The sequence below is a fragment of the Streptomyces sp. NPDC005492 genome (assembly GCF_040605995.1).
GTDB lineage: Bacteria > Actinomycetota > Actinomycetes > Streptomycetales > Streptomycetaceae > Streptomyces.
The window spans coordinates 55,533-107,079 of sequence record NZ_JBEXDX010000031.1 but is presented as its reverse complement, the minus strand read 5'-3'; the positions used below and the strand labels follow the sequence as shown (position 1 = coordinate 107,079).

Annotated in this window: 45 protein-coding genes and 2 pseudogenes; 26 read left to right on the top strand and 21 right to left on the bottom strand. The window is 70.4% G+C overall.

Annotated features, from left to right (window positions below; translation table 11 throughout):
* Positions 1-55 precede the first annotated feature (55 nt).
* From ABZT04_RS32335 to ABZT04_RS32300, 8 genes are all read right to left on the bottom strand, one after another.
* Positions 56-772: an ABC transporter ATP-binding protein gene (locus ABZT04_RS32335; RefSeq protein WP_356060515.1), complete on the bottom strand. Its 717-nt coding sequence runs from the start codon at positions 770-772 to the stop codon at positions 56-58.
* Entirely contained in the window at positions 769-1,599 is an 831-nt protein-coding gene (locus tag ABZT04_RS32330; protein WP_356060514.1) for an ABC transporter ATP-binding protein, read from the bottom strand. Before ABZT04_RS32330 ends, ABZT04_RS32335 begins: the two co-directional genes overlap by 4 nt.
* Before the next feature lie 6 nt (positions 1,600-1,605).
* Positions 1,606-3,414: a branched-chain amino acid ABC transporter permease gene (locus ABZT04_RS32325; protein WP_356060513.1), complete on the bottom strand. Its 1,809-nt coding sequence runs from the start codon at positions 3,412-3,414 to the stop codon at positions 1,606-1,608.
* A gap of 4 nt (positions 3,415-3,418) precedes the next feature.
* The gene (locus ABZT04_RS32320; protein ID WP_356060512.1) at positions 3,419-4,348 is read right to left on the bottom strand and encodes a branched-chain amino acid ABC transporter permease; all 930 of its coding nucleotides are present in this window, start codon (positions 4,346-4,348) and stop codon (positions 3,419-3,421) included.
* Between the two features lie 133 nt (positions 4,349-4,481).
* Positions 4,482-5,699 (bottom strand): branched-chain amino acid ABC transporter substrate-binding protein, encoded by a 1,218-nt coding sequence (locus ABZT04_RS32315; RefSeq protein ID WP_356060520.1) that lies wholly within the window; start codon positions 5,697-5,699, stop codon positions 4,482-4,484.
* A gap of 225 nt (positions 5,700-5,924) precedes the next feature.
* On the bottom strand, positions 5,925-6,590 hold the full coding sequence (locus ABZT04_RS32310; protein WP_356060511.1) for a hypothetical protein: 666 nt from the start codon (positions 6,588-6,590) through the stop codon (positions 5,925-5,927).
* 85 nt (positions 6,591-6,675) lie between these two features.
* Positions 6,676-7,164 carry a hotdog fold thioesterase gene (locus tag ABZT04_RS32305; protein WP_356060510.1) on the bottom strand — a complete coding sequence of 163 codons (489 nt, stop codon included), beginning with the start codon at positions 7,162-7,164 and terminating at the stop codon, positions 6,676-6,678.
* Between the two features lie 58 nt (positions 7,165-7,222).
* Positions 7,223-9,517 (bottom strand): FdhF/YdeP family oxidoreductase, encoded by a 2,295-nt coding sequence (locus ABZT04_RS32300; protein WP_356060509.1) that lies wholly within the window; start codon positions 9,515-9,517, stop codon positions 7,223-7,225.
* Positions 9,518-9,904: 387 nt separating this feature from the next.
* On the opposite strand from ABZT04_RS32300, the gene polA reads away from it, so the two are divergent.
* Both polA and ABZT04_RS32290 read left to right on the top strand, forming a co-directional pair.
* A complete protein-coding gene (polA, locus tag ABZT04_RS32295) occupies positions 9,905-12,631 on the top strand; it encodes a DNA polymerase I (protein ID WP_356060508.1) in 2,727 nt (908 codons plus the stop codon).
* 194 nt (positions 12,632-12,825) lie between these two features.
* Positions 12,826-13,233, top strand: a complete 408-nt coding sequence (locus ABZT04_RS32290) for a hypothetical protein (RefSeq protein WP_356060507.1) — start codon at positions 12,826-12,828, stop codon at positions 13,231-13,233.
* Here the strand turns inward: ABZT04_RS32290 and ABZT04_RS32285 are convergent.
* On the bottom strand, positions 13,196-14,059 hold the full coding sequence (locus tag ABZT04_RS32285) for a DUF4184 family protein (RefSeq protein WP_356060506.1): 864 nt from the start codon (positions 14,057-14,059) through the stop codon (positions 13,196-13,198). The two genes, ABZT04_RS32290 and ABZT04_RS32285, sit on opposite strands and share 38 nt — an antisense overlap.
* Before the next feature lie 261 nt (positions 14,060-14,320).
* Here ABZT04_RS32285 and ABZT04_RS32280 point away from each other — a divergent pair, with 261 nt between their 5' ends.
* The 3 genes from ABZT04_RS32280 to ABZT04_RS32270 all read left to right on the top strand — a co-directional run bounded on the left by ABZT04_RS32280 (position 14,321) and on the right by ABZT04_RS32270 (position 17,380).
* A complete protein-coding gene (locus tag ABZT04_RS32280) occupies positions 14,321-16,063 on the top strand; it encodes a lytic transglycosylase domain-containing protein (RefSeq protein ID WP_356060505.1) in 1,743 nt (580 codons plus the stop codon).
* Positions 16,064-16,211: 148 nt separating this feature from the next.
* A complete protein-coding gene (locus ABZT04_RS32275) occupies positions 16,212-16,346 on the top strand; it encodes an SPW_0924 family protein (RefSeq protein WP_356060504.1) in 135 nt (44 codons plus the stop codon).
* 41 nt (positions 16,347-16,387) lie between these two features.
* Complete coding sequence (locus ABZT04_RS32270; RefSeq protein ID WP_356060503.1) at positions 16,388-17,380, top strand: DUF3068 domain-containing protein; 993 nt, start codon at positions 16,388-16,390, stop codon at positions 17,378-17,380.
* On the opposite strand, the gene hrpB is transcribed toward ABZT04_RS32270, so the two are convergent.
* Entirely contained in the window at positions 17,370-19,883 is a 2,514-nt protein-coding gene (gene hrpB, locus ABZT04_RS32265; protein WP_356060502.1) for an ATP-dependent helicase HrpB, read from the bottom strand. The two genes, ABZT04_RS32270 and hrpB, sit on opposite strands and share 11 nt — an antisense overlap.
* A gap of 58 nt (positions 19,884-19,941) precedes the next feature.
* On the bottom strand, positions 19,942-20,751 hold the full coding sequence (locus ABZT04_RS32260) for a class I SAM-dependent methyltransferase (protein WP_356060519.1): 810 nt from the start codon (positions 20,749-20,751) through the stop codon (positions 19,942-19,944).
* A gap of 393 nt (positions 20,752-21,144) precedes the next feature.
* Here ABZT04_RS32260 and rpsA point away from each other — a divergent pair, with 393 nt between their 5' ends.
* The 5 genes from rpsA to ABZT04_RS32235 all read left to right on the top strand — a co-directional run bounded on the left by rpsA (position 21,145) and on the right by ABZT04_RS32235 (position 26,613).
* Positions 21,145-22,653 carry a 30S ribosomal protein S1 gene (gene rpsA, locus ABZT04_RS32255; protein WP_356060501.1) on the top strand — a complete coding sequence of 503 codons (1,509 nt, stop codon included), beginning with the start codon at positions 21,145-21,147 and terminating at the stop codon, positions 22,651-22,653.
* A gap of 232 nt (positions 22,654-22,885) precedes the next feature.
* Complete coding sequence (locus ABZT04_RS32250) at positions 22,886-24,412, top strand: flavin monoamine oxidase family protein (RefSeq protein ID WP_356060518.1); 1,527 nt, start codon at positions 22,886-22,888, stop codon at positions 24,410-24,412.
* Between the two features lie 149 nt (positions 24,413-24,561).
* Positions 24,562-25,500 (top strand): PAC2 family protein, encoded by a 939-nt coding sequence (locus tag ABZT04_RS32245; RefSeq protein WP_356060500.1) that lies wholly within the window; start codon positions 24,562-24,564, stop codon positions 25,498-25,500.
* 45 nt (positions 25,501-25,545) lie between these two features.
* A complete protein-coding gene (gene coaE / locus ABZT04_RS32240) occupies positions 25,546-26,166 on the top strand; it encodes a dephospho-CoA kinase (protein ID WP_356060499.1) in 621 nt (206 codons plus the stop codon).
* A gap of 66 nt (positions 26,167-26,232) precedes the next feature.
* Positions 26,233-26,613, top strand: coding sequence for a tetratricopeptide repeat protein (locus tag ABZT04_RS32235; RefSeq protein ID WP_356060498.1), 381 nt, complete (start codon positions 26,233-26,235; stop codon positions 26,611-26,613).
* A gap of 7 nt (positions 26,614-26,620) precedes the next feature.
* On the opposite strand, the gene ABZT04_RS32230 is transcribed toward ABZT04_RS32235, so the two are convergent.
* Positions 26,621-26,887 (bottom strand): DUF6343 family protein, encoded by a 267-nt coding sequence (locus tag ABZT04_RS32230; protein WP_356060497.1) that lies wholly within the window; start codon positions 26,885-26,887, stop codon positions 26,621-26,623.
* Positions 26,888-26,957: 70 nt separating this feature from the next.
* Between ABZT04_RS32230 and ABZT04_RS32225 the strand changes: the two genes are divergently transcribed.
* From ABZT04_RS32225 to ABZT04_RS32215, 3 genes are all read left to right on the top strand, one after another.
* Positions 26,958-27,878, top strand: coding sequence for an acyltransferase domain-containing protein (locus tag ABZT04_RS32225; protein WP_356060496.1), 921 nt, complete (start codon positions 26,958-26,960; stop codon positions 27,876-27,878).
* A 130-nt stretch (positions 27,879-28,008) separates the two neighbouring features.
* Positions 28,009-28,701, top strand: a complete 693-nt coding sequence (locus tag ABZT04_RS32220) for a class I SAM-dependent methyltransferase (RefSeq protein ID WP_356060495.1) — start codon at positions 28,009-28,011, stop codon at positions 28,699-28,701.
* 108 nt (positions 28,702-28,809) lie between these two features.
* On the top strand, positions 28,810-29,268 hold the full coding sequence (locus tag ABZT04_RS32215) for a DoxX family protein (protein WP_356060494.1): 459 nt from the start codon (positions 28,810-28,812) through the stop codon (positions 29,266-29,268).
* A 78-nt stretch (positions 29,269-29,346) separates the two neighbouring features.
* Here ABZT04_RS32215 and ABZT04_RS32210 read toward each other — a convergent pair whose 3' ends face one another.
* Positions 29,347-29,862 (bottom strand): RNA-binding S4 domain-containing protein, encoded by a 516-nt coding sequence (locus ABZT04_RS32210; protein WP_356060493.1) that lies wholly within the window; start codon positions 29,860-29,862, stop codon positions 29,347-29,349.
* A gap of 102 nt (positions 29,863-29,964) precedes the next feature.
* Here ABZT04_RS32210 and ABZT04_RS32205 point away from each other — a divergent pair, with 102 nt between their 5' ends.
* Both ABZT04_RS32205 and pip read left to right on the top strand, forming a co-directional pair.
* The gene (locus tag ABZT04_RS32205) at positions 29,965-30,657 is read left to right on the top strand and encodes a uracil-DNA glycosylase (protein ID WP_356060492.1); all 693 of its coding nucleotides are present in this window, start codon (positions 29,965-29,967) and stop codon (positions 30,655-30,657) included.
* Between the two features lie 30 nt (positions 30,658-30,687).
* Positions 30,688-31,650, top strand: a complete 963-nt coding sequence (pip, locus tag ABZT04_RS32200; RefSeq protein WP_356060491.1) for a prolyl aminopeptidase — start codon at positions 30,688-30,690, stop codon at positions 31,648-31,650.
* 49 nt (positions 31,651-31,699) lie between these two features.
* Here the strand turns inward: pip and ABZT04_RS32195 are convergent, their stop codons facing one another.
* Positions 31,700-32,365, bottom strand: a complete 666-nt coding sequence (locus tag ABZT04_RS32195) for a GntR family transcriptional regulator (RefSeq protein ID WP_356060490.1) — start codon at positions 32,363-32,365, stop codon at positions 31,700-31,702.
* A gap of 184 nt (positions 32,366-32,549) precedes the next feature.
* Between ABZT04_RS32195 and ABZT04_RS32190 the strand changes: the two genes are divergently transcribed.
* Positions 32,550-34,022 carry an NCS1 family nucleobase:cation symporter-1 gene (locus tag ABZT04_RS32190; RefSeq protein ID WP_356060489.1) on the top strand — a complete coding sequence of 491 codons (1,473 nt, stop codon included), beginning with the start codon at positions 32,550-32,552 and terminating at the stop codon, positions 34,020-34,022.
* 5 nt (positions 34,023-34,027) lie between these two features.
* Positions 34,028-34,747, top strand: a complete 720-nt coding sequence (locus ABZT04_RS32185; protein WP_356060488.1) for an aspartate/glutamate racemase family protein — start codon at positions 34,028-34,030, stop codon at positions 34,745-34,747.
* A 106-nt stretch (positions 34,748-34,853) separates the two neighbouring features.
* Here the strand turns inward: ABZT04_RS32185 and ABZT04_RS32180 are convergent, their stop codons facing one another.
* Positions 34,854-35,330 (bottom strand): GNAT family N-acetyltransferase, encoded by a 477-nt coding sequence (locus ABZT04_RS32180; RefSeq protein WP_356060487.1) that lies wholly within the window; start codon positions 35,328-35,330, stop codon positions 34,854-34,856.
* On the bottom strand, positions 35,327-35,743 hold the full coding sequence (locus tag ABZT04_RS32175) for a RidA family protein (RefSeq protein WP_356060517.1): 417 nt from the start codon (positions 35,741-35,743) through the stop codon (positions 35,327-35,329). The genes ABZT04_RS32180 and ABZT04_RS32175 overlap by 4 nt, the downstream gene beginning before the upstream one ends.
* A gap of 564 nt (positions 35,744-36,307) precedes the next feature.
* Between ABZT04_RS32175 and ABZT04_RS32170 the strand changes: the two genes are divergently transcribed.
* The gene (locus ABZT04_RS32170; protein WP_356060486.1) at positions 36,308-37,075 is read left to right on the top strand and encodes a nucleotidyltransferase domain-containing protein; all 768 of its coding nucleotides are present in this window, start codon (positions 36,308-36,310) and stop codon (positions 37,073-37,075) included.
* A 148-nt stretch (positions 37,076-37,223) separates the two neighbouring features.
* Positions 37,224-39,086, top strand: a complete 1,863-nt coding sequence (locus ABZT04_RS32165; protein WP_356060485.1) for an FUSC family protein — start codon at positions 37,224-37,226, stop codon at positions 39,084-39,086.
* 23 nt (positions 39,087-39,109) lie between these two features.
* Here the strand turns inward: ABZT04_RS32165 and ABZT04_RS32160 are convergent, their stop codons facing one another.
* On the bottom strand, positions 39,110-40,060 hold the full coding sequence (locus ABZT04_RS32160; RefSeq protein ID WP_356060484.1) for an endonuclease/exonuclease/phosphatase family protein: 951 nt from the start codon (positions 40,058-40,060) through the stop codon (positions 39,110-39,112).
* A 127-nt stretch (positions 40,061-40,187) separates the two neighbouring features.
* Between ABZT04_RS32160 and ABZT04_RS32155 the strand changes: the two genes are divergently transcribed.
* The 4 genes from ABZT04_RS32155 (at position 40,188) to ABZT04_RS32140 (ending at position 43,841) form a co-directional block, all read left to right on the top strand.
* On the top strand, positions 40,188-41,540 hold the full coding sequence (locus tag ABZT04_RS32155; RefSeq protein WP_356060483.1) for an amidohydrolase: 1,353 nt from the start codon (positions 40,188-40,190) through the stop codon (positions 41,538-41,540).
* 22 nt (positions 41,541-41,562) lie between these two features.
* Complete coding sequence (locus tag ABZT04_RS32150; protein WP_356060482.1) at positions 41,563-42,747, top strand: cytochrome P450; 1,185 nt, start codon at positions 41,563-41,565, stop codon at positions 42,745-42,747.
* Between the two features lie 78 nt (positions 42,748-42,825).
* Positions 42,826-43,515, top strand: a complete 690-nt coding sequence (locus tag ABZT04_RS32145; protein WP_355913119.1) for a DUF899 domain-containing protein — start codon at positions 42,826-42,828, stop codon at positions 43,513-43,515.
* A gap of 143 nt (positions 43,516-43,658) precedes the next feature.
* Complete coding sequence (locus ABZT04_RS32140; RefSeq protein WP_355913116.1) at positions 43,659-43,841, top strand: hypothetical protein; 183 nt, start codon at positions 43,659-43,661, stop codon at positions 43,839-43,841.
* Positions 43,842-43,851: 10 nt separating this feature from the next.
* On the opposite strand, the gene ABZT04_RS32135 is transcribed toward ABZT04_RS32140, so the two are convergent.
* The 3 genes and pseudogenes from ABZT04_RS32135 to ABZT04_RS32125 all read right to left on the bottom strand — a co-directional run.
* Positions 43,852-45,714 carry an ABC transporter ATP-binding protein gene (locus tag ABZT04_RS32135; RefSeq protein WP_356060481.1) on the bottom strand — a complete coding sequence of 621 codons (1,863 nt, stop codon included), beginning with the start codon at positions 45,712-45,714 and terminating at the stop codon, positions 43,852-43,854.
* Positions 45,715-46,208: 494 nt separating this feature from the next.
* Positions 46,209-46,652 carry a hypothetical protein gene (locus ABZT04_RS32130; RefSeq protein WP_356060480.1) on the bottom strand — a complete coding sequence of 148 codons (444 nt, stop codon included), beginning with the start codon at positions 46,650-46,652 and terminating at the stop codon, positions 46,209-46,211.
* Between the two features lie 362 nt (positions 46,653-47,014).
* Positions 47,015-47,623, bottom strand: a pseudogene (locus ABZT04_RS32125) (ATP-binding protein); the annotation flags it as partial.
* A gap of 315 nt (positions 47,624-47,938) precedes the next feature.
* On the opposite strand from ABZT04_RS32125, the gene ABZT04_RS32120 reads away from it, so the two are divergent.
* Together ABZT04_RS32120 and ABZT04_RS32115 are read left to right on the top strand one after the other, a co-directional pair.
* Positions 47,939-48,799 carry a helix-turn-helix transcriptional regulator gene (locus tag ABZT04_RS32120; RefSeq protein ID WP_356060479.1) on the top strand — a complete coding sequence of 287 codons (861 nt, stop codon included), beginning with the start codon at positions 47,939-47,941 and terminating at the stop codon, positions 48,797-48,799.
* A complete protein-coding gene (locus tag ABZT04_RS32115) occupies positions 48,800-49,054 on the top strand; it encodes a DUF397 domain-containing protein (protein ID WP_019060458.1) in 255 nt (84 codons plus the stop codon).
* A gap of 235 nt (positions 49,055-49,289) precedes the next feature.
* Here ABZT04_RS32115 and ABZT04_RS32110 read toward each other — a convergent pair.
* Positions 49,290-50,797: pseudogene (locus ABZT04_RS32110) on the bottom strand (PLP-dependent aminotransferase family protein).
* Positions 50,798-50,843: 46 nt separating this feature from the next.
* Here ABZT04_RS32110 and ABZT04_RS32105 point away from each other — a divergent pair.
* Entirely contained in the window at positions 50,844-51,326 is a 483-nt protein-coding gene (locus ABZT04_RS32105; RefSeq protein WP_356060478.1) for a carboxymuconolactone decarboxylase family protein, read from the top strand.
* The last annotated feature ends 221 nt before the right edge of the window (positions 51,327-51,547 follow it).

Sequence of the window (51,547 nt, the reverse complement as noted above, 5' to 3'; positions counted from 1 at the left end):
GCCCCCGGATCCGGGGGCGCGGGCCTCGTCGTAGGAGAGGGACGGAGCGAAGGGCTCAGTCCTCGCCCAGGTACGCCTTGCGTACCGACTCGTCGTGCAGGAGGTCCTCGCCCGTGCCGGAGAGGACGATGTTGCCGATCTCCATGACGTGGCCCTGGTCGGCGAGGGAGAGGGCCGCCTGGGCGTTCTGTTCGACGAGGAGGATCGTCGTGCCCGATGCCTTCAGTTCGACGATCGTCGCCATGATCTTCTGCATCATGATCGGCGAGAGGCCCATGGAGGGTTCGTCGAGCATCAGCAGTTTCGGCTGGGACATCAGGGCGCGGCCCATCGCCAGCATCTGCTGCTCACCGCCCGAGAGGGTTCCCGCGGCCTGCTTCTGACGTTCGCCGAGGATCGGGAAGAGGTCGTAGGCGCGCTGGATGTCCTTCTCGATGCCTTCCTTGTCCTTGCGGAGGAAGGCGCCGAGTTGGAGGTTCTCGGCGATGGTGAGGCGGGGGAAGATGTGCCGGCCTTCGGGGGAGTGGGCCAGTCCGAGGGCGACGATCTTGTGGGCGGGGACGTTCTTCAGCGGCTTGCCGTCGAAGGTGATCTTCCCCGAGGCGGGCTGGAGGAGGCCGGAGAGCGTGCGAAGTGTCGTCGTCTTGCCGGCGCCGTTCGTGCCGATCAGAGTGACGACCTGGCCGGCTTCCACGCTGAAGGAGATGCCCTTGACGGCCTCGATCTTGCCGTAGGCGACCCTGAGGTCCTCGACCTCCAGTAGTGCGGTCACTGGGCTTCTCCCTTGGTGCTGGTCGTGCTCTCCGTGTCGGCCGGTGCTGCCGTGGAGTCGGCCTCGAACGGTTCGCCCAGGTAGGCGGCGACGACGCGCTCGTCGGCCTGGACGACCTCGGAGGTGCCCTCGACGAGTTTCTCGCCCTGGACGAGGACGGCGACGCGGTCGCAGAGGTTGAAGATGAAGCGCATGTCGTGCTCGATGACGAGGACGGCGATGCCCTTGTCGCGGATGGCGAAGACCAACTCCTCGGTCGCCCGCGTCTCTTGGGGGTTCATGCCGGCCGTCGGCTCGTCCAGGAGCAGGAGGCCGGGTTCGGAGGCCAGCGCCCGCGCGATCTCCAGCTTGCGCTGTTCGCCGTAGGGGAGGTTCCTGGCGAGGTGGTCGCGCTTGTGGGCGAGGCCGATGAACTCCAGGAGTTCCATGGCGCGTTCCTCGCTCGCCTTTTCCGCCTTCTTGAAGCCGGGGCCGCGCAGGAGGGCGGACCAGAGGCCCTCCTTGGTGCGGGTGTGACGGCCGACGAGGACGTTTTCCAGGACCGTCATGTTGGCGAACAGGCGGATGTTCTGGAAGGTGCGGGCGATGCCGGCCTTGGTCACCAGGTGGGGCTTGGGCGGGAGCACCGTGCCCTGGTAGGAGACCGTGCCCTCGGTAGGGACGTAGAGGCCGGTGAGGCAGTTGAAGAAGGTGGTCTTGCCGGCGCCGTTGGGGCCGATGAGGCCTACGATCTCGCCGGCGTTGACGGTGAAGTCGACGGAGCGGACGGCGGTGAGGCCGCCGAAGCGCATGGTGACGTCACGGGCTTCGAGTACAGGTGTCGTCATGGCTCTCTACGCCCCTGCCTTGGTGATGGCGGGTTCGGTCAGGGTCGTGGTTTCCGGTACGTCGAGTTGGCCGGTCTCGTGGAATTCGAGCTGGCGTCGGCGGTTGGGGATGATGCCTTCGGGGCGGAAGCGCATCAGGAGGATGAGCGCGATGCCGAAGGCGAGGAGCGACTTGTCCTGGAGGGCGACGAGCTTCTCCGGGAGCAGGTAGAGCAGGGCCGCGCCGAGGAAGGGTCCGGAGACGGTGCCCATGCCGCCGAGGACTACGGCGGCCAGCAGGAACGCGGAGTTGGGCGGGGCCGCTCCGGCGAACTGGTACGGGTTGGGCACGACGCTGTAGGTGACGTGCGCGCTGACCGTGCCGGCGAGGCCGGCGAGGGTGGCGCCGAGGGCGAAGGCGATGAGCTTGACGCGGAAGCCGTTGATGCCCATGGCGGTGGCGGCGGTCTCGTCCTCGCGGATGGCGATCCAGGAGCGGCCGATACGCGAGTCGGAGGCGCGGCGGTAGATCGTGATGACGAGCGCCATGATCAGGACCATGAGCAGGTAGTAGTTGGCGAACCGGCCGATGGTGAATGAGCCGATGTCGTGGCTGTCACCGAAGTTGAAGCCGAAGAACGACAGGTCGGGGATGGACGGGATGCCGTTGGGGCCGTTGGTGATGTCGGGGCCGGAGACGCCGTCCATGTTGTTGACGGCGATGCGGAAGATCTCTCCGAAGCCGAGGGTCACGATGGCGAGGTAGTCGCCGCGCAGGCGCAGGGTGGGGGCGCCGATGAGGACGCCGAAGACCAGGCTGGCGGCGGCGCCGGTGAGGGCTGCGGCCCAGAAGGGGAACTGGACGCCGGAGAACTTGGAGAACTCGGAGCCGGAGACCAGGGCCGCGGTGTAGGCGCCGACGCCGAGGAAGGCGACGTAGCCGAGGTCGAGGAGTCCGGCGAGGCCGACGACGATGTTGAGGCCGAGGGCGACGGTGCCGAAGATCAGGATGTTGACGCCGAGGTTGGCGTAGTGGTCGTTGGTCTGGGTGAAGGGGAAGGCGATCGCGGCGACGAAGCCCATGGCGAGGGCGAAGCTGCGGTTGTTGGCGGTGAGGTGGCTGAAGCGGTCGAAGAGACCGGCGGTCTGCAACGCCCAGGCGGTGAAGACGACGACGATGAGGAAGCCGACGAAGAGTTCGTCCTCGGCGTCGATGCCGTAGGCGAAGACGGTGAGGGCGAGGGCGACGACGATCGTGATGACCAGTCGCTGTATCCAGGGTGCGGTGGCCTGGGGGGCCGGGATGCGGTCGGCCTTGGCGATGTACGCCTTGAGTGCTTCCTTGGTGCTGTCGGTGGCGGCCTGCGGGAGGGCGAGAGCGCCGATGACGGGGAGCAGGGAGGCGACGGCGGCGATGTAGGTGCCGGGTTCCCAGTTGACGATGCCGCCGAGTTCGGCCGCGATCGAGATGACCGTGTACCAGGTGACGGCGAAGCCGCCGAGGGCGGTGAGGACGAGGGGTGCGTTGTTGCGGGCGGGCAGGAGCCAGCGGAGTCCTCGGACGCCGTAGGTGGAGAGGGCGAAGAGGACGGTGATGAGGCCGGCCACGAGGGTGAGGACCTGGAGGCCGCCGGGGTTGCCGTTGAGGGTGAGGTCGCCGGGGAAGTCGGAGGTCCAGGTCCAGCGCAGGAACGTGGAGGCGGTGGTGGCGATGCCGCCGACGAGGAGCAGGGCGCGGGCCGCCGCGAGGGGCAACGGGATGATGCCCCGCTGTGTCGCCGGTGCCGGTGTGGCGTCGGTGGGCGGGGTGTCCGGGGTCTTGGTCGTCTCGGTCATGTGATCACGCCCTGTCCGCGACGCGTTCGCCGAGCAGGCCCTGTGGCCTGAACAGCAGTACGAGGATGAGGAGACAGAAGGCCCAGACGTTGGCCCAGCCGGATCCGCCGAGCTGCTGCATGCCGGGGATGTGGTTGATGTAGGCGGAGGCGAGGGTTTCGGCGACGCCGAGGACGACTCCGCCGAGCATGGCGCCGTAGATGTTGCCGATGCCGCCCATGACGGCCGCGGTGAAGGCCTTGAGGCCCATCAGGAAGCCCATGCGGTAGCCGATGTTGCCGTACTTGAGGCCGTAGGAGACGGCTGCCACGGCGGCGAAGAAGCCGCCGATGGCGAACGCGATGACGATGATGCGGTTGGTGTCGATGCCCATGAGCTGGGAGGTGTCCGGGTCCTGGGCGGTGGCCTGCATGGCGCGGCCGGTGCGGCTCTTGCGGACGAACCAGGCGAGGCCGGACATGCAGACGACGGCGGCGATGACCAGGAAGATGTCGGCGTCGGTGATCGTGACCGAGCCCAGGTCGTGGGTGCCGTCGAGGCTGGGGAAGGAGCGGTCCTTGTCGGCGCCCGGGTAGAAGTTCCGGACGACTTCCTGGAGGGACAGGGAGAGGCCGATGGCGGTGATGAGGGGGGCCAGCCGTGGTGCTTGCCGCAGGGGGCGGTAGGCGAATCGTTCGGCCCCTACCGCGACGAGGACGGAGACGATTCCGCCGCCGATCAGCATGAGTGGTACGGCGACCACCATCGAGGTGCCGTCGGGCAGGATGTAGGCGTAGACCGTGAGGGCGCCGAAGGCCCCGGTCATGAAGATCTCGCCGTGCGCGAAGTTGATGAGCTGGACGATGCCGTACACCATCGTGTAGCCGATGGCGATCAGCCCGTACATCGAGCCTAGGAGCAGCCCGTTGGCCAGCTGCTGCGGCAGGGTGTTCACCGCGTGGCCTCCATTGTCGCTGGTGGTCGTGTGCACAGATCGCGTGCCTGGGGTGAGGGGGTGTGACAACGGGCCGCGCGGTCGGGATCCTCCTTCCGCGCGGCCCGTGGTGCGGTGGTGCTGGAGCTGAAGATCAGCTTCCGTTGAAGGTGCCGGTCTTCACGGCCTTCCAGGCACCGTTGGTGACCTGGTAGACGGTGAGCTGCTTGTTCGTGGTGTCGCCGTACTGGTCGAAGGCGACCTTGCCGGAGATGCCTTCGAAGTCGGACTTCTGTACGGCGTCGACGACCTTGGAGCGGAGGTCGTTGCCGGAGGGCAGCTTGTCGCTGTTGCCGTCCTTGACGGCCTTCACGGCCTTGATGATGGCGGTGGCGGCGTCGTAGGCGTAGGCACCGTAGGCGCCGTAGTCACCCTTGTAGCCCTTGGCCTTGTAGGTCGCGATGAACTGCTTGGCGGCGGGCAGGGTGTCGGCGGGGACACCGACGGAGGTGGCGAGGTCGCCTTCGGCGGCCTTGCCGGCGGTCTGGATGTAGGTGGTGGCGAACATGCCGTCACCGCCGAACAGCGGGATCTTGACGCCGGCGCCCTTGAGCTGCTTGGTGATCTTCTCCGACTCGTCGTACTGGCCGCCGTAGTAGAGCAGGTCGGCGCCGGAGTTCTTGATCTTGGTGACGAGGGAGCTGAAGTCCGTGTCGCCGGTGTTGACGTGGTCGGTGCCCGCGATGGAGCCGCCGAGCTTCTTGAAGGCGCTGTTGAAGATCCCGGCCAGGCCGGCGCCGTAGGTCTGCTTGTCGTCGACGACGAAGGCCTTCTTCTTCTTGAGGCCGTTGTACGCGTAGTCGGCGGCGAACGCACCCTGGAGGGCGTCGGTGGTGGCGGTGCGGAAGTACGTCTTGTACGGCCGCGTCTTGGTGGTCGCCCAGTTCTTGCCCTGGGTCAGGGCGGGGTTGGTGTTCGAGGGCGAGATCTCGACCATGTTGGCCGAGGCGAACACCTGCTGCATCGACTGGGCGACGCCGGAGTTCAGCGGGCCGACGGCGCCGACCACGTTGGTGTCGCCGGTGAAGGCGGTGGCGTTGGACTGGCCGGTGGCGGGCTGGGCCTTGTCGTCCAGGGCCTTGACCTTGAACTTGACGCCGGGGACCCAGTTGTTCTTGTTGGCGTCGTCGACGGCGATCTGGACGCCGTACTGGATGCCGAGACCGGTGGTGGAGTTCTCACCGGACAGCGGGGCGTCGACACCGATGGTCAGGGTGGTCGACCCGCTGTCGCTCTTGCTGCCGCTGTCCCGGGAGCCGCACGCGGTGAGGGTCAGAGCTCCGGTCGTGAGAACGGAGGTCAGTATCACCAAAGAACGCTGTCGCACAATCAGTCCTTTCCGCAGGCACAGTCGCCCCCGTTTGGAGCGGCAAGGTGCTGCGCTGGTACCCAACTCCCGATGGAGCGGTGACTGGCCGTGACTCTAAGCCCGGTCTGTGGGCATGGGCATCGTCGTGAGCTGGCTTGTGACTTTCTTGTTATGACGTGTCGGTTGGCGGGCTTCGTGGAGGGTGGGTCTCGGCCGGTTTGGCGGAATTCAGCCGGGGTCCACATTTTGAGAACCTGCACTTCCGCTTGGCCGTGGGCCTGGCCTGGCGTTTGTCGTGTCACAGGCCCTGTGGAGGAGCCGGGAAAGGTCCTTGGAGTAGGCGCTGCCGAAGATGAAACTGTGGCGTTGTATTGCGCGCGTGTTACGCAGCGTTACGTCCAGAAAGGCGAGGTCCGCATTCAGCGGCAGTCCCGAACAGTCGGAAACCGATATCTGCACGGTGACGCGGTGGGTCACGCCGGGGCGGACGGTGAAGGACGGTTCCGGTACGGCCTGGGCGTCGAGTCCGTCGAAGGCCGCGCCGGTGACGCGGATGGCGACGGAGGGTCCGCTGTCCACGGTCACCGCGAAGCGGAAGAAACCGGTCGTGGTGGGGGAGTCGGTGGTCTGGGCGAGTCCGGTGTAACGCCATGCGGTGACGTTCGCCGGCCAGGGCACGACCGGGGCCGGGGCGCCGTGCCGGTGGGCGGTCGGCAGGAGGACGGCTCCGGCGGCCACGGCGGCGGCCGTGCCCGCCGCGAGCGCGGCCCTGCGGGCGCGCGGCGACAGGGTGTGCCAACGGTCTGTCAGGCGGGGCTGGTCGCCACCGATGACTTCGTAACTCCCGTCCGCCTCGGGGGAGTCGACGGATTCGACGGGCCCGATACCGCTCATGCCGACAGCCTCATGGGAAAACGGTAGGGGAGTGGACAGGGGCGGGGAAGACGGGGGTGCGGCCCCCGCCCCGGATCGGCCGGTATCAGCTCGCGACGGCCGCGGGGATTCCGTCGCCGGGCCGCACGTCCCGCAGCAGACAGGTCAGCCGCGCGGAGCACACGCGCCGCCCGTCCTCGTCACTGATCACGATCTCGTACGTCGCCGTCGACCGGCCCCGGTGCACGGGGGTGGCCACGCCGGTCACCAGGCCGGAGCGGGCGCCGCGGTGGTGGGTGCAGTTCAGGTCGACGCCGACGGCGATCTTCGTGCTGCCGCCGTGCAGCATGGACCCCAGCGAGCCCAGGGTCTCGGCCAGTACGGCGGACGCGCCGCCGTGCAGCAGTCCGTAGGGCTGGGTGTTCCCCTCGACCGGCATGGTGCCGACGACGCGCTCGGCGGACGCCTCCACGATCTCCACGCCCATCCGGGTGCCGAGGTGCCCCGCCGAGAACAGGGCCACCAGGTCGATGCCGAGAGCCGAGTACTCGTCGATGACGTCCTGCGGGAACTTCCCTTGTTGCTGCTCGCCCATGGGGCCGGCTCCGTTCGTCGTACGCCTGACTGGGGGGACCTGACGGCTGAGCAAACGCTCAGTCGGTGGCCGATTGTTCCAGACGTACGACGACGGACTTGCTGGCCGGGGTGTTGCTGGTGTCCGCGGTGGCGTCCAGCGGGACCAGGACGTTGGTCTCGGGGTAGTAGGCGGCGGCGCAGCCCCGTGCGGTCGGATAGTGCACGACGCGGAAACCGGGCGCCCGCCGCTCCACGCCGTCCTTCCACTCGCCGACCAGGTCGACGTACGACCCGTCGGCGACGCCGAGCGTGCGGGCGTCCTCGGGGTGCACCAGCACCACCCGGCGGCCGTTCCTGATGCCCCGGTAGCGGTCGTCCAGGCCGTAGATCGTGGTGTTGTACTGGTCGTGCGAGCGCAGCGTCTGCAACAGCAGCCGCCCGTCCGGCAGTTCGGGGTACTCGATCGGCGCGGCGGTGAAGTTGGCCTTGCCGGTGGTGGTCGGGAAGCGGCGCTCGTCGCGCGGGGCGTGCGGGAGGGCGAAGCCCCCGGGGTGCGCGACACGCGCGTTGAAGTCCTCGAAGCCGGGGACCACGCGCGCGATGCGGTCGCGGATCGTCGCGTAGTCCTTCTCGAACTCCTCCCAGGGCGTGCGGGATTCCTCGCCGAGGACACGGCGGGCGAGGCGGCACACGATGGCCGGCTCGGACAGCAGATGGGTGCTCGCGGGCTCCAGGCGGCCGTGCGAGGCGTGCACCATGCCCATGGAGTCCTCGACGGTCACGAACTGCTCTGTGCTTTTCCCGTCCGGGCAGACCTGGAGATCGCGCTCCGTCCGGCCCAGGGTGGGCAGAATCAGGGCACGCGCGCCCGTGACCGTGTGCGAGCGGTTGAGCTTCGTCGACACGTGCACGGTGAGCCTGGCGCGCCGCATGGCGGCCTCGGTGACCTCGGTGTCGGGGGAGGCGGACACGAAGTTGCCGCCCATCGCGAAGAACACCTTCGCGTCGCCGTCGCGCAGTGCGCGGATCGCGGCGACCACGTCGTAGCCGTGCTCGCGCGGCGGGGCGAAGCCGAACTCCTTCTCCAGGGCGTCCAGGAAGGCGGGCGCGGGGCGCTCGAAGATGCCCATGGTGCGGTCGCCCTGCACGTTGCTGTGGCCGCGCACCGGGCACACGCCCGCGCCGGGGCGGCCGATGTTGCCGCGCAGCAGAAGGAAGTTGACGACCTCGCGGATGGTCGGGACGGCGTGCTTGTGCTGGGTGAGGCCCATCGCCCAGCAGACGATGGTGCGCTCCGAGGCGAGCACCATCGCCAGGGCTTTCTCGATCTCCGGGCGGGTCAGCCCGGTCGCCAGGAGCGTCTCGTCCCAGTCGGCGGCACGCGCGGCCTCGGCGAACTCCTCGTAGCCGTGGGTGTGTTCGTCGACGAAGGTCTGGTCGACGGCTCCCTCCGTCTCCAGGATGAGTCTGTTGAGGAGGCGGAAGAGGGCCTGGTCGCCGCCGATGCGGATCTGCAGGAACAGGTCGGTGAGGGCGGCGCCCCTGAGCATGCCCTGCGGGGTCTGCGGGTTCTTGAACTTCTCCAGGCCCGCCTCGGGCAGCGGGTTGACGCTGATGATCTTCGCGCCGTTGGCCTTGGCCTTCTCCAGGGCGGAGAGCATGCGCGGGTGGTTGGTGCCCGGGTTCTGTCCGGCGACGACGATCAGGTCGGCCTGGTAGAGGTCCTCCAGGAGGACGCTGCCCTTGCCGATGCCGATCGTCTCGTTCAGCGCCGACCCCGACGACTCGTGGCACATGTTCGAGCAGTCCGGCAGGTTGTTGGTGCCCAGCTCCCGCGCGAACAACTGGTACAGGAACGCGGCCTCGTTGCTGGTCCGGCCGGACGTGTAGAAGAGGGCCTCGTCCGGGGAGCCGAGGGCGGCGAGTTCCTCGGCGACGATGTCGAACGCCCGCTCCCAGGTGACCGGTTCGTACCGCTCGCCCCCTTCGGGGAGATACATGGGATGCGTCAGCCGCCCCTGCTGTCCCAGCCAGTACCCGCTGCGCGTCGCGAGATCGGCCACCGGATGGGCCGCGAAGAACGCCGGGGTGACCCGGCGCAGGGTGGCCTCCTCGGCGACCGCCTTCGCGCCGTTCTCACAGAACTCCGCCGCGTGCCGGTGATCCGGCTCCGGCCAGGCACAGCCCGGGCAGTCGAACCCGTCCTTCTGATTGACCCGCAGCAGCGTCAGCGCGGTGCGCTTCACACCCATCTGCTGCTGGGCGATACGCAGCGTGTGCCCGATCGCCGGCAGCCCTGCGGCAGCGTGCTTCGGCTCGGTGACCTGCGGCGAGTCCTGGACCGGATCACCCTTGGGCGGCTTCGTGGCCATCGCGGCCTCTCCTTCGCTGGCACCTGTGAGCTATGTCTACGATCCTCGCACGCGGGGGTGACAACGCGGAGATCGCTTCGGTTGGTTCGGTGGGGTGCTGCAGGGGCCGGGGAGAAGTTGTCCGGCATCGCACGCGAGGGGCGGGGCACGGTCGGGTTTTCGTTGTGGTGGGCGGGGTCGGCGATCCTGGTCTTCGCTGCGGCGGGTGGGCGGACTCGGTCGGACCGGTCTCCGTCGAGGTGGGCCGGGCCGGATCCGCCTGCGCCACGACGATCGCCCGCCTCGCCGCCCCCGACCCCGCCTCGCGTGTTCGCCGCCACAGGTTGCGCCCCCGCGACGCCGCGGCCGTGACTCCGACTGTCAGTGGGGCGTGGCAGGATCGGGGGCGTGGCAGAGACAGCATCGAAGAAGACCGACAAGACCTCCGGCGGAGACCGTCCACGGCTGATGCTGATGGACGGGCACTCGCTGGCCTACCGCGCGTTCTTCGCGCTGCCCGCGGAGAACTTCACGACCGCGACGGGCCAGCCGACGAACGCGATCTACGGCTTCGCGTCGATGCTGGCCAACACCCTGCGCGACGAGGCGCCCACGCACTTCGCGGTGGCCTTCGACGTGTCCCGCAAGACCTGGCGCTCCGAGGAGTTCACGGAGTACAAGGCGAACCGCTCCAAGACCCCGGACGAGTTCAAGGGCCAGGTCGAGCTGATCGGCGAGCTGCTCGACGCGATGCATGTGTCGCGGTTCGCGATCGACGGCTTCGAGGCCGACGACGTCATCGCCACGCTCGCCACCCAGGCCGAGGCCGAGGGATTCGACGTGCTGATCGTCACCGGCGACCGCGACTCCTTCCAGCTCGTGTCCGAGCACACCACGGTGCTCTACCCGACGAAGGGCGTCTCCGAGCTGACCCGGTTCACTCCGGAGAAGGTCGTCGAGAAGTACGGGTTGACGCCCGCCCAGTACCCCGACTTCGCGGCCCTGCGCGGCGACCCGTCCGACAACCTCCCGGGCATCCCCGGCGTCGGTGAGAAGACCGCCGCGAAGTGGATCAACCAGTTCGGTTCGTTCGCCGAGTTGGTCGAGCGCGTCGACGAGGTCAAGGGCAAGGCCGGACAGAACCTCCGCGACCACCTGGACGCGGTCAAGCTCAACCGCCGGCTGACCGAGATGGTCAAGGACGTCGAGCTGCCGAAGACCGTCGTCGACCTGGAGCGCGCTCCGTACGACCGCACGGCCGTCGCGATGGTTCTGGACACCCTGGAGATCCGCAACCCCTCGCTGCGCGAGCGACTGCTGGCCGTCGACCCCGGCACCGAAGAAGCCGACGCGACCCCGGCCGCCGCGAGCGGCGTGGCGGTCGACGGCGCGGTCCTCGGCACCGGCGAGCTGACCGGCTGGCTCGCCGACTACGGCACCGAGCCCCTCGGCGTCGCCACCGTCGACACCTGGGCGCTCGGCACCGGCTCGGTGACCGAGGTCGCGCTCGCCACCGCCGGGGGAGCGGCCGCCTGGTTCGACCCGGCCGAGCTGGACGAGAGCGACGAGAACGCGTTCGCGACCTGGCTGTCCGACGCCGACCGCCCCAAGGTGTTCCACAACGCCAAGGGCGCGATGCGGGTCTTCGCCGAGCACGGCTGGACGATCGCCGGCATCTCCATGGACACCGCGCTCGCCGCCTACCTGGTCAAGCCCGGCCGCCGCTCCTTCGACCTGGACGCGCTGTCCCTGGAGTACCTCGGCCGCGAGCTGGCCCCCGCGGCCACGGCCGACGGACAGCTCGCCTTCGGCGCGGACGACGGCGCCGAGGCGGACGCCCTGATGGTGCAGGCCCGCGCGATCCTCGACCTGGGAACGGCCTTCGGGGAGCGCCTCCAGGAGGTCGGCGCGGCGGACCTGCTCCGTGACATGGAGCTGCCCACCTCGATCCTGCTCGCCCGCCTGGAGCGGTCCGGCATCGCGGCCGACAAGGCCCACCTCGAAGCCATGGAGCAGATGTTCGCCGGCGCCGTGCAGCAGGCGGTGAAGGAGGCGCACGCGGCGGCCGGACACGAGTTCAACCTAGGCTCGCCCAAGCAGCTCCAGGAAGTCCTCTTCGGCGAACTCGGCCTGCCCAGGACCAAGAAGACGAAGACCGGCTACACGACCGACGCCGACGCCCTGGCCTGGCTCGCGAACCAGACCGACAACGAACTGCCGGTCATCATGCTCCGCCACCGCGAACAGGCGAAGCTGCGCGTCACCGTCGAGGGCCTGATCAAGACCATCGCGACGGACGGCCGTATCCACACCACGTTCAACCAGACGGTCGCGGCGACCGGCCGCCTCTCCTCCACGGACCCGAACCTGCAGAACATCCCGGTCCGCACGGACGAGGGCCGGGCAATCCGCCGGGGCTTCGTGGTGGGCGAGGGCTTCGAGTCCCTGATGACCGCGGACTACAGCCAGATCGAGCTGCGCGTGATGGCCCACCTCTCCGAGGACGAGGGCCTGTTGGAGGCCTTCACCTCGGGCGAGGACCTGCACACCACGGTCGCCTCCCAGGTGTTCTCCGTGGAGGGTCCCGCGGTGGACGCGGAGATGCGCCGCAAGATCAAGGCGATGTCGTACGGCCTCGCCTACGGTCTGTCCGCCTTCGGTCTCTCCCAGCAGTTGAACATCGACGCGGGCGAGGCACGGGTCCTGATGGACACGTACTTCGAGCGCTTCGGCGGTGTACGGGACTATCTGCGCCGCGCGGTCGACGAGGCCCGGGCGACGGGCTACACGGCGACGCTCTTCGGCCGCCGCCGCTACCTCCCCGACCTCAACAGCGACAACCGCCAACGCCGTGAGGCCGCCGAGCGGATGGCCCTCAACGCACCGATCCAGGGCACCGCGGCGGACATCGTCAAGCTGGCCATGCTCAAGGTGGACAGCGCCCTGCGCGAGGCCGGCCTCAAGTCCCGCATGCTCCTCCAGGTCCACGACGAAATCGTCCTCGAAATCGCCCCCGGCGAGCGAGCGGCCACGGAAGAACTCGTCCGCCACGAAATGGCGGGCGCGGTACACCTCCGAGCACCTCTCGACGTCTCGGTGGGCGTGGGCACGGACTGGGAATCGGCCGCGCACTAGCCTCCGGCGGTTGGGCGGGGGGGGGTATCCCGAGCGAGCTTTTCGACAGAGCTCACCTGGACCAGCCCCCGCTGCAGCCGGCCGGCACACCACCCTCGGCAACAAAAACTCCCCGCCCAACCCCCGGAGGGCCCGTCACCCGCGTGGCCCCCGCGAAGGAGCCCCTCGCCGCCGGTGACCGTAAGGATGCGGGCATGGGTATACGCATGCTCCATCGCCGGTCGGGCCGGGCGCGGACCCGGGTGCGGGCAGCCGACGCCGCTGCCGCCCAGGTCACGCCCCGTCCGCCGGTCCCGGCCTTCGCGGCCGGCGCAAGCACCGCCCGCATCCCCGCCGACCTCGCCATGGCCGTCCAGCACACGGCCGCAGGGCTACGGCGCCGCCTCACGCGCCGGGACGACACGGACGTAGACCCCCGAGAACAGGCCAGACACCCACAGGGGCCGGCCATCGCCCCCAGCGGCACCCCCGTCTGGCGCCTGTGGGCGGACCTGGGCCGCAGCTACCTGGATCTCGTCCTCACCCGGCTCCCGAGGTCACGCTCCGTGCACACCGTGACGGTGTTCATCGCGACCCCGCCGGACGGCTCGGCCCCGCGCTGACCTCGTCCGGGTCGCCGGGCACCCCGGCCGCCGCGGGACGCCATAGGCGGACGCCCACGGCGTAGAGCAGCACGCCAAGGACCAGCCCGGCGCCCGCCCCGAAGCACAGCGTCGGGATCAGGTCCCAGAGGCTTGCCGTCGAACCCCAGTAGGCCCACCAGTGGGACGCCCGCTCCGCCGCCGCCACCAGGGCGCAGCCGCCGAGGACGACCCCGGCCGCCCACCGGTCCCATACCGACAGCACCGGTACGCCCACCGGTCCGGCGGCCGGAACCCGTCGTAGCGCACGCACTACGAACACCGTGATCACCAGCGCGCCGACCGCCGAACTGCCGTACTGGAGAGCGGAGAACAGCGGCCTGCCGGCCACCGTGCGGTCGAGGATCGGAACTAGCCGTACGCCCCACCGGTCGTGGTGCGTGAACGCGTCCCACACGACATGGGTCAGCCCGCCGAGGGCCGCGGAGACGTACCACCACGCGGCCAGGGACGGGGTCGCACGCGCGCGTGGGGCGCCGCAGCGCAGCAGGGTCGCCGTGCGGGCCTGCCGGGCGCGCGGCAGCAGGGCCACCAGGGGCTCACGCAGTACCAGCCACAGGCCGGCCGTCGTCCAGGCGATGAGGACGTCGACCGTGAAGACGCCCGGGAAGGAGTGCGTGGCGTTCCCGAACTCCATCGCCCCGGGGACCGCGCTCGCCGCGTAGTAGGTCATGTCGGGGGTGAAGGAGCCCGCCACCAGCACCGCCGGTACCAGTCGGCCGCGCCCCCTTCCGTCGCCGCGCACGGCGGGCAGTACGGCGGCGGCGTGACTCAAGGTGAACGGCAACAGGGCTCCCTGTAGGAGACATCGGCATATGGCCAACCGGTGAATAACGGTCACCAACGGGTGCCCGTGCAAAGCAAGTTGTCGTAGGGTCGCCTGGGTCCCCGCGCAGGGGGGACGCGGTCGGACGGAAGTGCGGAGCAAGCGTACAGAACATCCGAAAAGCACCACGAGGGCAACCTGTGACGTGGCTCGACCGTCACAACAGGCGCAGAGGCAACAGACAGGATGGGCGCTCGGGCGTCCCTGGGAGGGGTTCACTCCATGACGGCGCATTTCGGCAGGCGGCTGCGCAAGGGTGCGGCGACGACAGCGGTGGCCGCGGCAGCGGTCGCGGCACTGTCCGCGTCCCAGGCTCCGGCGGTGACCGGCGGCGACAGAGCGACCGCCGCCGGCCAGGTGACGCCCGACGGGAGCACCGAGCACAGTGCCACCGGGGACTCGCCGTACTACACGGACCTCCCGCCGCTCAGCAGCCCCAGCCCCAGCCCGAGTTCGAGCCAGCCGCCGACCATAGGGACCCCGGTCTCGATCGGTGAGGCGGAGGCGGGCATCCCCGCGACCGTCCTCGACGCCTATAGGAAGGCCGAGGCCGAACTCGCCGGGTCGAAGCCCGGCTGCAATCTGCCCTGGCAACTCCTCGCCGCCATCGGCAAGGTCGAGTCGGGCCAGGCGCGCGGCGGCCAGGTCGACGCGAACGGCACCACGACCTCGAAGATCCTGGGCCCCACGCTCGACGGCAACGGCTTCGCGCTCATCAAGGACACCGACAACGGCCAGTACGACGGCAACAGCCAGTACGACCAGGCCGTCGGCCCCATGCAGTTCATCCCGACGACCTGGGCGTGGGCGGGCCGCGACGGCAACGGCGACGGGGTCAAGGACCCCAACAACGTCTACGACGCCGCGCTCGCCGCCGGCCACTACCTGTGCCGCAACGACTGGAACCTGTCGACCACCGCGGGCCTGCACAGCGCGATCCTCAGCTACAACAACTCGCAGGACTACCTGAACACGGTCCTGTCGTGGCTGGAGTACTACCGCAAGGGCACCCACTCGGTCCCGGACGGCACCGGCACCGTGTCCACCGGCCGCAGCGACGACAACTCCGGGGCGAGTTCCACGCCTTCGCACTCGTCGTCGACTCCGTCGACCTCGTCGCCGAGCCCCTCCACGCCGTCGACTCCGACTCCGACGCCCACGCCGACCCCGACGCCGACGCCGACCCCCACCGACACGGTGGCCAAGCTGGCGGACGCGGGCACGGCGAAGCTGACCGCGATGGCGGGCGACCAGTTCAGCAAGAAGATCAGCACCCGCGCCGTGACCTCGGCCGGCAAGGCCGTCGCCAAGGTCAACGTCCGGTTCACCATCGTCGGCACCACGGACGCCACGTTCGTCGGCGGCGAGAAGGTCGCCAAGGCTGTCACCAACAGCTCCGGCGTGGCCGTCGCCCCGGCCCTCCAGGCCGGCGAGACGACCGGTGACTTCACCGTCCGCGCCACCATCCTCGGCCGTACGATCGCCGCTCTCGACTACACGGCCAGCGTCACGCCCCGGGTGGCCGACGCTCTCGCCCGCACCAGCACCACCGTGCTGACCTGCACCGCGGGTGGCGAGTTCGCCGACCAGGTAGAGGTGAAGGCCACCTACAACGGCGCGGTCGCCGACAAGGTCGCGGCCACCGCGACCCTCATCAAGGCCGCGGGCGACGCCACCGAGAACGACAAGGGCCCCTACTTCAAGGACGCAGACGGCAAGACGGTACGCACCCTCACAGGCCTGGCCACGGACGCGAACGGCCTGTTGAAGCTGCCGAAGCTGTATGCGGACGACACCACCGGCACCTTCCTGCTCAAGATCACCACGACGGGCGGCGCGACCCTCACGGTCGAACTGACCGTGACGGCGGCGCCCGCCACCTCCTCCCCGAGCCCGAGCGCCTCGGCCGACCCGAGCGCGTCGGCATCGGCATCGGCATCGACGTCGGCATCGCCGAGCGCGTAGTCCCGCCGCGCGACTCTGTGACGAGGGCGCCCCTCCGCTTCGGCGGGCGGGCGCCCTCCTACGTGTGCAACGTGTTCTCATCTCGCCCGTGCGTTGCTACGGTGCCCGACCTGACGACCTATCAGTTCCTGTCTGTCGGGAGGCCGGCATGCGTGCCCTGATCGCCGCCGCGACCGGACTCGTACTCGCGTTCGCGCTGGTCCTGACCATCACCGCGCTGGGCTCGCCGATGGGGAAGACCTCCCCGAAACCGCTGTTGACGACGGTGCCCGCGCACCCATAAACGTTTGCGCAAGCGTTTAACCGCTTGGGAGGGAGGCCGAGTTGCACCGCAAGGCCAGCCTGATCCTGCTCGCCCTCGCCGTGTTCTTCACGGCGCTGTCCCCGCTGATCCGGTGGTACGCCTTCCCGCGCCTGGCCAAGATCCCGGCGAACCAGTACCAGGACATGGTCCTGGAGGCGAAGAACGCCACCCTCCTCGACTACGGCACCATGAAGGCCAGGACGGTCCCCAAGGTCACCATCGTGCAGACCCTCAAGGGCGACGTCGAAGCCGCCAAGAAGATCGACAAGACCGCAGGCCGGGACGTCGTCGTCTGGGACGGCCTGTCCTACGTCCAGGGCCCCGACGGCAAGATGGTCTCCTCGATCCCCGAGCGCTACATCTTCGGCGCGCACAGCCAGGACCCCGTCCACGCCACCGGCGAGATGGTCGACGGCGACCCGGTCAAACGGGACGGCATCGAGTTCAAGTGGCCGTTCCTGACCCAGAAACGGGACTACGAGTACTTCGACGCGCAGACCCGCACCACCAACCCCATCCACTACAAGGGCACCCAGAACTTCCGCGGCGTCAAGGTCTACTACTTCGAGCAGACCATCCCGTGGACCAAGGTCCCCTTCCCGAAGACGATGCCCGTCAAGGGCATCACCCCGGAGTCCGTCGCCAAGACGGGCACCACCCGCTGGTACACCACGGTCCGCAGGTTCTGGGTCGAACCCGTCACCGGAGCACCGGTCTACGGCGAGGAGATCCACAAGGAGGAACTGCGCGGCGGCACCCTCCTGGGCGGCCGCGCGAAGGTGACGGCGTTCGCCGGCGACGTGAAGATGCGCGAGGACTACATCAAGCACACCGTCGCCCTGGTGAAGTCCAACCGCACCCTCGTGCTGCTGATGGTCTCCTACCTCCCCTGGGGCTTCCTGGGCCTAGGCATCCTCCTGCTGGCCCTCTCCCTCTACCTGGAGGCCCGTAGCAGGCGTCCCGGGGACCCCGCCCCCAACGAGGTCCACGAACCGGAACCGGTCACCGCCTGAGCCGTGCGTTGGTGAACCGCGTGGCCTCGGCTGTCGCCGGGTCCTCGGGCCACGGATGCTTCGGATACCGCCCCCGCAACTCGGCCCGCACGCCCCGGTAACCGTCCTTCCAGAAGGAGGCCAGATCGGCGGTCACGGCGGCAGGCCGCCCGGCGGGGGACAGCAGATGCACGAGCACCGGCACCCCGGCGACCTCCGGTGACTCCTGAAGCCCGAACATCTCCTGCAACTTCACGGCGAGCACGGGCTGTTCGGGATTCCCGTAGTCGATCCGCACCCTGGACCCGCTCGGCACCGAGAACCGCTCCGGAGCCAACTCGTCCAACCGCCCCGCGTCCCCCGAGGCCCACGGCAACAACCGCCGCATCGCCTGCCCCGCCTCGATCCGCCCCAGATCACTCCGCCGCCGGGGCCGCCCCAACTCCGGCTCCAACCACTCCTCCACGCGCGCGTGCAGCGCTTCGTCGGACACGTCGGGCCAGGGCTCACCGACCCGCAGACGCAGGAACGCCAGCCGCTGCCGCAACACCTGGGCATCCGCCGACCACCGCAGCAGCCCGAACCCCTCCTGACGCAGCCCTTCGACAAGCGCGTCCCGTACGGCGACGGGGTCGGCGTCCTTGAGCGGCCGCACCGCCAACTCGACGGCCCCGAGCCGCTCGACGCGCCGGGCCACGACGTCCCCGCCGGCCCAGTGCACTTCGTCCGCCTTGCTGAGCAACGCCCCGGCCGCGAATCGGGCGACGTCCTCGTCGACGACGGCGCCGAGCTGCACGCGTGCGTGCCCTTTGCCGATCGGCCGGTCGGCGACGGCCACGGCGATCCAGGGGGCGCCCCGGAGGGCACTCGCTTCGCCGACCTCGGCACGGGTACCGGAGACGAGCAGATAGGAACCGCCGTCGGCCTTGGCGACCCGTTCGGGATAGGCGAGGGCGGCGACGAGTCCGACGAGCGCGTCGTCGTTTTTGACGGTCACTTCCGTCGGAAGGGAGTCCCGCGTGCGCGGGTGGGAAAGTTCTTCTCCAGCGGACCGCAGCCGCCGAACCTCCGCACGCCACCGCCCGGCGTAGGCGTCACCTCCACGCCGGGCAAGCCGCAAAGCCCCGGCGAGATCATCCCCGTACGACCGCGGAGCCTCCTCGCTGAGCAGCGCGACAACCTCCGCACCCGCCGCACCCGCGTCCAACAACGCCCGCCCCAGCCGGGGATGCAACCCCAGCCGAGCCAACCGCACCCCGCGCTCGGTCGCCCGCCCGACGGAGTCGACCGCGCCCACCGCCGTCAGAACCTCCCGCGCCGCAGCCATCGCCCCACCCGGCGGAGCGTCCAGCAACGCCAGCCCGGACGCGTCAGGATCGCCCCAGCATGCCGTCTGGAGGGCGAACGCCGTCAGGTCGGCCACCTTGATCTCCGGCGCCGGGAAACGCGGCAGACGAGCGTCCTCGGCCTCCGCCCAGCAGCGGTACACCGCCCCCGGCGCCTCCCGACCGGCCCGTCCCGCCCGCTGCCGTCCGGCCGCCTGCGAGGCCCGGACCGTCGCGAGCGCGCTCAGCCCGCGCGCGTGATCGACCCGCGGCTCCCGCGCCAGCCCGGAGTCGACGACCAGCCGTACACCGGGAACCGTCAGCGACGACTCCGCCACCGACGTCGCCAGCACCACCCGCCGCCGTACTCCCGGGGACAGCACCGCGTCCTGTACGGCCGCGGGTGCCCGCCCGTGCACCTGGAGGACATCGACGTCACCGAGGTCGCCCAACTGCCCTGCCACACGGGCGATCTCGCCCACGCCCGGCAGGAAGCACAGCACGTCCCCGTGCCGCTCGGCCAGCGCCCGCCGCACCGTCGACGCCACGTGCGTGAGCAGCGCCGGGTCCACGCGCATCCCGTGCGGCGGGCGGACCGGACGGGTCGGAGGCGTCCACACGACCTCCACCGGGTACGCGACGCCCTCCGCCTCGACCACCGGCGCACCGCCCAACAGACGGGCCCAGCCCTGCGCGTCGGTGGTCGCCGACGCAGCGACCAGCCGCAACTCGGGCCGCAGCGCCTCCCGTACGTCGACCAGGAAGGCCGCCACGGTGTCCGCGTCCAGATGCCGCTCGTGGCACTCGTCCAGGACAACGGCGTCGACGCCCGTCAACTCCTGGTCCCGTTGCAGCCGTTGGAGCAGCACACCGGTCGTGACGACCTCCACGCGCGCGTGCCGTCCGACGACCCGCTCCCCGCGCACGGTGTACCCGACGCTCTCCCCGACCTTCTCGCCCAGCAGCCACGCCATCCGCCGGGCCGCCGCCCGCGCCGCGATCCGCCGCGGTTCGGCGACGACCACCCGCCGCGCGGACCCCTGTCCGAGCAGCCCGGACAGCGCGAGCGGCACCAGCGTCGTCTTGCCGGTGCCGGGCGGCGCGACGAGCACCGCGGCACCGCCCGCCTCCAGAGCGGCGTCGAGTCCGGGCAGGGCACTGCGGACGGGCAGCGCGTCAAGGGCGTCGTAGCGGATCACGACCCCAGTGTCGTACGGCTTCCGGAACGACCTCCACGCGTGCGTGCCCGCTCCTGCGTCAGTCGCGTTCGCACACGAAGATCGTCGTCCCGGGGATCAGGTTGCCGCGCAGTGGCGACCAGCCGCCCCACTCGGCCGTGTTCCAGGACGGCCACTCCGGCTCGACCAGGTCCACCAGGCGCAGGTCCGCCGCCACGATGTCCCGGACACGGTCACCGAGAGTCCGGTGGTGTTCCACGTAGACCGCGCGGCCGTCGTCGTCCTGCTCGACGTACGGCGTGCGGTCGAAGTAGGAGGCGGAGACCGTCAGTCCCTCGGGGCCCGGCTCGTCCGGAAACGCCCAGCGGATCGGGTGCGTGGTCGAGAAGACGAACCGGCCGCCCGGCCGCAGCACCCGGCGCACCTCGCGCAGCACCAGCACCGGGTCGGCGACGAACGGGAGTGCCCCGTACGCCGAGCAGGCCAGGTCGAAGGAGTTGTCCGCGAAGGGCAGCGCGCCCGCGTCGGCGCACACCAGAGGGAACGATCCGCCGATCCGCAACGCGTGCTGGAGCTGGCGGTGGGAGAGGTCCAGGGCGACCGGACGGGCGCCCTGGGCGGTCAGCCAGCGCGAGCACTGGGCCGCGCCGGCGCCGATCTCCAGGACGTCCTTGCCCTTCAGCTCCTCGGGCGGGCCGAGGAGCTCCGCCTCGACCTCGTCGAGACCCTCGGGGCCCCACACGAAGCGGTCGTCGCCGAGGAACGTGCCGTGCTCGACCTGGTAGTCGTCCGCGTTCCGGTCCCACCAGCCCCGGTTGGCGCGGGAACTCTCGGTGACGTTGGCGTCACGCCGGGTGGCTTCCGGTTCGGACGTATCGGGCTCTTGGATGATCGGCTCCCTCGTCGTACTCTTCCGTCACCTCTACGGTGCGGTCGTCCTGGCGGCGTCACTGAAGAGGTGCGTCAGGCATGCGTGGCCTCGCGGGACATGTTTTGTGCCGGGTATGCGGCGATCCGCCCCGGGTGTGCGCCTTCGCGCATTGACCCTGCCTGGCCGCCCCCGTATGCTACAAGTTGCGCTGCGGGCCTGCGCACCTCAGACGTAGCAGGTTGCGCTCGCATCTGTATGTATGTCCCCTCGGTTTTCGAGGCGCCACCGGACACCTGGTGTTCCGGATCGGCGCTTCCTTGGCTGTCCGGCCTTCTGCAGAGCGAAGCGAAAAAGGCTCTCGGCGTGAGCAGTACCTACGACTTCAATGTCCGTACCGGAGCCCTTTCCCACATGACGAGCAGCACCGAGACCACCGCCACCACCCCGCAGGTTGCGGTCAACGACATCGGTAACGAGGAAGCTTTCCTCGCCGCGATCGACGAGACGATCAAGTACTTCAACGACGGCGACATCGTCGACGGCGTCATCGTGAAGGTCGACCGGGACGAGGTCCTGCTCGACATCGGTTACAAGACCGAAGGTGTCATCCCGAGCCGCGAGCTCTCGATCAAGCACGACGTCGACCCGAACGAGGTCGTCAAGGTCGGCGACGAGATCGAAGCCCTTGTTCTCCAGAAGGAGGACAAGGAAGGCCGCCTGATCCTCTCGAAGAAGCGCGCACAGTACGAGCGCGCGTGGGGCACGATCGAGAAGATCAAGGAAGAGGACGGCATCGTCACCGGTACCGTCATCGAGGTCGTCAAGGGTGGTCTCATCCTCGACATCGGCCTCCGTGGCTTCCTGCCGGCTTCTCTCGTCGAGATGCGCCGTGTTCGCGACCTCCAGCCCTACGTGGGCAAGGAGCTCGAGGCCAAGATCATCGAGCTGGACAAGAACCGCAACAACGTGGTCCTGTCCCGCCGTGCCTGGCTGGAGCAGACCCAGTCCGAGGTCCGCCAGACGTTCCTCACGACCCTCCAGAAGGGTCAGGTCCGCTCCGGTGTGGTCTCCTCGATCGTCAACTTCGGTGCCTTCGTGGACCTGGGTGGCGTCGACGGTCTGGTCCACGTCTCCGAGCTGTCCTGGAAGCACATCGACCACCCCTCCGAGGTTGTCGAGGTCGGCCAGGAAGTCACCGTCGAGGTCCTCGACGTCGACATGGACCGCGAGCGCGTCTCCCTGTCGCTGAAGGCGACCCAGGAAGACCCGTGGCAGCAGTTCGCCCGCACCCACCAGATCGGCCAGGTCGTGCCCGGCAAGGTCACGAAGCTGGTTCCGTTCGGTGCGTTCGTCCGTGTGGACGAGGGCATCGAGGGTCTGGTGCACATCTCCGAGCTGGCCGAGCGCCACGTGGAGATCCCGGAGCAGGTCGTCCAGGTCAACGACGAGATCTTCGTCAAGGTCATCGACATCGACCTCGAGCGTCGCCGGATCTCGCTGTCCCTGAAGCAGGCCAACGAGTCCTTCGGTGCCGACCCGGCCTCGGTCGAGTTCGACCCGACGCTCTACGGCATGGCCGCGTCCTACGACGACCAGGGCAACTACATCTACCCCGAGGGCTTCGACCCCGAGACCAACGACTGGCTCGAGGGCTACGAGACCCAGCGGGAGGCGTGGGAGCACCAGTACGCCGAGGCGCAGCAGCGCTTCGAGCAGCACCAGGCGCAGGTCATCAAGTCCCGCGAGGCCGACGCCCAGGCGGCGGCCGAGGGTGTCGACACCCCGGGTGCGGCTCCGGCCGCCGCCGGTGGCGGCGGCGGCGGTTCGTACTCCTCCGAGGGTGCGGACACCTCCGGTGCGCTGGCGTCCGACGAGGCGCTCGCTGCCCTGCGTGAGAAGCTGGCCGGCGGCCAGAGCTGATCACTGAGCAGTAGCTCGTGACTGAGGGGCCGTACCTTTCGGGGTACGGCCCCTCAGCCTTTTCCCAACTTGCAGAAACGTGCGGGATACACCCGTAACTGTCGTGCCGTAACCGGCCGTTGGCAGGCTTCCCCGATCAATCATGATCGGAAAGGGGAGCCGGACCATGGCAAGCAACCAGAGCCGACGTGCTTTTCTGCGGAACGTGGGCCTCACCGGTGGCGCGGGCACCATGTTCGCCACCATGGGGGCCCTCGGACTCGCCCCCACCGCGCAGGCCGCCCAGCGGGAACAGCCCTTCCGCGCACTGAACGCCGGTGACTTCACGCTCACCGGACGCGCCGCGGCCAAGGTCGTCATCGTCGGCGGCGGTATCGCCGGGCTGACCACGGCGTACGAATTGGGCAAGGCCGGTTACGACTGTACGGTCCTGGAGGCCAGGGACCGTACCGGCGGCCGCAACTTCACCGTGCGCGGCGGCGACACGACGACCGACCTCTACGGCAACCGGCAGACCGCCCGTTTCGCCGACGGGCACTACATGAACTGCGGTCCCGCGCGGATCCCGCAGTGGATGGTGACCCTCGACTACTGCCGTGAACTCGGCGTCCCCATCGAGGTGTTCACCAATGTCAACGCGGACGCGTACCTCTTCAACGAGTCGACCGGCATGACGAAGCCGATGAGATATCGGACCGCGAAGGCCGATGTCTACGGCTATGTCTCCGAGTTGCTCGCCAAGGCCACCGACAAGGGCGCCCTGGACAAGGAGTTGACCGCCACCGACCAGGAGAGGCTCGTCGACTTCCTCAAGGACTGGGGCGAACTCGGCGACAAGCTGACCTACGAGGGCGGCTCGAACCGCGGCTACACCACCTGGCCGGCCGCCGCGGGAACCCCGGGCGTGCTGCGCGGGGACATCCCCACCGCCTCCGAGACCTTCGCCAGCGCCGTCGGCCGGTACTTCTCCTTCGAGTTCGAATTCGACCAGGCCATGCTGATGTTCCAGCCGGTCGGCGGCATGGACCAGATCCCCAAGGCCCTCACCAGGGCAATCGGTTCGCATCGCATCCGCACCGGGGCGGTCGTCTCGAAAATCACCGACAAGGGGAGTGGTGTTTCCGTCACCTACACCCAGGGCGGCCGGACGAAGGTGGTCGAGGCCGACTACTGCGTCGGAGCCCTCCCGCCGAACATCCTCGCCAGGATCCCGCACAACCTGGGTACCGGAGTGCAGACCGCCCTGGAGGCCATCACCCCGTCGTCCGCCGCCAAGATAGGCCTGGAGTACAAGTCCCGCTGGTGGGAGCTGGACCACCGGATCTACGGCGGTATCACCGAGACCGACCAGGACGTCACCCATATCTGGCACCCTTCGTACGGCTTCCACGGTGAGCGGGGCGTCCTCATCGGGTACTACAACTACGACGACGACGCGGACTCCTACGCGAAGCTCACCCCGAAGGGGCGCGAGGAGCGGGCGGTGGCCGCGGGAGTGAAGATCTACGGCGAGAAGTACCGCAGCGAACTGGCATCGTCCTTCTCCCACCACTGGCGTCAGACGCCTCATCTGGAGGCCGCGTGGCACGACACCCCGGGTGGCCCCGACGACGCCCGCTACAAGCCGCTCAACGAACCCACCGGACGCGTCTACTTCGCCGGCGACTGGCTCAGCTACATGGACGCCTGGCAACACGGCGCGTTCACCTCCGCCCGCAGGGCCGTGACCGCACTCCACGCGCGCGTGCTGTCCTCGTGACACCGGGGCTGTGACCTGGGTGCTCTCCCGGTGCCCCGGGGGAGCGGAGCATGAAAAGCCCGTAAGAGGCGCCTGATCAGGGGCATGGGTGGGAATGCCCATGCCCTGGAGGGCGTTGTGCAGTACGAACACGAGGAGGAGCGGTAACAGTGCTTGATCCGCAGGGTTTGTACGCATGGGAGCCGAAGGGCCTGGCCGTCGTCGATGTGGCGCTCGCCCAGGAGTCGGCCGGTCTTGTCATGCTCTACCACTTCGACGGATACATCGACGCGGGCGAGACGGGCGACCAGATCGTGGAACGCCTGCTCGACACGCTGCCCCATCAGCTCGTGGCCAGTTTCGACCACGACCGGCTCGTCGACTACCGCGCCCGCCGCCCGCTGCTCACCTTCAAGCGGGACCGGTGGACCGAGTACGAGGAGCCCACGCTCGACGTACGGCTGGTCCAGGACGCCACCGGAGCCCCCTTCCTGCTGCTCTCCGGCCCCGAGCCGGACGTGGAGTGGGAGCGCTTCGCCGCGGCCGTCCAGCAGATCGTGGAGCGGCTCGGCGTCCGCCTGTCCGTGAACTTCCACGGCATCCCGATGGGCGTTCCGCACACCCGCCCCGTGGGTGTCACTCCGCACGGCAACCGCAACGACCTCGTCCCGGGCCACCGCAGCCCCTTCGAGGAGGCGCAGGTCCCGGGCAGCGCCGAGGCGCTCGTCGAGTACCGCCTCATGGAGTCCGGCCACGACGTGCTGGGCGTCGCCGCACACGTCCCGCACTACATCGCCCGCTCTCCGTACCCGGACGCGGCCCTGACCGTCCTGGAGGCCATCACGGCGGGCACCGGGCTGGTCCTGCCCGGCATCGCGCACTCCCTGCGCACCGAGGCCCACCGCACCCAGACCGAGATCGACCGCCAGATCCAGGAGGGCGACGAGGAGCTGGTGGCGCTCGTCCAGGGTCTTGAGCACCAGTACGACGCCGCCTCCGGCGCCGAGAGCCGCGGCAACATGCTCGCCGAGCCGGTCGAGATCCCGTCGGCGGACGAGATCGGGCAGGAGTTCGAGCGCTTCCTGGCGGAGCGCGAGGGGGACAACTAGTGGTCGCCGGGTGCCGCGCAGCCGGCAGGCCCTAAGCTTCGGCTCATGCTGAAGGTGGGCCTGACCGGCGGTATCGGCGCCGGCAAGAGTGAGGTGTCGCGGCTGCTCGTCGCGCACGGTGCCGTGCTGATCGACGCCGACCGCATCGCACGCGAGGTCGTCGCGCCCGGAACTCCCGGGCTCGCGGCGGTAGTCGAGGCCTTCGGCGAGGACGTGCTCGGTGCGGACGGCGGCCTGGACCGGCCGAAGCTCGGCTCCATCGTCTTCGCCGACCCCGAGAAGCTCGCCGTCCTCAACTCGATCGTCCACCCCCTGGTCGGCCGCCGCTCCCGCGAACTCGAAACCGAAGCGGCCGACGACGCCGTGGTCGTCCACGACGTACCGCTTCTCGCCGAGAACGCCCTCGCCGCGCTGTACGACCTGGTGATCGTCGTCGACGCGAGCCCGGAGACCCAACTCGACCGGCTGGTACGGCTGCGCGGCATGACCGAGGAGGACGCACGCGCGCGTATGGCCGCCCAGGCGACGCGCGAGAAGCGGCTTGCCATCGCCGACATCGTCATCGACAACGACGTACCCCTGGAGGCGCTGGAGCGGCGCGTACGGGACGTATGGGCCGAACTCGTGCGCAGGGCGCACGCGCCCCAGCAGCCACCCCAGGAATAGCGGACCTCAGGAATAGCGGTCCTCCCTCCGGGCGTTGAAACGTGCGAGTGAGGGAAGGACTTTGCCGTGCCCGAGAACAGCGGAACGACCGGACGTACTCCGGAGACGCATGTCATCGACTTCCGCGCCGCCGAGCAACTGCTCGCCGCGCGGGACCCGCGGGGCGCGGTGAAGCTGCTCGACGGCGTCATCGACGCGCACCCGGAGAACACCGCCGCCCGCCTGCTGCGCGCGCGTGCCTTCTTCGCCGCCGCACAACTGCGCCCCGCCGAGCTGGAGTTCACCATCGTCCTGGAGCGGGAGCCGGACAACGCCTTCGCGCACTTCGCGCTCGCCCGCACCTACGAGCGGCAGGGACGCGGCGACCAGGCCAAGCGGCACTTCAGGCTGGCGGCCGCACTCGACCCCAATCCGCAGTACCTGAAGGCCGCCCGCTTCGACGCGTAGGCGGCTCTCAGGGGTAGCGGTGCTCCGGCGGGCGGTACGGCGGGATGTCGGGGCCCGGCTGGTAGTGCGGGCCCTGGCGCATATGTCTGAGGATCATGGTCATGTCGATCGTGACGACCAGCCACAGCACCCCGCAGGCCGCCGCCCACCCGGGGCGTCCGACGAGGGCGAACGCGGCCGTGCCGAAGATCGTCCAGACCAGTCCCCACACGCTCAGCCAGAAGCGCGCCCGCAGCGGACTGCGCGCGGTCATCGGCTCACTGCCCGTACGCATCGGGATCACTACTCCTGCTTTCAACGTACTCTTCGGCTCGGACGTTCTCCACAGGGAGGGGAAGCGCACTGTGCTGCCGGACGCCGACGAACTGCCCGAGATCCTGCTCGACCTCGCGGTGCCCCACGAAGACATCAACGAACTGGTCCGACTGCGCCGGGTGTTGGCGCGGGACACCGGCGCGATGCGACTCCTGGAGGAGTGCGCCGGGGAACTGGTGAAGGACATCGGAGAGCACGGCCACTGGTCCCGGCTCACCGAGCTGCTCCTCGCCCGGCTGCCCGAGGCCCCGCCGGAGATCGGCGCCTACTTCTCCGTGTACGTGTTCGTCGCCGCGCTGCCCAGCACGCGCGCGTACCACCGCGAACGCGGTATCCCCGCCGATGTCTCCCGGCGCACCCTCGCCGACCTGGGCCGCAACATCGCGGTGCACCGCAAGCGGTACGGCAGGGGAGGGGTGCCCGTCCCGCAGTGGCTCGTCCCGCACTTCCGCGGCGAGCTGTACCAGCTCGGGCGGCTCCAGTTCGAGCGGGCCCGGCTCGGGGAACGCACCGCTGAGGCGCTCACGGCGGCCGGGCTGGACGCGGAACCGGGGGCACCCTGCCTGAACCTGCACATCCCCGACTTCCAGGGACCGCTCTCACCGGCCGCCTGCGACCGCTCGCTGGAGCCGGCCCGCGCGTTCTTCGCCCGGCACTTCCCCGAGGAGCGCCACGCGATCGTGGTCTGCCACTCCTGGCTGCTCGACCCGCAACTGAGGAAGTACCTGCCCGGCGAATCCAACATCGTCCGCTTCCAGGAGCGGTTCCGGGGGATCCGCGAGGACACGGAACCGGCCGACAGCGAGCCGCTCCGGTTCGTCTTCGGCGAGCCGGATCTGCCGGTGGAGGAGCTGCCCCGGCGTACCTCAGTGGAACGGGCGGTCGGCGATCATCTGCGGGCGGGCGGGCACTGGTACCTCGGGCACGGGTGGTTCCCGCTCGGAGCCTGACCGGCCGGAGCGTCGTCGACGGCGCCGCCCGCAGTGTCGTCAACTGTTCCCGTTCCAAGGGGAATTGACTCGTACGGGTGAACCAGTACGAGTCGGGAACGGGCGTGCGGCCGCGGGCCGTTGGACGGGCATGCGAATCGAAATGCGTGAGGGGTACGAGGGGACAGGGCCCGGGGCGATCACCCCGGACGGCTGCGCGGTGGAGCTGTACTCGCGGCTTCCCGTGGGAGAGGAGCCGGACATCGTGGCGGCGGCCGTGCCGGCGGGTGCGCGCATCCTGGAGCTGGGCAGCGGGGTCGGGCGGATGACCCACCCCCTCCTGGAGCGCGGATTCACGGTCACGGCGGTCGACGAGTCCGCCGAGATGCTGGAGCGCGTCCACGGGGCACGCACGATATGCAGCCCCATCGAGGACCTGGACCTGGGCGAGACCTTCGACGTGGTGACGCTCGCGTCGTTCCTGGTGCACGCCGGGGACGTCGAGGTGCGGCGCGGACTCCTGCGGACCTGCGTGCGGCATGTCGCGGCGGGCGGCTGCGTACTGATCCAGCGGGAGGGGGAGAACTACCACTCGGATCTGCCGCGCGAGCGCGTCGACCCCAGCGGCTTCACCGTGCGGATGGTGTCGGCGGAGCCGGTCGGGGACGGGGTCAACTCGGTGCACGCGGAGTATGTGTTCCCGGACGCGGTCTGGACCCAGACCTTCCTGGCCCGGCCGTTGACGAAGGACCAGTTCGAGCAGGCGTTGGCGGAGGCGGGGCTCAAGGTGGACAGCTATCTGACACCGGACCGGGTGTGGGTGCGGGCGGTGCCGATGGAGTGACAGACCAAGGGACGGACGGGAAATCCCGTACGGCGGCGATGAGTTCCCGAGTGGACGGCGGTCTATCTCTGTGACAGCAACACGGACCGCTTCCCGCAGGAGAACCCCATGTCCGAGACCGCCGCTCCCCTCGCTTCCGCACACTCCGGCACCGTCGTCGTCGCCGAGTCCACGACCGCCCGCGGGCGCCGCGCCCGGATCGCGCTGCGTGCCCTCCAGGTGCTGCTCGCCCTGTTCTACGGCATCGCGAGCGCGCTGCCCAAGCTGATCGCGCACCCCTCGGCCGTGGAGGCCTTCGACAAGATCGGCTGGGGCAGCGGAGCCATGTACACCATCGGCGCACTCGAACTGGCCGGAGGCGTCGCGCTGTTGGTCCCGCTGCTGCAGTCGGTCGCGGCGACCGCGCTCAGCGCGCTGATGGTGGGCGCGTTCCTCGTGCAGATGACCGCCTTCCACGGTCAGAACGCGGCGACACCGCTGATCCTGATCATCCCGCTCGCCCTGATCGCCTGGGCACGCCGAGGTCAGAACGCGGAGTTGCTGCGGCTGGTACGACGACGGGCGTGATCCGTGGCGTATCGCTGTGGCTACGGCTGAGCGCAGGGCAGTGGTGGCATCCGGTGGGCCGAGGGCCCGGGCCGGATGTCACCGTTGCGTGTCGCGGTGGGGGCTGGGAGGGATGCCGGGGGCGCCGCGCAGGCGTTCCATCTCGCGGCGGTCGCGCTTGGTGGGGCGGCCGGTACCTCGGTCGCGGATGCCGGCCGGGGCGACGGCCTCGCGGGGCGGGGGCGGCGGGGAGTTGTCGACGTAGCACTGGACGGCGACAGGGGCGCCGACCCGCTTGCGGATCACCTGCTTCACGATGACGACGCGTTCCCGGCCCTCGTGGCGCAGGCGTACCTCGTCGCCGACGTGGACGGAGTGGGCGGGCTTCACGCGCTCGCCGTTGACGCGGACGTGGCCCCCCTTGCAGGCGGCGGCGCCCATGGAGCGGGTCTTGACCAGCCGCACGGACCAGATCCAACTGTCGACGCGGACGCTCTCACCGGTAGCGGGACCGGCGGCCTTCGCGGCGGCCACGGCGGCGTCGGGCGTGGGAGCGGGCGCCACCGTGCCCGTTCCGTCGTCCTTGCCGGTCTCGTCCACTCCCTCGGAAGCCATGCCTCGACCTTAATGCCCCGAGCCGGCCGGCTCCGGCGGATTTCGGACGAGGCAGCCGCCCTCACCCCGCCCGGATACAGGCGATCGTCCTACGGTGGGGACATGAACCTGTCCGACCTCGACCGCCGGATCACCGAGTGCCGGGCCTGCCCCCGCCTGGTCGCCTGGCGTGAGGAGGTCGCCCGCACCAAACGCGCCGCCTTCGCCGACTGGACGTACTGGGGCCGCCCGGTACCCGGCTTCGGCCCGGCCGACGCACCCCTGTTGATCATCGGCCTGGCGCCCGCCGCGCACGGCGCCAACCGCACCGGCCGGATGTTCACGGGCGACCGCTCCGGGGACGTCCTGTACGAGGCCCTGTACGACCTCGGCCTCGCCTCGCAGCCGACCGCCGTGAGCGCCGACGACGGCCTGGAGCTGTACGGCGTGCGCATCAGCTCGCCGGTGCGCTGCGCCCCGCCTGAGAACAAGCCCACCCCCACGGAACGCGACACATGCCGGTCCTGGCTCGTCGAGGAACTCACCCTGTTGCGGCCGACGTTGAAGGCCGTGGTCGTACTCGGCGCCTTCGGCTGGCAGGCGGCGCTCCCCGCGTTCGCGGCGGCGGGGTGGGCGGTGCCGAGGCCGAGGCCGGTGTTCGGGCACGGGGCGCGTGTACCGCTCGGCGGCCTCGACCTCTTCGGCTGCTTCCATGTCAGCCAGCGCAACACCTTCACCGGGAAGCTCACCCCCGTGATGCTGCGGGACGTGCTGCGCACGGCGGCCGGGGCGGCGGGGCTGACGACCGCGCCGTAGCGAGGACGAGCCCGGGGATAGGGTCGACGGATGGGCCTTTACCCCGAGATCGAACCGTACGACCACGGCATGCTCGATGTCGGCGACGGCAACCTCGTCCACTGGGAGACCTGCGGAAACCCGCACGGCAAGCCCGCGGTCGTGCTGCACGGCGGCCCGGGGTCGGGCTGTTCACCGTACTTCCGGCGCTACTTCGACCCCGCCGTGTACCGGATCGTGCTGCTCGACCAGCGCGGGTGCGGTCGTTCCACACCGCACGCGAGCGCCTACGACACCGACATGAGCGTGAACACGACGGACCGTCTCCTCGCCGATCTGGAGCTGCTGCGGCGGCACTTGGGCATCGAGCGGTGGCTGGTGTGGGGCGCGTCGTGGGGGTCGGTGCTCGGGCTGCGGTACGCGCAGACGTATCCGGGCGTGGTGTCCGAGCTGGTGCTGACCTGCGTCGCCACCGGCTCCAACCCCGAAGTGGCCCTGCTGACCAGGGGACTTGGGAAGCTCTTCCCGGAGGCGTTCGAGCGGTTCATCGGTGAGCTGCCCGCCGGTGAACGCGACGGGAACCTCGCCGCCGCCTACAACCGGCTCCTCGAGTCGCCCGACCGGCCGGTGCGGGAGCGGGCCGCGTGCGCCTGGACGGACTGGGAGACGGCGATCGTCCCCGCGCCGCCGCGATCCGAAGAGCGGTACGAGGACCCGGAGTTCCGCATGGGCTTCGCCCGCACCGTCACGCACTACTTCGGCAATGACCACTTCCTCGGCGCGGGAAACGACGAGGGCGTCGTCCTCAGGGACGCGCCTCTACTCAAGGACGTCCCCGGCACCCTCGTCCAGGGCAGCCTCGACCTCGGCAACCTCACCGGTGTCGTCTGGCGGCTCCACCACGCCTGGCTGGGCAGCGAGTTGGTGCTCGTGGACGAGGCCGGGCACAACGCGGGTGCGCCGGGTGTCGCGGCGGCGTTGGTGGCGGCGACGGACAAGTACGCCCGCCGCTAGGCCGGTTGGCCAACCGACGCGGGCCGCCGCGACAGGTGTCGCCTACCGCCTATTGCTCTGCATCCCCGAAGAGGTGGCGCACGGTGGAGCGGTAGTTCGCCTGTACGTGGCTGAGTGCGTGGGCGCGGGCGCGGTCCGGGTCGCCGGAGGCGATGGCCTCGTACAACTCCTCGTGTTCGGTGAGGAGTTGGGGCCACTCCTCGTTCTGGCGGGTGAGCCAGCGCAGTCGGCCGTCGACCGGTTCCATCACGGAGATCAGCAGGCTGTTGCCGGCCAGGGCCAGGATGCGGTCGTGGAAACGGGTGTTGACGTCGGTGATCGCCTCGGCGTCGTCGGACCTGGTGGCCGTCGCCGCACTGGCCAGCAACTCCCGTAGTTCGGCGAGTGCTTGAGGAGTCGCGCGGGTCGCGGCGAGTCCGGCCGCGTACACCTCCAGCGCCTCGCGCAGCTCGAACAGCTCCTTGACGTCGGTCGGGGTCAGCCGTCGTACGACCGTGCGGCGCGCCGACTCGAAGAGGACGAAGCCCTCCGCGACCAGGGCACGGATCGCCTCCCGGACCGGCACCCGCGAGACGCCGAAACGCTCGGCCAGCTCGCGCTCCACCAGCCGGTCGCCGGGGCGGAGGCGACCGGCGATGATGTCCTGCCGAAGGGTGGCCAGGACGCGCTCGCGCACCGCTCCGAGGGGTTCGATCTTCGCTGTCGTGGAGCTCATGGGGCCATCTTCGCCGACTCCGGGAGTGTTTTACGGAGCGTTAACAGCGGTGACATCGGTCGGAACGGTTGACGGGAGGACTATGGCGGCAGTTTGGTATACCAAACGACATCGGTAGCCGTCCTGCTCTCCTCCTGGTTCCCAGCTCCTCCCAGCACCTCCGTCCCCTTGCCCTGGAGGCCCCGTGTCCCTCGCCGACCGTGCCGAAGCCACCGGCACACCAGCGTTCGTCCCCCACCCCCGGCTCACCAACGAAGACCTCGCCCCCGCCGGCAAGCGCAACTGGAAGGTCTTCGACCTCTTCGCCATGTGGATGTCGGACGTCCACAACCTCGGCAACTACACCTTCGCCGCAGGCCTGCTGGTGCTCGGCATGAACGTCTGGCAGGTCTTCACCTCCCTGCTCGTCGGCTTCGTGCTCATCTACGTCGGCATGAACTGGATGGGCAGGATCGGACAGGCCCACGGCGTCCCGTTCCCGGTCGTCAGCCGCATCAGCTTCGGCGTCTGGGGCGCCAACATCCCGGCCCTCATCCGGGCCGTGATCGCCATCATGTGGTACGGCATCCAGACCTACCTGGCCTCCGTCGCCGTCAATGTGATGCTGCTGGCCGCCTGGCCGGGACTGGAGTCCTGGACTCACCACTCCTTCCTGGGACTCGACGCCCTCGGCTGGGTGTCCTTCGTGTCGCTGTGGCTGATCCAGGCGGTGATCATCAGTCAGGGCATGGAGTCCGTACGGAAGTTCCAGGATTTCTGCGGCCCGGCGATCTGGCTGGTGATGATCGCGCTGGCCGTCTGGGTGCTGTCGAAGGCGGGTTGGAGCATCTCGCTCACCTCGACTCCGCACCCGGTCTCGTTCGGTGAGCAGTGGCGGCAGTGGTTCGGCGCGATCGGGCTGATCCTCGCCACCTACGGCACGCTGATGCTCAACTTCTGCGACTTCTCCCGCTTCGCGCCCGACTACAAGACCGTGCGGCGCGGCAACTTCTGGGGTCTGCCCATCAACTCCACCGCGTTCGTGGTCGTTTCGGTCATCGTCACGGCGGGCTCGCTGGAGGTCTGGGGCCAGGCGATCACCGACCCTGCGGAGTTGGTCGCCAAGGTCGGCAACACCTGGGTGATGGTGCTGGGCGCGCTGACCTTCGCCGTCGCCACCATGGGCGTCAACATCGTCGCCAACTTCGTCTCACCGGCGTACGACCTCGCCAACGTCTGGCCGCAGAAGATCACCTTCAAGATCGGCGGCATGATCAGCACGGTCGCCGCGCTGGTCGTGACGCCCTGGAACCTCTTCTCCAACCCGACCGTCGTCAACTACTTCCTCGGCGGACTCGGCGCCTTCCTCGGCCCGCTGTTCGGCGTGATCATGGTCGACTACTACCTGGTCAAGCGCGGCCGTATCGACGTCGACGAGCTGTTCGACGCGACCCCCGGCTCCCGCTACTACTACCGCAAGGGCGTCAACCCCAAGGCCCTGTGGGCCTTCCTGCCCTCGGCGGCCGTGGCGGCGGTGCTCGCGCTGGTGAAGACGTTCAGCGATGTGGCCCCGTACTCGTGGTTCATCGGTACGGCACTGGGCGCGGGCCTGTACCTGCTGATCTGCCGGACCGAGCGAGCCGCTGTCGAGCCCGTTCCCGAACCGGTGGAGGTCTGAGCGGAGTGCGCATCGTCGTCACCAACTGCAACACCACGCAGGAGATGACCGAGGAGATCGTACGAGGTGCCCGGGCCGCCGCAGGCCCGGGCACCACCGTGACCGGGCTGACCCCCGCGTGGGGGCCGGAATCGGCGGAGGGCTGGCTCGACAGCTACCTCTCGGCGGCGGCCGTCATGGACCTGCTGCGGACCTACGACGGCCCGTCCTACGACGCCGTCGTCATGGCCGGCTTCGGGGAGCACGGGCGGGAAGGCGTCCGGGAGTTGGTGGACGTACCGGTCGTCGACATCACCGAGGCGGCCGCCCATCTGGCCTGTCTGCTGGGCCGGCGGTACGGCGTCGTCACCACGCTGGAACGCTCCCGCGGCCAGATCGAGGACAGCCTGGAGCTGGCCGGGGTGGGGCGGAACTGCGCGGCGGTCGTGGGGACGGGGCTGAGCGTCCTCGACCTGGGGGGTGACCCGGACCGCACGGAGACAGCGTTCCTCACGGCGGCGGAACGGGCGTGCGCCGCCGGGGCTGAGGTCCTGGTGCTGGGCTGCGCCGGGATGACGGGGTTGCAGCGGGCGGTGGGGGAGAAGCTGGGACTGCCGGTGGTGGACGGGGTGGGGGCGGCGGTGAAGCTGGCGGAGTCGTTGGTGGGGCTGGGGTTGCGGACCAGCAGGGCGGGGAGTTACGAGCGACCGGTACCCAAGAGGAGGGCCTGGGGACAAGCGCCCTAGGCGGCGCGGGGCTGAATCGACATGCCGCCCCGCCGCGACCGGCCAGGTCACGTGCCACACCGCCCCCTGGTGCAATCCGCCCGGCCGCGCCCTGGGCGCCCCGCACCTACGACTTGGGCTCCCACACATACCGCACGTCCGGCTCCCGCTCCTCGTTGGTGCTGCCGTCCGTGTACTCGACGGCGACGAAGCCATGACGCTCGTAGAAACGGTGGGCGGGCTTGTTGACCTGGAAGGTCCACAGATGCAGGCCTCCCGGACTCCGCTCCTTCGCGAGCCCGACGAACCGGTCGCCGAGGCCCCGCCCGCGCCATTCAGGGTCCAGGTACAACTGGGACAGCAGATCACCGTTGATCACCATCAGCCCCACGATCCCGCCGTCGTCCCCCGCGTCGGCCACCCAGATCTCGCGCAGCGGCACGACGACGTCCCGGAAGTAGTCGCGTACATCGTCGTCGGAACGCGGTCTGACCACGGTCGGCAGCGCGGCGGAGAACGACCGCAGCCACACGTCGGCGGCGGGGCGGGCGTCGGGGGCAGTGGCTCGGCGGAGCGTGACGGCGGTGTCGGCGGCGGGGCTCATGGCTGTGCCCCCTCCTCCGGTACCACGGCGGTCGCCGTGATCTCCACGAGCTGGCCCGTGTACCCGAGGCAGGCCACGCCCAGGAGGGTGGAGGAGTGCGGTCCCGCGCTGAGCCCGGACGCCTCGACCGCCTCCCAGACGGCGGACAACACGGAGGGTTCGCCACTGACGACGTACACGTCCGTCGCCACGACATGCCCCAAGTCGCTGCCCACCGACCGCAGTTGCTCCTTGAGATTCACGAGCACCTGCTCCGCCTGCCGCACCGCGTCCCCCTCACCGACCACCTTGCCGTCGGCGTCGAGCGGCACCGCTCCGGCGAGGAAGGCGAGCTTCGTACCGGCTTCGACGATGGTGGCGTGGGAGTACGTGGGCGGTGGGAAGAGGGCTGGGGCGGTGACACGTTCGAGCACGGGGTCTCCCGGGAGCGGCTTGGCGGCGGGCGTCGTGGTGCGGGACATCAGCGGACCATGTGGACGGTGGCGCCCGCATCCGCATTTCCGCCGCCGGAGCAGCTCCTCCGCAGTGGCCCGCCCGGTGCTCCCGAGCCGGCTCGGTCCGGTCGCGATCCGGGTCAGTACCTCCCGGCGCCTGCGCCGGGCGGCGGCCCGGGCCGTGGCGGATCGTCGTGCGGCAGCGGCGGACGCTGCTCGGAACTCCTTGCTCCGCTCGACGGCCTCGACGCGCTCGACGCGGTAGAGCCGGGTGCGTGGGGCCGCCCGGAGATGGGGATTGACTCGTAACTGATCGGGTTCGCCGAGCAGTTGGCGGACCATTGCGGCCGTCCATCCCCGAGCGTGCAGCCCGGCCACGGAGAGATGCGTACGAGCCGACCCGGCGTCGTCGCCGTCCTCCGGTCCCTGCTCCTGCCCGCTCCCGCTCGTCTTGTACGCTGCCATCGACTGCTCCCCGTGGTGACTCTCAGTGACCATTCCATTGAAGCGCGCGCCACTGACAATCGGCTTGGAGCCGTAGCCATGCCCATGTTCGACGACGACGCCGAGTTTCTCGACGCGACCGCCGACCGTCTTGCCACGCTCCCCACCGTCCGGGCCGTGGCCCTCGGCGGTTCCCGTGCTCAGGGGACCCATCGGCCCGACAGCGACTGGGACTTGGCGGTCTACTACCGGGGCCCCTTCGATCCCGCCGACCTCCGCGCGATCGGTTGGGAAGGCGAGGCCTCCGAGGTCGGCGGCTGGGGCGGGGGTGTCTTCAACGGCGGTGCCTGGCTGACGGTCGACGGGCGGCGGGTCGATGTGCACTATCGCGATCTGGACGTGGTGGAGCGGGAGTTGGCCGAAGCGGGGGAAGGGCGGTTCCGGGTGGAGCCGTTGCTGTTCCATCTCGCCGGGATCCCGAGCTATCTGGTCGTCGCCGAACTGGCGATCAACCATGTGCTGCGGGGTGAACTGCCGCGCCCGGACGCCTATCCCGAGAAGTTGCGGCGCGCCGCCGCCGAGCGCTGGCACGGCACAGCCCGGGCGACTCTCGCGTACGCGCAGGCCAACCACGTCCCGAAGGGCCGCCTCACCGAAGTCGCCGGCGCGCTCGCCGTGGCCGCCGTACAGGCCGGGCACGGTGTGCTGGCGGAGCGGGGGGAGTGGGTGACGAACGAGAAGCGGTTGCTGGAGCGGGCCGGGCTGCGGCCCGTCGACGACATCGTGGCGGGGCTGCGCGCGGAACCGGACGTGCTCGCTCGTGCGGTGTCCGGCGCGGAAGACCTTTTCTCGGCGTTGCGTTCATAAAGAAAGCACCGCTACCGCCAACCTTCACACCGTCGAAATACGAGCGGCCCGTCCCGCACAAGTACGCGATCTACCGTGGACACCACACCCCGAGCCCGGCCACCGTCGCCCGAAGGCACACCCCCGCCCTCGTCAGGACAGGAGCCCTGTGTCGTCCCGTCGTCCCGTCGCGTTCTCCCTCCCGCCCTGGCTCGCCCACACGCTCCGGGCCCAGCGCGGCCCGGTCCCCTGGAGCGCGGTCACGCGGGGGGCGTTGGCGGCCGGGCCGCTTCTCCTCGCCGCCGTGCTGGTCGACCGGACGTCCCTCGGGGTGCTGGCCGCGCTCGGGGCGATGCTCGCCGGGATCAACGACCGGCCCGGCAGTCGGCGGGCCTCCGTCAAGCGGCTCGGTGGGCCCGCGGTGGCCGGAGGCGCGGGGCTGCTGATCGGGACCTCCGCCGGGCAACATCTCGGAGCGGTGCCGCTGACCCTCCTCCTCACCGGGATCGGGCTGGTCGCCGGAGGGCTCAGCGCCATCGGACCGGTCGCCTCCGGTGCCGGTACCCAACTCCTCGTCGCCTCCGCCATCGGCGCCGGAATGCCCCTCCCCGAGCCGGGATGGCAGCGCGCCCTCGCGTTCCTCGCCGGGGCCGCGTGGCTGGTCGGGCTGCGGCTGGCGCTGCCCACGCCCGGTGCGCTCGCCGGTGACTACCGGTTCGACGGCGAGCGGGACGCCGTAGCCGCCGTGTACGACGCGATCGCCACGCTGCTCGACGCCACCGGTGGGCCGGACGCGACGGACCGGCGTGCCGCGCTCACCGCCGCGCTCGATCACGCGCAGGACGCCCTCGCGGGGCCCCGGCTGCGGCGCTACGCCAGTTCCGCCGCCGAGCGGCGGCTGCACGGGCAGTACGCCGCCGCGCTGCCGTTGGCCGAGGCCGCGACCGCGCTCGCCTGGGCGGGGGAGGCCGTGTCGGCCCGGGCGGGCGAAGGGCCGCGCCGGCTCGCCGCCGCCGTACGCGACAACACGCACACCGGGCCACTGCCCGCGCCCCACCGTGCCGGCCCCGCCCTGCGCGCCCTCGACGACGCCCTGCTGCACGCCGCCGACGCCTTCGACCAGGCGGAGGGGAGTGACCTGCACACGCGTAGGCGGACGCCGATCGACCTGCTCCGTACGGCATTTGGGGCAGGGGGAAGGGAGTATGGGCTGCGGGTCGCCCTCTGCTTCGGCGTGAGCGTGGCCGTCGCGCAGGCCCTGAACCAGAGCCGCTGGAACGGGCTCCAGGAGCACTGGTACTGGCTGCCCGCCACCGCCGTCTTCCTCGTCAAGCCCGACCTGGGGCCGCTCGCCTCGCGGGTGCTGTGCCGGGCGGCGGGGACCGTGCTGGGGGCGCTGGTCTTCGCCGGGTTCGCCGCCGTGCTGCCCCGGCCGGAGGGGCTGGTCGCGCTGGTGGCGCTCAGCGGTGCGCTGATTCCCGTCGCCACCCGGCACTTCGCCGCGCAGACCGCCGTCGTCACCGTCCTGGTGCTCTCCCTCGTGATGGTCGGCGGGGAACCGCAGGCCTCCGCCGGCCGGATCGGTGAGACGTTGCTGGCCTGCGCGATCGTGCTGATCGTCGGGCATCTGCCGATGCCGGGGAAGCGCGGCGGGGGCGTGCGCGCCCGGCTCGCGGCGGCGGGCGACGCCGCGCACGCCTACCTCGTGCACGTGCTGAACGAGTCCGACGACCGCGCCGCACGCTGGACCCTGCGCCGCGAGGCCTACCGCACGCTCGCCGAGGCCCGCGGCGCCATCGCCGTCTCGGCCGCCGAACTCCCCGCCCTCGCCCGGCACACGGAGGGCACCGACGAGGTCGCCGCCGTCCTCGAACGCCTCGTGGACACCACCACCGCCTGCGCCGTCCACCTCGACGACACGGGCCGACTCACACACCGTCACATCGAGCAACTCACCGAACTGCTGGAGGAGTTCGAGCGGGGGCGGGGGCGCGTGGGGCTGCGTGCGATCGAACTGCCGGTCGCCGTATAGCGACTTCGGCGGTACGTCTGCGGCTACTCCACCCGCACCCACACCGGTGCGTGGTCCGACCCCGGTGCCTCGCGGCGCTCCGCCGGATCCGGGCCCACCGAGGGCAGTTGGGGCGCTTGCTCGCCCGGTAGGCCCGTGCCCGCCGCTGTCACGCGTCGGATCAGGTGGTGGCTGGCCAGGATGTGGTCGATCAGTTCGCGGCGGCCGGAGTTGATACGGGAGTAGCGCTGGTCGGCGGGGATGAGGGGGGCCACGTCCCAGAGGCGGGTCGCGTCGCCCTGGTCGGGGTGGTCGTAGCCGGGGGTGCCGATCTCCGAGCCGGGTGGGCCGAGCAGGATCTGGGTGGTCGCGGCCTGGACCTCGTCGTTCAGGTCGCCGAGCACCGCCACGTCCCGGGTGCGGCCGTCGCCGGCCAGCAGGTCGTCGGCCAGGGACCGTAGTGTCGCCGCCTCGGCGGCCCGGCGGTAGAGGGCGTAGGCGCCGTAGCGGGCCCGTTCGCCTTCGTCGTGGGGGAAGAAACGGTTGCCCGGGTAGGTCAGCAGCTTCGACTTCAGATGGGCGACCGCGACCGTCAGCGGCCCGGTCTCCGTCGCGACCTCCACCGCCAGGAAGCCCCGGCCCGCCGTCGGCTCCTCGGTGCCCGCGTCGTCGGACTGCACCGGGCGCAGATGGGCGGGGAAGGCGTTCGTGTCGGCGACGATCCGTGGCGGTGTGCGGCTGAGGAAGCCGACGCGGATGCCCCGGACGTCAGGATGCGTGGACAGGGCGATGTGCCAGTCGCCGCCCAGCAGCCCGGTGAGATCGTCGAGCGCCGCCGGGTCCCCGACCTCCTGGACGCCCAGCAGCACCGGGTCCAGTTCCGTGATCACGGCGGCGAGGGAGGCGAGCTTCGTGTCGTAGGAGGCCTTGTCCGGGGGGCCGGACGGGCCGCCGGGGCGGTAGAGGTTTTCGAGGTTCCAGGTGCCCAGGAGCATGCGGGGCTCCTTCCAGAAGCCGTGGTGATGAGGCAAGCGTGCTGGTCCGGGGCGGATCGCGACAGCGCAACGCCGGGATGCGCGGTTCGGCTCACCCGGGACGAGGACGACGTCGTACGTTGGGAGAGTGAGCGACTCTCCCGCCGATCTGGTGATCACCGGCTGCGCCGTCCTCGTCCACGACGACCAGGAACGCATCGGCTTCGAACAGGACGCCGCGATCGTCGTACGGGACGGGCTCGTCGAGTCGGTGACAGGCGCGGCGGACGTGGTCGGTCTCGCCGCCGTCGAACATGTCGACGCGCGCGGGCAGGTCGCCCTGCCGGGGCTGATCAACTGCCACACCCACGCGCCGATGGTCGCGCTGCGCGGGCTCGCCGAGGATCTGCCCACGGAGGAGTGGTTCAACGAGGTCGTCTGGCCCGTCGAGTCCAACCTCACCGAAAAAGACGTCGAGTTGGGGGCACGGCTCGCCTGCGCCGAGATGATCCGCGCCGGGGTCACCTGCTTCGCCGACCACTACTTCTCGATGGACACGGTCGCCGCCGTGGTCGCCGAATGCGGCCTGCGCGCGCATCTCGGCGAGGCCTATTTCTCCTCCCAGGGTCCTCAAGGGCGGGAGAGATCAGTGGAGTTCGCGCTACGGCACCGGGGCGCCGCCGAGGGCCGCATCACCACCGCCCTCGCCCCGCACGCCCCCTACACCGTGACCGACGCCGACCTCGCCGCCACCGCCGAACTCGCCGTGGAACACGGCCTTCCCGTCCACCTCCACGCCGCCGAGAACCGCGACCAGACCGACGCCAGCCTCTCCCGCCACGGCGTCACACCCATCGAAGTCCTCGACCGCGCGGGCCTGTTGGCCACCGACCTGCTCATCGCCCACGGCACCGGCATCATCGACCGCGACCTGCCCGTCCTGGAGCGCGCGAGCGGTCGTATCGCGGTCGCCACCGCGCCCCGCGGCTACCTCAAGTTCGGCTGGCCCGACACCACTCCGATCCGCGCCCTGCGCGCGATCGGCATCCCGGTCGGACTCGCCACGGACGGTGCCGCCTCCAACAACTCCCTCGATGTGTGGGAGTCGATGGCGCTCACCGCCCTGATCCAGAAGTCGACCGAGGGTGATCCGCGGTGGCTGACCTCCCGTCAGGCGCTGCATCACGCCACCGTGCAGAGTGCCCGGGCGGTCGGACTGGGTGGTTCGATCGGGTGCATCGCGCCGGGCCGCCGGGCCGACCTGATCCTCGTCGACCTCACCGGTCCGCACACCCGGCCCGTCCACGACCTCGCCGCCACCCTCGTGCACAGCGCCCGCTCCGCCGACGTCCGCACCACCATCGTCGACGGCCGCGTCCTGATGCGCGACCGCGAGCTCCTCACCCTCGATGTGCCCGCCGTCGTACGGGAGTTGGAGGACCGACTGCCCGCACTCGTCGTCCGGAGCCACGGTCGGCGGATCCAGGAATACGACACCTGAGCCGCGCCTCTACGCTGTCTCCATGGATCTCGCGGACGGCCTTCTCGACCACCCGTACGACGTGTACCGGCGCCTGCGCGACAGCGCTCCCGTGCACCGCATCGCCGGCCCCGACGGCACCCCCGCCTGGCTCGTCACCCGGTACGACGACGTCCGGGCGGCACTGGCCGACCCACGGCTCTCGCTGGACAAGAGGCATGCCACGGCCGGGACTTACAAGGGTTTCGCGCTGCCGCCCGCGCTCGACGCCAACCTCCTCAACATGGACCCGCCCGACCACACCCGCATCCGCCGCCTGGTCGGCCGCGCCTTCACCCCGCGCCGGACCGAGCAGCTCCGTACGCCCATTCGCCGCACCGCCGACCAACTCCTCGACACGCTGGGCGAGATGGGCGACACCGATCTGATCGCCTCCTATGCCGCGCCCCTCCCCATCACTGTCATCTGCGATCTGCTCGGCGTGCCCGACCGGCACCGTCGGGACTTCCGGGTGTGGACCGACACCCTCGTCGCGCCCGCACCCGGGACGCCGCCCGAGGCGGGCAAGCACGCAGTCGTCGCGATGCTCGGCTTCTTCACCCAACTCCTCGCGGACAAGCGCGAAGAGCCCGCCGACGACCTGCTCTCCGACCTGATCGCCGTACGCGACGAGGGCGACCGGCTCAGCGAGGACGAGCTGATGTCGCTGGCCTTCCTCATCCTCTTCGCCGGGTACGAGAACACCGTCCAGCTCATCGGCAACGCCGTGCTCGCCCTGCTCCAACACCCGGAGCAGTTGGCCGCGTTGCGCAAGGACCCGAGCCAACTCCCGGCCGCCGTCGAGGAGTTCCTGCGTTACGAAGGCCCCGCGCTGCTGGCCATCCGGCGCTTCCCCGTCGAGGACGTCACCATCGGCGGGGTCACCGTCCCGGCCGGCGAGACGGTCTGGGTGTCCGCGTCCGCCGCGAACCGCGACCCGGACCGCTTCCCCGACCCCGACCGGCTCGACCTCGCCCGTGACACCACCGGGCATCTCGCCCTGGGCCACGGCATCCACTACTGCCTGGGCGCGCCGCTGGCCCGCGCCGAGACCGAGATCGCGCTGGCCGCGCTGCTGGAGCGGTTCCCGAAGCTGGAGTTGGGGGAGGGCGAGGTGCGGTGGCGGCCGTCGCTGCGCGCACGTGGGCTGCTCGCGCTCCCGGTGACGTACGCGAAGAAGTCCGTCTGAAGTTTTTCTCGGGGCGGCGATGAGTTCCGCTCCCCGCTCCGGTCAACCCCTCAACGGACCGTTGTCACAGGAGGGCCCATGTCGCTTCCGGAGATCGTCTCGCGCGAGCAGTGGCGCGCGGCGCGCAAGGAACTGCTGGTCAAGGAGAAGGCGGCCACGCACGCGCGGGACGCGCTCAATGCCGAGCGGCGCGGCCTGCCCATGGTGGAGATCGACAAGGAATACCTCTTCGAGGGCGGCGACGGGAAGGCCACCCTGCTCGACCTCTTCGAGGGACGCGGCCAACTCGTCGTATACCACTTCATGTTCGCGCCCGAGTGGGACGCGGGCTGCCGTAGCTGCTCGGCGTTCCTCGACCAGATCGGCCATCTCGCCCATCTGAAGGCGCGCGGCACGACGTTCGCCGCAGTGTCGAGGGCGCCGTACACGAAAATCCTGCCGTTCAAGGCGCGGATGGGCTGGACGCTGCCCTGGTACTCGTCCTTCGGCCAGGACTTCAACTGGGACTTCGACGTGACGCTCGTCGGGGACGGAGAACCCGTCGAGCGGCCCGGTGTGAGCTGCTTCCTGCGGGACCGCGACCGGGTCTTCCACACCTACTCGACCTATGAGCGCGGGCTCGACGGGCTCGGCTCGACCACCACCTTCCTGGACCTGACCGCGCTGGGACGCCAGGAGGAGTGGGAGGAGCCCAAGGGGCGCGCGTCAGCGCTGGGGGCGCCCGCCGGGAGCGCGCGCGTTCTTTATCACGACGAGTACGAGGACTGATACGGAACGTAGACGGCCAGGTGTCGACTATGTCTCAGTACCGTCACTTCGCGAGCCGTTCACCGTACTGTCGTCGTTTAACTCAACGAGGCTTCATGAACGTCTTGAAGCGCTCCGGGTTCGGCACGACAGGGAGGTACAGGGTGAACGGGCGAAAGGTGCTTGAGCGTTTTCCCGCCGGTGGACCGCGCGGTTCTTGGCCCGCGGAGGAGTTCGCGCAGGCGCGCCGGCTGGAGGGGCTGCCCGCCGAGGTCGTCATGGACATCGCGACCGACACGTTCCTGGTGATCGTGCGCAGCGGCGACGCCGTGGACGCCGCCGCCTGAGCCCTCCCGGTCAACCGGCCTTCGGGGCGGGCACCTTCGCGGTGAACTGGTCCGCCTGGAGCGCGTACAGCTCCGCGTACACACCGCCGCTCGCGAGCAGCTCGTCGGGTGTCCCGGACTCCACGAGCCGCCCCTGGTCGAGGACATGCACCAGATCCGCGTGGCGTACGGACGCCAGCCGGTGGGTGATCAGGACCACCGTCTGGCCGGTGCCGGCCAGCGCCCGGATCTTCTCGAAGACCTCCAGCTCGGCGCGGGCGTCGAGGGCCGCCGTCGGCTCGTCCACGATCAGGATCCGCCCGCGCCGGTAGGCGGCCCGCGCGATCCCGAGCCGCTGCCACTGGCCGCCCGAGAGCTCGTGCCCACCGCTGAAGTTGCGGGCCAGCAGGGTGTCCAGGCCGCGCGGCAGATCCGCGACCACCTCCTCGGCACCGGCCTCGGCGACCGCACCGGCCAGCCGCTCCTCGGTGAGCGGCGCCGCCGAGCGGCCGATGGCCACGTTGACGCGGGCCGTGAACGGCCACCGTTTGAAGTTCTGCGCCACCATCGCGATCCGGTCGGCGAGTTGGTGCCGGTCCGCGCCCGCCGCGTCGACGCCGTCCCACAGGATCCGGCCCCGGTCCGGCCGGTACAGCCCGGCCAGCAGCTTGACCAGAGTCGTCTTGCCGGAGCCGTTCTCGCCGACCAGGGCGATGATCCGGCCGAGCGGGAGGGCGAGGCTGACGTCGTCGAGAGCGGGGTGGGTGGACTCGCCGGGGTAGCTGAAGGTGACGTTCTCGAAGCGGATCTCCCGCGGTTCCGCGGGCAGCGCCGCCCCGCCGACCGGGATCGCCCACTCGGCGGCCTCCTCGTACAGCTTCTGCAGATCGCCCACGAACAGGGCTTCCTGATGAAGCTGGTTGACCGCCAGGACGAGGTTGTCGAGGCTCGCCGAGCCGGTGCGGATCGCGATCACCGCCGTACCCGCCACCGACAGCGCCATCGCACCGGACAGCAGCAGCCCGCCGAGTGTCGCGTACGTCGCCGCCGTGGCGAGGCCCGTCCAGGTCGCCGCGATCAGGCCGGTGCGAGCCGCGAGCCGGGCCAGCCGGGCCTGCTCCGCCTCCGCGCTCTCCGACATCTCGTGGAAGTGGTGCAGCAGGAACGGCCCGACGCCGTGCACACGGATCTCCGGGGCCGCCTCCGGTTCGGTCAGCAGATTGCTGAGGAGATGGCCGGCGCGGGCGTGCTGCACCCAGGTGTGGAACGACTCGTACTGACGGCGTGCGTTCGTGAGCGCGCCCCAAGCGCTCGGCACGGTCATCGTCGCCAGCAGCGGGAGGAGTGCCGGGTGCAGCACGGTCAGCACGCCCGCCGCGGCGATCAGTGAGATCAGCGCGTTCATCACGCGAGTCGCCTGCGAGATCATGCGGCGGGCCGAGGAGGCGCCGTACTGGGCGGTGTCCAGCAGCTTGTGGAACGCGTGGTCCTCGATCGCGGCCAGCTCCACGGCCGCCGCCCGCTCCAGATACAGCTCGGTGGCGACCCGCTCCACCTTCGGCTCCAGACGGCCGGTCGCATACGTCGACGCGGCCCGCAGCAGCGCGCCCACCAGCAGCACGGCGGCCATCGTGACGAGCGCGGGCACGGCACCGCGCAGCCGGTCCGCGATGGCCCCGCCGGTGATCAGCCGCCCCAGCACACTGTTGACCGCGAGCAGACTCACCGCCTGCGTCGCACCCCGGGCCGCCTCGGCCCCCAGCACGATCCGCGCGGCCTGCGGATCCGCCTGCCAGGCCAGCCGGAAACTCGACCCCAGCATCGACGGCAACCGCGTCACCATCGCCCGGAAACTCAGCTCCAGGAACGCCCCGTTGTGCTGATTCCACCCCATGTCATAACGCAGAGCACCCCCAAAGAGCAGCCGCTCCGACGCAGAGGGCTCCGCATCATCCTTACTCTCCACCACCGACCTCCCCCGATCCTGGACGAACGGCCACTATCGCGGGGCGGGGCAGTTCGGGGGAGGGCGCGAGAGGGAGAGGGTGCGGCGCGCGGGCGTACGCCTTGAAGGGGGGGCGGGGGGTGCGCGGAGTGGGCGGGAGGACCTCGCTGGGGTGCTGGAGGGGGAGGGGGCGCGTCGATGGGCTGCGGGTGCCGCAGGGAAAGGGATGCGGCGCTGTATGGCCGTGCGGCTGTGCCGTGTGGGCGAGGTGTTGACGGGTCACGAGTGCTGCCCTGAAAGGAGCGCGGGCTGTATCGCCGTACGGCTTCGGCGCGTGGGCGCAGCCCGCCACCATCGGACCGGCAGACGAAACCCACCCACCGCCGAGAAACACGCGATGCCCCACCAACCCCGCAGACAAAACCCGCCCAACCCGCGGAGCGCTACGCGCTGATGGGCCGCGACCAAGAAGGCGTAGCCCCCGTCACCCGGCACACCGCGAGATACAGAGGAATCGGCGGGGTGTACGGAAGCTTGCCGTCCGGCTTGTGGATGAGGCCGGGCGGACGCGGAGCGTCCGGGACCAGTGCGCCGGTGGTGTAGCGGGCCGGGGCGGGCCAGTCCAGGGCGTAGTCGGAGTCGGACGGGACGATCCACCACCAGTGCGCCTCGTCGGCGTAGACACAGCCGACGCGTGGCAGGCGGGGCAGGACCAGCGGTCCGAAACGGGCGGGTACCGCGACGGCGTCACAGCCGAGCGGAGCGGTCATGCCCTCGGGGACCGGCAGCCGCCGGGGCGTGCCGGGACCGTGCAGCGCGCGGCCCAGACGGACCAGCGTGTCGAGACTGAGTACCTGGCCGGGACCGGACACGCCGCTCAGACCCATTCGACCCCCGACCCGAAGTCCCCGAACCCGACGGGGCGCCCCGTCTCCGCGGAGTCCGGGAGGTCGCCGGCGTCCTGGTGGCCCAGCCCCCTGAAAGGACGTATGTCCTCCTGGCCCAGCCCCCTGAATCGGCCAGCGTCCTCCCGGCCTCGCGTTCCGGAGCCGGCCTTGTTGCCAAGGCCGCCCCAGGTACCGGAGCCGGCCCCGCTGCCGTGACCACCCCCGGTTTCGTGCGCCCGCCCCCCGAAGCCGTCGAGGTCCAGACCTCCGAAGTCGCGGGCACCCCCATGCCCGCCGGAGGCATCCCCATGCCCCCGCCCCGGAAATACGCCCAGATCCTCGAAGGCCCCGAAGTGTGCCGTCGCCTCGTCCTCGTCGCCCGAACCGCCCGACGGCACCGGCTTGGGTCGTGCGCCCCAGCCCAGGTCGTTGCGTGGTGCGGAAACGTCGTGGCCGGGGGCCGGGTGGTGGCCGGTGACCGGGTCCGCCTGCCGCGGCAGGTCGGCCCAGACCAGCAGGCCGGGACCGTGTTCCTGAGCACCCCAGGCGCGGCACAACCCGTCGATGAGAAGCAGTCCCCTCCCGTGCTCCTCATCGGGGCGCTGCGGGGAGGGACGCGGCTCACCGGGAGCACAGCCCTCGTCACGGACGGCTATCCGCACCAGGTCGTCGACGTCGTGCAGCTCGCAGACTATGTGGCTGCTCGCGGTGTGCACGATCGCGTTGGTGACGAGCTCGGAGACGACCAGAACCGCCGTGTCGCAGGTGTCCTCGCACACGGACCAGCCGGACAGCCGGGCCCGCGTCAGGTGTCTCGCCTGGGCGGGGGAACCCGGATGGGCGGCCAGCTCGAACCGGAACCGGCGCTCGGCAGCGGCCCCACCAGGGACGGCTCCCGCAGCGGCACCGAGACCGGGGCGGCCTGCGGCGGCGTCTGTTCCTAAGGGCGCGGACGGAATCACGCTTGCCACTATCGCCCCGCCGTGAACACTTGGCAAGTGTCACTATGAAAAATGCAGAGTGCCGTATGACGCTCTGGACGGTCGTGGCACACTGCTCGCAACAGAAAGTCGCGCGGCGCCAGTTGGGATCTCCGGAGGTCTGTCCCGATCTTCGAATGAGTCTTCGAATGGCGCCGCAGGGCTGTCAGGATTCAGTCGCCGGGCTGCCGGCGCTCCCGGTCCCGGCCGCCACGACGCACGGGCTGCCAGGACTCGTCCGCCGCCGGGACATGTCCGCCGTCAGGACTCATCAGGACTCACAGGAATCATTCGGGGAGGTCGAGCGTGAGCGAGCCGCGGTCCGCACCGACGGTCGGCCAGGTCGTCCTCGGCCGGCGCCTGCTGGACCTGCGGGAACGCGCGGGGCTCAAACGCGAGGAGGCCGCCCGCGTCCTGCGCGTCGCGCCCGCCACGGTCCGCCGCATGGAGATGGCCGAGGTCTCCCTCAAGATCCCGTACCTCCAACTCCTGCTGAAGTCCTACGGCATCTCCGACGAGGAGGCCGAGGCGTTCGTCCGGCTGGCCGAGGAGGCCAACAAGCCCGGCTGGTGGCAGCGCTTCCACGACATCCTGCCCGGTTGGTTCTCGATGCACGTCAGCCTGGAGGGCGCGGCCGCGCTCATCCGGTCGTACGAACCGCACTTCGTGCCCGGCCTGCTGCAGACCGAGGACTACGCGCGCGGTGTGCTGAAGTCGGGCGCCATCGGCCAGACCGACCCCGACGACATCGAGCGCCATGTGGCGCTGCGCATGCAGCGCCAGGACCTGCTCACCCGTCCCGACGCGCCCCGCTTCTGGGTCGTCATGGACGAGACCGCCCTGCGCCGCCCGGTCGGCGGCCCGGAGGTGATGCGTGCCCAGATCGACAAACTGCTCGACGCCACGAAGCTGCCCAACGTGACTTTGCAGGTCGCCCCGTTCTCCTCGGGGCCGCACCCGGGCACGTACGGGCCCTTCGTGCTGTTCCGATTTGCCATGTCAGAACTGCCGGACATGGTCTACAGCGAGTACCTGACCGGCGCCGTCTATCTGGACGCGCGCCAAGAGGTGGCGACCCACCTCGAGGTCATGGACCGCATGGCGGCGCAGGCCGCTACGGCACATCGCACGAAGGAGATCCTCAAGGATCTCCGCAAGGAGCTGTGAATGGATCGCATCAAGCCGCGTATGAGCGTCTACAACGGTATGCCCGCGCGGGACTTGGGAAGCGAAGGCTGGCACAAGCCGTGGAGCGGCGGCAACGGCGGCAACTGCCTGGAGGCGATGAAGCTCGCCGACGGCCGGATCGCCGTCCGTCAGTCCACCGACCCGGACGGGCCGGCCCTGATCTACACCACCGACGAGATGACGGCCTTCATCGAGGGGGCGAAAGCGGGCGAGGCGGATTTCCTGCTCTCCTGACCGAGCCTGTGCTGAATGCTTTTTCCCTCCTCAACCTCCTTATTTTGGTACTCACTTGAACACACATCGCGACACTGCCACCCATGGGATCCTGCGTAGATCAGATCCCGCAGATCCCGTCCGCTGTATGACTTGCACGTGTCAATCGTGGCCGAGGCACAGCGCGTAGGAGATCTGCTCGATCGAGGGCGGTCCGACGGCGAGATTCCGCCGGACCGCCTGCGCCGACGACCGCTCATCCGGCAGCGGGGGCACCCCTCGGCCCGTCGGGCGGGAGCACCTCGCACAGTGCCTCCAGCGCGGCCCCGAACGCGGCCTCCGAAGGCGTCGCGTAGCCCACGACGAGGCCGTCCTCAGTCGCTGTCGCTGTCGCTGTCACTGTCGTGGCCGTTGTGGTCGCGCTCGCCGGTGCCGCCTCCGGGTGCCGGTACGCGGCGAGTCCGTCCAGCGCGACGCCCTGCCAGGCCGCGGCCTTGAGCGCGGAGCGCTCCGTACCGGGCGGCAGCCGCAGCACCGCGTGCAGGCCCGCGGCGACCCCGGTGACCTCGATGTGCGGGGCCCGCGCTGCGAGCGCCGCGACCAGACGGTCACGGCGGCGCCGGTACCGCTGCCGCATCCGCCGCACATGACGGTCGTAGGAACCCGACGAAATGAAGTCGGCGAGGCTCAGTTGGTCGAGGACGCTCACCCAGGCCTCGCGCTCGCCCTTGGCCGCCAGCGCGCCCTCGACGTATCGCTCCGGCAGCACCATCCACCCCAGGCGCAGCGCGGGCGACAGGCTCTTGCTGACCGAGCCGAGGAAGATCACCCGCTCGGGGTCGAGCCCCTGGACGGCGCCGACGGGTTTGCGGTCGTAGCGGAACTCCCCGTCGTAGTCGTCCTCCAGGACCAGCCCGTCACGCGCGCGTGCCCAGTCGATCACGGCGGCCCGGCGCTCGGCGTGCAGCGGGCCGCCGGTCGGGAACTGGTGCGCGGGCGTGAGCAGTACGGCCCGCTCCTTGGCCAACTCCTCGACGCACGCGCCGTGTTCGTCGATCGGCAGCGGTACGGTCCGGACGCCGGCCGTCCGCAGCAACTCCGGTGGAAGCCGAGTCCGTACGCCTCCACGGCCAGCGGCCCGCGCAGCACCCCGGCGCCGCCCTGACCGAACAGCAGCCGCAGCCCGTGCGCGAAGCCGGAGCAGATCACGATCCGGTCGGGTGTGGTCCGTACGCCACGCGCGCGTGCCAGGTACTCGGTGAGCGCCTGCCGCAACTCGATCCGGCCGGCCGGGTCACCGGGCCCGAACACCTCGTCGGGTGCCTGCTGGAGCGCGCGCCGGTAGGACGCGAGCCAGGCCGCGCGCGGAAACGAGGACGCGTCGGGCGTGCCGTGCCGCAGGTCGTGCCGGGGCGCACGCGCGCGTGGAGGTGCCGTAACCGGGCTGTGCCCGGCGTGGCGCGCCGGCTGCGCCCGGAGCGGACGGGCTCGCTCGGCGACCAGGGTGCCCGAGCCCTGGCGCGCGGTCAGCCAGCCCTCCGCGACGAGTTCCGCGTACGCGGCCGCGACCGTGTTGCGGGCGACACCGAGGTCCGCGGCGAGTGAGCGGTACGGCGGCAGCCGGGTGCCCGGGGCGAGCCGCCCGTCGCGCACGGCCGCGCGCAGCGCGTCGCTGAGGACGGCCCGCCGTCCGCCCGATCCGGACAGCTCCAGATACAGATCGGCACCGATCCGCTCCGCCGAATTGACCCATGACCTCGCCACAAGAATGCACCTTACCGTGGGCCTTTCCGGCTCGTAGATTCATCACATGACGACGAACACGACCGACATCACCGGTACGGCGACCCGCATCGACCTCGCGAAATGCGCCCCGAAGGTCTTCCGCGCCCTCATCGGCTTCGACGCCGCCGCCCGTGAGGGCCTCGACCCCTCACTGATCGAGCTGATCCAGATCCGCGCCTCGCACCTCAACCGCTGCGCGTACTGCCTCCACATGCACACCAACGACGCCCGCAAGGCCGGCGAGAGCGAGGACCGGCTGCACATGGTCGCCCTCTGGCGCGAGGCCCGGCACCTCTTCACCGACCGCGAACAGGCCGCACTCGCCCTCACGGAGGCGGTGACCCTCGTGGCCGACGCCGGCGTCCCGGACGACGTCTACGCCCAGGCGGCCACCCAGTTCGACGAACAGGAACTGGCCCACGTCCTCGCCCTGATCCTGACCATCAACACCTGGAACCGGGTCGCCCTGTCGACGGCAAAGCTCGCGGGAACGGACGGCCGCCGTTGAGCCGACGGTGCTGTCACACGGGCGACCTCACACCGCCATCGGCCGGTCGTAGGGCCCGATCGGTGCTGGTAGTTGTGAACTCAGGTCCAGTAGCTGTCGACGGCCGCCGCCCACGGCCCGTCCCTCGGCGTGATCGCCCAGACGGTCAGCGACTGGCCTGGCGCGGTGTCGCCCGCGACGGACACTGCTCGCGGGTTCGTCGTGAGGGCGCGGCGGGGAGT

Bases quoted from the DNA above. Each gene is read 5' to 3' on its own strand.
- ABZT04_RS32330 (WP_356060514.1), bottom strand. From the start codon at position 1,599: ATGACGACACCTGTACTCGAAGCCCGTGACGTCACCATGCGCTTCGGC.
- ABZT04_RS32325 (WP_356060513.1), bottom strand. From the start codon at position 3,414: ATGACCGAGACGACCAAGACCCCGGACACCCCGCCCACCGACGCCACA.
- ABZT04_RS32310 (WP_356060511.1), bottom strand. From the start codon at position 6,590: ATGAGCGGTATCGGGCCCGTCGAATCCGTCGACTCCCCCGAGGCGGAC.
- ABZT04_RS32305 (WP_356060510.1), bottom strand. From the start codon at position 7,164: ATGGGCGAGCAGCAACAAGGGAAGTTCCCGCAGGACGTCATCGACGAG.
- ABZT04_RS32300 (WP_356060509.1), bottom strand. From the start codon at position 9,517: ATGGCCACGAAGCCGCCCAAGGGTGATCCGGTCCAGGACTCGCCGCAG.
- ABZT04_RS32290 (WP_356060507.1), top strand. From the start codon at position 12,826: ATGGGTATACGCATGCTCCATCGCCGGTCGGGCCGGGCGCGGACCCGG.
- ABZT04_RS32280 (WP_356060505.1), top strand. From the start codon at position 14,321: ATGACGGCGCATTTCGGCAGGCGGCTGCGCAAGGGTGCGGCGACGACA.
- ABZT04_RS32275 (WP_356060504.1), top strand. From the start codon at position 16,212: ATGCGTGCCCTGATCGCCGCCGCGACCGGACTCGTACTCGCGTTCGCG.
- rpsA (WP_356060501.1), top strand. From the start codon at position 21,145: ATGACGAGCAGCACCGAGACCACCGCCACCACCCCGCAGGTTGCGGTC.
- ABZT04_RS32250 (WP_356060518.1), top strand. From the start codon at position 22,886: ATGTTCGCCACCATGGGGGCCCTCGGACTCGCCCCCACCGCGCAGGCC.
- coaE (WP_356060499.1), top strand. From the start codon at position 25,546: ATGCTGAAGGTGGGCCTGACCGGCGGTATCGGCGCCGGCAAGAGTGAG.
- ABZT04_RS32230 (WP_356060497.1), bottom strand. From the start codon at position 26,887: ATGCGTACGGGCAGTGAGCCGATGACCGCGCGCAGTCCGCTGCGGGCG.
- ABZT04_RS32220 (WP_356060495.1), top strand. From the start codon at position 28,009: ATGCGAATCGAAATGCGTGAGGGGTACGAGGGGACAGGGCCCGGGGCG.
- ABZT04_RS32215 (WP_356060494.1), top strand. From the start codon at position 28,810: ATGTCCGAGACCGCCGCTCCCCTCGCTTCCGCACACTCCGGCACCGTC.
- ABZT04_RS32210 (WP_356060493.1), bottom strand. From the start codon at position 29,862: ATGGCTTCCGAGGGAGTGGACGAGACCGGCAAGGACGACGGAACGGGC.
- ABZT04_RS32205 (WP_356060492.1), top strand. From the start codon at position 29,965: ATGAACCTGTCCGACCTCGACCGCCGGATCACCGAGTGCCGGGCCTGC.
- pip (WP_356060491.1), top strand. From the start codon at position 30,688: ATGGGCCTTTACCCCGAGATCGAACCGTACGACCACGGCATGCTCGAT.
- ABZT04_RS32195 (WP_356060490.1), bottom strand. From the start codon at position 32,365: ATGAGCTCCACGACAGCGAAGATCGAACCCCTCGGAGCGGTGCGCGAG.
- ABZT04_RS32180 (WP_356060487.1), bottom strand. From the start codon at position 35,330: ATGAGCCCCGCCGCCGACACCGCCGTCACGCTCCGCCGAGCCACTGCC.
- ABZT04_RS32170 (WP_356060486.1), top strand. From the start codon at position 36,308: ATGCCCATGTTCGACGACGACGCCGAGTTTCTCGACGCGACCGCCGAC.
- ABZT04_RS32160 (WP_356060484.1), bottom strand. From the start codon at position 40,060: ATGCTCCTGGGCACCTGGAACCTCGAAAACCTCTACCGCCCCGGCGGC.
- ABZT04_RS32150 (WP_356060482.1), top strand. From the start codon at position 41,563: ATGGATCTCGCGGACGGCCTTCTCGACCACCCGTACGACGTGTACCGG.
- ABZT04_RS32145 (WP_355913119.1), top strand. From the start codon at position 42,826: ATGTCGCTTCCGGAGATCGTCTCGCGCGAGCAGTGGCGCGCGGCGCGC.
- ABZT04_RS32135 (WP_356060481.1), bottom strand. From the start codon at position 45,714: ATGGGGTGGAATCAGCACAACGGGGCGTTCCTGGAGCTGAGTTTCCGG.
- ABZT04_RS32130 (WP_356060480.1), bottom strand. From the start codon at position 46,652: ATGGGTCTGAGCGGCGTGTCCGGTCCCGGCCAGGTACTCAGTCTCGAC.
- ABZT04_RS32115 (WP_019060458.1), top strand. From the start codon at position 48,800: ATGGATCGCATCAAGCCGCGTATGAGCGTCTACAACGGTATGCCCGCG.
- ABZT04_RS32105 (WP_356060478.1), top strand. From the start codon at position 50,844: ATGACGACGAACACGACCGACATCACCGGTACGGCGACCCGCATCGAC.